This window comes from Streptomyces sp. NBC_01707 (genome assembly GCF_041438805.1).
GTDB lineage: Bacteria > Actinomycetota > Actinomycetes > Streptomycetales > Streptomycetaceae > Streptomyces.
Genome location: NZ_CP109190.1, coordinates 4928173 through 4984447, shown reverse-complemented (window position 1 = coordinate 4984447; position 56275 = coordinate 4928173). Strand labels below are relative to the sequence as shown.

Below are 56275 nucleotides of genomic sequence, written 5' to 3'. Positions count from 1 at the left end.
TTCGGAGAACGAGGACTACTTCGGTGCCGCCGTCGCCGCCGGCGACGTCAACGGCGACGGATACGCGGACCTCGCCATCGGGGCCCCCGGCGAGGACTTGGCGGGCAAGCGCCAGGGTGGCATGGTCACGGTGCTGCTCGGCCGTGCAGGAGGTTTGTCCGGGACCGGAGCCAAGGCGTACGACCAGAACACCTCCGGTGTCGCGGGCGCCGTCGAGAACGACGACTACTTCGGACGGAACCTCAAGCTCACCGACTACACCCGGGATAGCCGCGCCGACCTCATGGTGGACACGAACGACTGGCTGGACAGCACCCGGTCGGGCCTTGTCCACATGCTGAAGGGCTCGACGTCCGGGACCATCGGCACCGGCTCGAAGTCGTACACCGTGATCTCGCTCAAGCTGCCGTACACCACGCTCAGCGGTCCCTTCACCCACTGACCAGGTGAGTGCATCCCTGCGGACGACGGCCGGTCCCTGCCTGTTCGGCGGGACCGGCCGCTCATATGACACCGAACTGTTCTCCATGGGCCTCGGAGCGTGATCGGTCCGGGCCCTTGACGCTGGGGCCCCGGGAGGACTCGAGGGCCCCGGCAGGACTCGAACCTGCGCCATCCGCTTCAGGTGCGGGGTGGCGCGAGTTGTGGTCCGACCTGCGGGATGCCGACTCCGGCGTCCGGTGGTCGGAGCCTCCGCGAGTAGCCGAAGCGCCTGTGAGTTCCCGCTCTAGGCGACAGGGCCTCCAGCCAATCGTTCGAATCACTGACCGCAAGCACAGCCCGCTGCTGCCGGGGCTTCTTCCGCGGCCTGGCCGGTGCAGCATCCGTCGCCCGTCGCGTGAACGCCGGCGCTCTTACCGAGGGCGTCGGCGTCGGCCTTCACGACGTAGACCTCCCAGGGCTCCTGGCCGGGGCCGTGGACCCACACCTTGTCCTGGAGGGCGTAGCAGCAGGAGGTGTCGTTCTCCTCGAAGGTAGCCAGGCCGGCGTCTTTCAGGCGGCTGGTGGCGGCGTTGACCTGTTCGACGGTCTCGACCTCGACGCCGAGGTGATCCATGCGGGTTTCCTGTCCCGGCTCGCCCTCGATCAGGACGAGCTTGAGCGGGGGCTCGGCGATGGCGAAGTTGGCGTAGCCCTCGCGCCGCTTGGCCGGTTCGGCGCCGAAGAGCTTCGAGTAGAAGGCGATCGATGCTTCGAGGTCGCTGACGCGCAGGGCGAGCTGAGCACGGGACATGGCGGGGCTCCTATCGACTTGCATTGATGTCTGTCGATGCAAGCTTGCGACTTGAATCGAAGGGTGTCAATATAGAAGCATGTCGAATCAAGAGCTTGCGGTGATCGGGCAGAGCGACGAGAACGGCGCGTGCTGCCCGGGGCTGGTGTCCGCGCCCCTGGACGAGGATCAGGCCGTGGAGCTGGCGAAGCTGTTCAAGGCGCTGGGCGATCCGGTACGGCTGCGTCTGCTGTCGATGATCGCTTCACGGGCGGGCGGTGAGGTCTGCGTGTGCGACTTGACCCCGGCCTTCGACCTGGCCCAGCCGACGATCTCGCATCACCTCAAGCTCCTGCGCCAGGCCGGCCTGATCGACTGCGAGCGGCGGGGTACGTGGGTCTACTACTGGGCACTGCCCGCCACCCTCGACCGGCTCGCCGCGTTCCTGAAGACGTCGCAGACAGCTGAGACGACCACGTGAGCGCCCCCCTGGGGCGCCGGGCCTTCGCTGAAGCCGTCGGCTCGGCCGCCCTGGTCGCGGTTGTGGTCGGCTCCGGAATCCAGGCCACCGAGCTGACCCGGGACGTCGGTGTGCAACTGTTGGCCAATTCGCTGGCCACGGTCTTCGGCCTGGGCGTGCTCATTGCGCTGCTTGGGCCGGTCTCCGGCGCCCACTTCAACCCGGTGGTCACGCTCGGGGCGTGGCTCACCGGCCGCCGCGGCGGTGACGGGCTGACCGCACGGGACGTTGCCGCGTATGTCCCGGCCCAGATCGCGGGAGCAATCGCCGGTTCCCTCGTGGCCGACGCCATGTTCGGCAGGCCCGTTGTGCAGTGGTCCGCCCATGACCGCTTCGCCGGCCACCTGTGGCTGGGCGAGGTGGTTGCGACCGCCGGACTTGTCCTGCTGATCTTCGGACTGTCCCGCACCGGCCGCGCCCACTTCGGCCCCGTCGCCGTGGCGTCCTACATCGGCGCGGCCTACTGGTTCACCTCCTCCACCTCGTTCGCCAATCCGGCCGTCACCATCGGCCGGGCCTTCACCAACACCTTCGCCGGCATCGCACCCGGCTCGCTCGGCCCGTTCATCGTGGCCCAACTGGTCGGCGCTGCGCTGGGGCTGGGGCTGATGACTGCGGTGTTCGGACGCCCGGCACCCGCTGAGGCCGGCACCGTCCCTCGTCAGGGCGAACCCCAACTCCACCCGGAAAGGCACCTGTCATGAGCACCCCTGCCGAGCGTCCGTCCGTGCTGTTCGTATGCATCCACAACGCCGGGCGTTCCCAGATGGCCGCCGCGTACCTCACCCACCTCGCGGGCGACCGCGTACAGGTGCGATCAGCCGGGTCGGCGCCCGCCGACACGATCAACCCCGCGGTCGTGGAGGCAATGTCGGAGTTGGGCATCGATATCTCGGCGGAGGCGCCCAAGGTGCTGACCGTGGAGGCCGTCCGGGCATCGGACGTGGTCATCACGATGGGATGCGGCGACACCTGCCCTGTCTTCCCCGGCAAGCGCTACCTCGACTGGGCGCTCCCCGACCCGGCTGGGCGAGGAGTCGACGCTGTCCGCCCCATCCGCGACGAGATCGAGAGGCGCATCCGCGGTCTCATCGACGAGATCGCCCCGGCGGGGCAAGCGTGACCGCGCCAGGAGAGTACGCGTCGCAGCCATGGGCCCGGAGCTCGCCGACGACATCCTGACGATCCACCAACACGGCTTCGACGAGATCACCGCACCCGTGCAGCCCACTCAACTAGCCACTGTGCGAATGACCTTGGCGCCCTGGGCCACGACTGTTCGGGTCCGCCCGGGTCGAAGACGGTCGGGATGGGAGTCCACAACGCAGGCTTCTCTGGTGGTGAATTGGTCGACCGTGGAGTGCGGGTGGTCGATCCGGAGCCCTCTACAAGGCTGCCGCCGTGGACATATCGGCTGGACAGACTAAGACGGTGTCCTATGTGGTGAGGCGGGCGTATCGCTTGTAGCAGCACAGGGCTGCGGCGAGGCCGAGCAAGGGACTGCTGCACGAATCGGGGACGGCTATGGCGTGGGACTCCCTCATCCCGAAGCAACTTGGCCGGGCAGCCACCTTGGGTCGCTGTGCTCGCCTTCCGCCCGGCGCCGCCGGTACGCACCCGCGAGCGGGTGCCACGCGGAGGGCCCCGCCCGCCGGGGCGGGGTGGCGGGTCGGGGCCTTGGGTGATGGGTGAGGCGGCTGGTCAGCGCACGGTGACGCCGTCCGTGCCCGACAGGGTCGGTCCGCCCGGGTCGCCGGTGTACGCGAGGCGGTATCTGCCGTTCCCGGAGGGCGCCGGGGCGCCGATCCGCACCCTGCCGCCGGCATCGGTGGTGCCCGTCGCCACGGTCGTCCAGGGCGACGTCCCCTTGCAGAACTGGAGCTTGACCGTGCGCCCGGCGTATCCGGAGGGCGTGGTGCCGTCCCAGTCGTCGCGGGTCAGTGTCCCCGTCGCGGTGATCCGACCGCCCTTCGTGACGGGCTCGGGTGTGACGTCGACCGTACTCAGGTGAGCCTTGCGTACCAGGGTCACCGTTGCGACGTCATGGTCCTCCACGTGGCCCGTCGCCGAGTCGGCCACGACCGCGAGGTGCCAGGTACCTGCGTTGGCGGCGCCGAGGCGGAGCAGGTCCTGCGTGCTCAGCGTGGCCGTGCACCGCTGGGCCTTCGCGGAGAGCGGGGTGCAGACCGGACGTGAAGGCTCGATGAGCATCCCGGTGGGGCGGTCGTAGGAGCCGTGGTACAACACGAGGTCAGCGGCGGCCGTACCGGACGGGTCGGTCAGGGTGTAATCAGCGGTCAGTTCCTGGTTCCCCGTGGCCACGAGCGCGACGTTCTCAATGTTGACGTTGCTGATCGCCAGCGCCCCGGTGTGTCCCTCGGGCGCGGCTGCGGGGCCACCGAAGGCGCGGGTGAGAGTCCGGGTCACGGTGTTGCCGAGCGCGTCGGTGGCGGTGACCCGAAGCGAGACCCAGGGAGTTGTGGCGGGAGCCGTCAGCCGTGCCGTGGCGGTGCCCGTTCTCGGCCCTGCGGTCACGGGCAGGTCGGTCCAGTGGGCGCCGTCGTCGGCGGACCAGGCGATGCCGGTCACGGTGACGGCACCGGCCGTGCTGCCGAGCCGGCTGGTCGCGGACACCGAGAGGGTGACCGGCCCGGTTCCCACGTGGCCGAAAGCGTCCAGTCCCGATGCCGCGAGGACCGGGTCGATCAGGGGTGCGGCCGAACTGCCGGACGGATCGGCCCGGAACCTCCAGACGTCCTGGGTGCGCGTGGACAGCCGGTACGAGGCGGAGGTGGCGACCATGGTGTGGACGAGGGTGAACTCCTGGGGCCCGTTCGGGAGTTCTCGGTGGTGAGGCGCTGCCGGTCGCCGGCCGTCCAGGTCCTGTCCCCCTGTGTCAGGACCGTGCTCTCCGACAGTTGGGCGAAGTCGCTCTGGTACGCGCCGGTCTGGTCACCAGGGAGGTTTTCGTCCGAGGTGAGCACATTTCCGCTGAGCGTGGTGTAGCCGCGGGACGGTTGCACCGGGGCCGTCCCGACGGTGAGAGTCTCGGTCCGGCCGACCGGGTTGTCGTAGTATCCCAGTGCGTAGCCGCCCGTCCCGGACTCCAGCCTGCCGATCAGGTGCGCTTTCGGGCTGGCGTACCAGGTGAACTTCCCGGCGCCGGTGACCGGGGCGCTGAGCTGATCGGGCGCCCACGACGTGCTGTTCAGCAAGGTCGGTGCCCGTGTCCCCGGCCCGTGCACGACGACGGACTCGGCGCCGAGTTGGGTGCGGTTCCACTTCAGCGTGGTCGTCGAGGGCAGCGTGTCCTTCCAGACGTGTTCCAGGTCGTACACGTACGGCGTAGGTGATGCCTGCGAACTCCCCACACGCTGCTGCATCTCATGGACGGCCAGGGACAGCCCCGGCACGCTGAACGGCGTCACACGCAGGTCGCGGGCGACGGGTGCGGACACCGTGCCGGAACTGCCCGTGCCGAGGGTTGCGCGGATACCGGTCCGCTCAGCGGCCGTGTCGTCGGTGTGCAGGACGACGTTCTTGGCGGCGCTCGGGTCGAAGGTCACGGTCTGTGCGGCCGTCGACACGTTGAAGGTGCGCACTATCAGGTAGCCTGCGCTGCCCGTCGCGGCCGTCGCGACGGCGACGTAGCTGCCCGGCGCCAGGGTGGTACGCGTGTTGCCGCCAAGTGCGTATGCCTGCCAGGTGGTTCGGTTGAACACCGTGACGGCGGCGATCGGGACACCGCTGCCCGGCTTCACGGCGAACGCCACCGTGTGCGCTCCCGTCGCCTGCAGTGGGACGGCGTGAGCGGCGGCTGGGGTGGCGAGGAGCAGGGCGGCCAGGGCGGCCGAGGCGGAGGCCGCGCGTCTTCGGGCGCGGCGGGAGAGGGTGCGTGCAGATCGCGTCATGCGGAAAGTCCTCAGGGAAGTGGAAGAGAGGCAACTCCCGGCTCGAATTCACGGGAGACGGCGCCCAGACAATAAGCGTGTCCGGTGAACTTCGAACGAACGTGTACCGCCCGGCCCCGGACGCGCAGTGCGCGCGATCAGCGCCCGACGTATACCTGGTGGCGAATCTGCCTCGTCGCTGCGATGGGCGTGGCGTTCCTGCTGGTGCTCGCCGCGCCCTGGCTTCAGGACTTCTTCGCGCTGAAGCTGGTGAGGAAGCCGTGGGCCGCGGTGGGTATCGCCGTGGTGGCGGCGGCCACCCTGGAGCTTGTGGGGAGGTGGGTCGACCGCCGCTTTCCCGCGTGAATCCGTCAATCCGTAACGGCCCCGCGTCTACGGAGCCATGGCCTACTTCACGTCGACGTAGTCACCCGTGGCGCTGACCGTCGCGGTGGACGCGATACCCGCGTAGGTGAAGCGGTAATAGCCGTCGGTGGACGCCGTGACCGTGGTCTTCAGCGCGCCGCCCGTGGTCGACTTGATGCCCTTGACGTTGGTGTAGTTGGTGGTGCCCGCCTTGCGGAACTGCAGCACCACCGACTGGCCGCTGAGGCCCACGTACTTGTTCGACTCCCAGTCGGCACGGGTCAACGCGCCGGTGACCGTGATGGTCTTGCCCTTCACCACCGGCTCCGGGGATGCGTTGACCGTCAGCTTCGACATGCGCTGCAGGCTGAAGCCCTTGACGTTGTCCTTCTGGAGGTAGTCAGCGTCCGTGCCCTGAGCGATCGCCCAGACCTTCCATCCGCCGGCATGCTTGTTCAGCAGGTCGTAGTTGGCGTCGACAGTGAAGGTGTGCTTGCAGGTGGAGGTCGTGTCGTTGACCTTGGTGCAGACGGCCTCCTCCTCGTTGGGCACCACGCCGCCGTCGAGGTTGTCGAAGGTCGAACCGTGCCACAGCACCGCGGTCGCCCACTCGATGCCCGAGTCGTCCGTGGCGGTGAAGCTGACCGTGAAGGTCTTCTTCGTGGTCGCACCCATGATGACGGCCTTGCCGCCGTTTACGACCACGTTCGAGATCGTGGTGTCTCCGCTGACGTCGTCGGCCGGGTCGACCGCCGCGTTGGTCTCGACGCCCTGCGTGAACGAGGAGACGGTGTTGCTGTCATCCGCCTGCGCCGCCGGGACGACGAGGGCAGAGAGGGCCAGGGCACCTGTCACTGCGGCGACAGAGGCACGAATGCGCATGTGTTTCCCCACGTCTGAAAAAGGGGCGCACGGGACAGCTCTGTTGCATGCCTCCGCGGCGCCCGATCCAGTCAGTCACTGGAGTCTGCTGACTCCAGTGATCAGACATGGGGCACCAGTGAATGGTTGTGCTATTCGGTGAAATTCTTTCGAGTGCGCGTTTATGTGGGTTATCGCGGAGTCTGTTGCTCATGGCCATTAACCAACCATGGGTAACGAATCAGGAATTGCAGATTATGCGTTACGGAATATCGCACGTCGACTTGATGAACGTCGAGTCACTTCACGTCGACGTAGTCACCCGAGCGTGGTCGCCCCAACGCTCACGGACCCGGCAACGAAATGTGGGGTTCACGCGCTGCCGACGCCTGCAGTTGACACCGCTTGCCTGATCTCGGCTGTGTGCGTCTGTTCTGGATGCGCGTGGGTGGCGGGGCCGCTGTCGTGGTTGACGTGCATGGCAGGATTCCCCGATGACTGCTTCACCGCCCACTGCCGAGACCGTGTCCTCGGTGGCAACCGATGCTGGAATGCTCGCCCTGTGGGACCCCCAGCGCTTCACCGGCATCGTCGATTACGACACCTGGGACGCCCAGCTCGGCGAGGACGAGGACGTTCAACGGCATATCCGTACCGGTGCCCTCGTTCCCATCAACATCCGAAGTGACGGTGCCTTCGGGGTGCTGGTCCGCATAGGTGGCGTCGGCCTGCCTGCGCAGCTGACAGAGCGGGAGAGCAGGCATCGCCTCGTCACCTCAGATGCCTACCTTCTCCATTCGTCGGGACAGGTGTGGCTCAGCGGCATCGAGGCGGTGGGCGCCGAAGCGTGGCCCGGAACCGTCCGGTGCGATCTGCCCGTGGGCTGCTATTCGGTAGTGATCCACTTGATTGCGTGGGAGGACGAACCGGGCAGCACCAACGACGATGGCACCCCGTCCGAGACTGCTCTCTCCGACTTTGTCGTCCTCATCAACCCCGCCGTGTCGGAACAGGGCACCTTCCGCTCCGCGGTGGAGACCTTCGACCAGCCGGAAGACTGACTGCCTAGGCCAGACGTCAGGCATCACGCGACGTCAAACCGCCAACCGCCGACCGACGCTCGACAGAGATGAGGCACTTGTGTCCGGCCTCGGTTGATGTTTGACGGTTCCCGCAGACCAGAACGCCTGAGGCTCAGATGCCACCGGAATCACTTGGTCGCTGTTGCCCGCACTCCAGCTTCTTGCCGCCGGTGTCGACCACCTCGTAGCCGAGCATCATGTTGTAGGGGGCGCCGTCCTCGTAGACGAGATGACCATTCGCATCCGGATGGCCGCACCCGAGTTGACCACCGGCCGTCGTGCTCCTGGCGACACCAAGTCGGAGCGGCCGAGCGGGTCGTGGTCCTGCCGGCCTTTCTCCGGACCGACCTCCGACGTGACCTCGACCGGTATGCGGAGACTCGAACCTTGCGAGCGCAGCTGAGGCGTCCGTGGGATTGGGGGCCGCCACGAGTTACGCGGTCCTGGCCGGTGCAACGGTCACCAATGTGGTCGTCCCCCCGGTCTCCAACACGGTCGTCAACGGCGACCTGGGACTCAGCCCCGGGAGCTCGGCTCCGGGCTTTCCGCCCGGAGTCGTCCACGGCAGCACGTCGCCGATGCCGCCGCCGTTCAGGCTAAGTCCGACCTGACCATCGCCTACAACGACGCGGCCAGCAGGGCAACCAACACCGTCCTGACCTCCCCGGGTGACATCGGCGGACAGACGCTGGCTCCCGGCGTCTACAGCGCTGCGTCGTCGCTGAATCTCACCGGGACTGTCACTCGACGCCCAGGGTGACCCGAGCGTCTTTATCTTCAAGATCGGATCCACTCTGATCACGGCCCCGACGAGAAACGTCTCGCTCGTCAATGGAGCGCAGGCCTGCAACGTGTTCTGGCAGGTGGGGAGCTACGCCACCATCGACACCAATTCCTTCTTCACGGGCAACATCCTGGCCTTGGAGTCCATCACGGTGAACACCAATGCGGCGATTGAGGGCCGGGCGCTGGCGCGTAATGGTGCGGTCACGTTGGACCACAACGTCATCACGAGGGCGGTCTGCATGACGGGACCGCCTGGGCCTCCTGGACCGACCGGATCGACCGGCCCCACCGGGCCTCCTGGACCCTCCGGGCCTCCCGAACCGAAGGGTCATAAGGGAGACAAGGGCCACAAGGTCAACAGTCACAATGCTTGGTGACGTCCGCTCGTTCTCATGGCTGTATCGCAACGGCGGCGGCCTCTGAGAAGCAGCGCCATACGCCCGTGAGGTGACTGCGCCCCTGGACAAACCCTCCAGGGGCGCACAACCTGCCCGGCCGGACTCCTGGAGCAATGCTCATCACCCGTGGCGCAGAGCAGGGCGGCGGCACGGCAATACGGAATTGACGGGGAACGAATCCGCTTTAGTCCGATTTGCGGTGTATCCTAAAAGCAAGGACGCACACTCTCACGTGTGGCGCCCTGGAAGGGTCGGCTCCGATGGCGAGACCATTGGGGCCGCTTCCATGTCCGCATCAACTCGGTGGCGCGGGGACGATGCCCACGCCCATGAGGATCTGCTCCGCGGGCGTGCAGTTTCCGTCCTGCATGGCCATGGCTAATGAGCCGATCGGGCGGGCGTATTCGGTCACGTTGTGCGGAGGCGGTGACCGCGGCGGTGGCAGGAAGGAGGTGGCATTCCGGCCATGGGCGAGGAGAGCGTGGATCGGGCGGAGGGTTTTGGCGATGCAACTGGTCAACGCGGGCCACCCCGCGCCGCTGCTGATCCGCGACGGCCGTGTCGTGCAGCAGTTGGAGAGCGCGACGACGCTGCCCGTCGGCTTCGGCGGTGAAGAACCCCGGATCAGAGAGCACACGCTTCAGCAAGGCGACCGGGTGCTGTGCTACACCGACGGCATCATCGAGGAACACGTCAACGACGGGGAGCAGTTCGGCGAGGAACGCCTCATCCGCTGCGTGAACCGCCTGGGGGAGGAGCCGTCGCACGGGCTGCGGGCGGATCTGCGCCGGCTCTCCCACACGCTGAAGTGGGAACGGCGCGGGCGCACCAGCGACGACGCCACCCTCTTCATGATCGAGTGGCGCGGAGGCGCCGCCGACCACCTCGCGGTTCTTGACTGAGCGCCCGGGCGTCAGGCCCGATCACGTCGTCGGCGACAAGGGCTGCAGCTCGAAGGCAATCCCCACTTGGCTGCGACCCCCAACCCGCCACTCACCCCAGCTTCCATGGGATATGGCACGGGACGCTTGAACTGGTCCAGACAACAAAGAAGCCCCCGGCCACTGGCCTGGGGCTTTTGCATGGAGCGGGTGACGAGAATCGAACTCGCGCTCTGAGCTTGGGAAGCTCATGTTCTACCATTAAACTACACCCGCGCGGAGCGCTGGTCGATCAACGCTCATCGTCGCACACTCTACCCCATGGCAGGCCCTCGGTGCGTGAGCCCGGGGCCCGGGTGTGGTGTCCGAGGTGTGGATGCGGGTGCCGGGGGCGGTAGTTGGGGCGTAGCGTACGTAGTCGGAGTGCCGCCTGGAGCGGCGTCCTGTTCATCCCCTAATGTGGCTTTCTCGTTCAAGGCTTGTTGGGGAAGGGACTTGATGGACTCCATGGAGCGCACCGTCGTCCGCTGTGCCGAAGGGCACATTTTCGCTACCGCTTCGTTCCCGCTGCAGCAGCTCGGGGCCGGTCGGATCGGTCCCGGGAGGCTTATTCGCTGCCCGCGTTGTGCCCGGTTGCGGCATGCCGTTCCTGTGGTGTTCGAGGAGCGGTAGAGGCGTCGGCAGACGGTTGTGCCAGAGCGCGCGGGGCGGTCCGGTTGGGGCGGGCCCGCGCGTTCTGCGTATCCTCGGGACGTGCTTCTCTCAGACAAGGACATCCGGGCCGAGATCGACGCCGGGCGGGTCCGCATTGATCCGTTCGATCCGTCGATGGTGCAGCCCTCGAGCATCGACGTGCGGCTCGACCGCTACTTCCGGGTGTTCGAGAACCACCGCTATCCGCATATCGACCCGGCCATCGAGCAGGCGGACCTGACCCGTACGGTCGAGCCGGACGGGGACGAGGCGTTCATCCTGCATCCCGGCGAATTCGTGCTCGCCTCGACGTACGAGGTCATCTCGCTGCCCGACGATCTCGCGTCGCGGCTGGAGGGCAAGAGCTCGCTCGGCCGGCTCGGGCTGGTGACGCATTCGACGGCGGGGTTCATCGATCCCGGGTTCTCCGGGCATGTGACCCTGGAGCTGTCGAATCTCGCGACGCTGCCGATCAAGCTGTGGCCGGGGATGAAGATCGGGCAGCTGTGCATGTTCCGGCTGAGTTCGCCGTCGGAGTTCCCGTACGGCTCGGAGCGGTACGGGTCGCGCTACCAGGGGCAGCGTGGGCCGACGGCCTCGCGTTCGTTCATGAACTTCCATCGGACTCAGGTGTGATGCCGGACCATGAATGACGTACGAGAGAACCTGACGTACGAGGCGTTCGGTCACGCTGTGCGGGAGCTCGCGCAGACCGTGGCGGACGACGGGTACGAGCCGGATGTGGTGCTCAGCATCGCGCGGGGCGGGGTTTTCGTCGCGGGCGGGCTGGCGTATGCGCTGGACTGCAAGAACATCCACCTGGTGAATGTGGAGTTCTACACCGGGGTCGGGACGACTCTGGAGATGCCGGTCATGCTGGCGCCCGTTCCGAATGTCATTGATTTCTCGGACAAGAAGGTCCTGATCGCCGACGATGTCGCCGATACGGGCAAGACGCTGAAGCTGGTCCGTGATTTCTGCATGGATCACGTTGCCGAGGTGCGCAGCGCGGTCATCTACGAGAAGTCGCATTCGCTCGTGAAGTGCGAGTACGTGTGGAAGAAGACCGATCGCTGGATCAACTTCCCGTGGAGTGTGGAGAAGCCCGTCGTGCGGCGCAGTGGGCAGGTTCTCGACGCCTGAGGCGGAAGCAGCAGTGGAAAGTGGATGACCCCCGGTGCCGTGGCGCCGGGGGTCTTTTCTGTGGTGCGGGTGGGTGCGTCAGATCGTGCCGAGCTTGATGATCGACAGAAGTGCGATCAGCTGGATCGCGGAGGCGCCCAGTGCCTTCGGCCAGGGCAGGTCGTGCGACTTGCTGACCATGGAGGTGAAGAGTGCGGCCGAGGCCAGCCAGGTCACCCAGCCGAGGACCTGGACCAGGGAGTTCTCGCCGCCCAGGAACAGCGCGAATATCAGGCGCGGTGCGTCGGTGATCGACATGATCAGCATGGAGAGGCCGACCGTCGGCTGCCAGGCGCCGTCGCCGCCGAGCTGGCGGGCGAGGGTGTGGGTGACCGCGCCGAGGACGAGGCCGCCGATGACGAAGCCGACGCCCGTGAGGACGACGTACGGGACGGCGGCGGAGAGGGTCGCGTGGATCGCGTCGTCGCGGGCCTGGTCGAAGCCGAAGAGTGCCAGCAGGCCGTAGAGGAACGTGACGATGAGCGCCGGACCCCACACGGGGTAGTCACGCATCTGCCAGAACGTCGGGCCGGGGCGCAGCACGATGCCGCTCAGCAGATCCTTCCAGTGCAGGCGGGGGCCCGCGGGCTGGGCGGGGGCCTGGCCGGCGCGGTAGGTGTTGCCGTCGCCGTACGGGTCCTCGTCGATGCTGAAGGCTTGGGTGTGACCCGGGTTGTTGGCGTACGGGTCGCCTCGGTGGGGGTACTGGGGCTGGTTGTACGGGTCGCCGAAGTACTCGGGTTCGCCGTGTGCGCCGCCGTAGCCGCCGTTGCCCTGATGTCCGCCGGGCCGGCCGGCTGTGTACGGGGCGCCGTTGCCTCCCGTCGGCGGCCATGGCTGCTGACCGTACGGCGGCGGTGACGCCTGCGTGCCGTACGGCTGCTGCCGCGGTTGCTGTTGCCCTTGCTGCGGGGTGCGGTTGTCCCGGCCGCGTCCGATCCTGAATCCAGCCACGTGATCGAACGTACCTGGTCCGGGACAGTGAGGTGCCGGGCCCGGAGGATCGGGCCCGGCTTTGCGGCCGAGCTGTGACATCCCCTAGGGGTGTCCCGAGGCAGCAGTGAGGGGTGTCTACGGGGCGGTCGGGAGTACTGATGCCGCGAGGTCGTGGTAGCCGTCGCCGTTGAAGTCGTCCGTGTACTTCGTGGTACCGGCGGAGGCACGTGTTGTGGGCAGGGTGACCGTGGTCGGGCCGGCCGCGACGAGGGCGGCCGGCCGGGCCGTGGTGGTGCGAAGACGCATGGCAGTCGCTTCTCCGGGGAACGGGCCGCGTGCCGGGGTCATGGAGCGAGTACGGACGACCAGGAGGTGTCCGTGGTCGTGGGCAGACCCACGGAGCCGGCCATGACGCTGTAGGACGTGGCGAGGTTCAGACCCGTTGAGGAGGCCTTGAACACCCAGACGCCACCGGTGGAGCGGGTGGCGCCGGGGGCGCATTCACCCGGCGTGCCGACGGCTAGGTCGGGCCTGCCGTCCTTGGTGAAGTCGGTGAGACGGACCGTCGCACCGAACCTGTCGGAGCGCTCGGAGGTTCCGGGTACGCCTGCGGCGTTCTGCGTGATGCTGGTGGAGCCCGCGCCGGTGGGACCGGTCGCGCTTCCCGGGATCACGATGACGCTGCCCGCGTCCCGGGTGCCGTCGAGGTCCTCACCGGGGACGCCGACCGCGATGTCGCCGTATCCGTCCTGATTGATGTCGGCGACGCTCACATCGGCGCCGAAGGAATCGTCGCTCTCGGCGGTTCCGGGCACTCCGGGGGTGTCCTGGTGGATCAGGATCGGCGTGGCGGCGGGGTCGATGCCCTGTGCGCCCCCGGGCCAGATGGCGATCTGACCGCCCAGGTGGCCGGTGCCGGGCTGGGGTGTGCCGTCGACGGTCATGTCGCCGGGATCTCCGATGACGAGGTCGCGGTACCCGTCGCCGTCGACGTCACCGATGGTGGCGTTGTCGCCGTCGGTGGGGAGCGGCGGCTCGTAGGTCTGGGTGTCGTGGGGGTTGACGAACACACCGCCCGCAGGGTGGTCGCCGAGGCCCACGGAGATCTCCACTTCGTCCGGGTGCCCGTTGTTGTCCAGGTCGCCCAGTAGCGCGTCCTCGGCGGACGGGTTGTCCACAAGCAGTGCGGACGAGGCGGGCTTCCCGGTCCGGCTGACAGGTCCGCTGAGCGTTCGTACGGCACACCAGCCGGGCACGGATACGAGGGCGCGAGAGGTGGCGGTGGGGCTGGTGGCGGCGAGCCCGGTCCCGAAGGAACAGCCGTCACCGCCGAAGGCCGGGGACGGTGTGGACAGCGCGACACCGGTCTTGAGCCCCTGGGAACTGCCCCAGAGGACGGTGACCGAGCCCCGGTTGCGTGCTTCGCTCACATCCTCGTACGGCGAGCCGACGAGCAGGTCCGCGTAGCCGTCCGCGTCCAGGTCGGCCGAGGCCACGGACTCGCCGAACCGGTCGTACGCCTCCGCCGCGCCCACCACGCCCGCCGTGGCCTGGGAGATCAGCTGCTTCTTGGTCGTGCTGGGACCTGCTGCCGAGCCGTAGAGGACGACGACGGCACCTGCTTCCGCCTTGCCGGAGACGGTGGCGTCGGGAGCACCCACCACCAGGTCGCGGTAGCCGTCGCCGTTGAAGTCATCGGCGTACTTGGCGGTAGCCGCGATCGCCGGCGCCGGGAAGCCGAGGAGGGTGGTGGTGAGCATGGCTGCCGCCAGGACAAGGGTGCGCTTCCGCATGGTGCTCCAGAGGTGGGTGCAGACAGGGAAGGGGCCCGCACCTCGACGGTGCGGGCCCGACAACGCGAAGCAGCCGGTCAGTTGGCTGCGTTGCCGCCCAGTCCCGGGTACGCGTCGGTGGACACGCCCACCGACGTCGTCGAGAGCGAGCGCGCGCCCGTCGTGGTGATGCGGGTGCCGTTGGACGGGAGGTAGGTCAGCGCGCCGTTGCCGCCGTTCTCGCCGTACGCGCCGATCGTCAGGTCGGCCTTGCCGTCGCCGGTGACGTCGGTGAGCTTGACCTCGTTGCCGAAGTAGTCCTTCGACTCGTCCGAGCCGGGGACGCCGGCCGTGGACTGGGCGAAGAACTGGCCGCCGGACTGGGTGTTGATGCCGGATGCGGAGCCGTACAGAACCGTCACGGAGCCGGTGTCCACGGCCTTGCCCAGGTTTTCGCCCGGGGCGCCGACGACCAGGTCCTGGAAGTTGTCGCCGTTGATGTCGCCGAGGGACAGCTCGCCGCCGAAGTAGTCGCCGCGCTCGGAGCCGCCGGGAACGTTGCCGGTGTCCTGGTTGATGGCGGTGGTCGTGGCGGGGCCGCCCGCGGAGCCGTACGTGATGTTGACCTTGCCGCCGTCGACCGTGCCGGGCAGCACCGGGCTGCCGTCCTTGGGCTTGTCCCACTCCTGGCCGGTCACGATGTCGCCGAAGCCGTCCCCGTTGACGTCGCCGATGGCGGTGATGATGCCGGGCTTCAGCGCCTTCGCGGCCGAGGCGTTCAGGCCGGATGCGGAGCCGGGAACGTAGTAGTTGGTGTTCCAGCCGTAGTCGGTCGTGGTCTCGTAGCCGTCGACCACGAGGTCGGTGGCGCCGTCGCCGTTCACGTCGCCCGCGGTGAGGTTGATCGGGCCGCTGCTGCCGCCGGACTGGATCGGCGGCTTGACGGTGTAGCGGCCGCCCGAGGTGCCCGTCTTGGCGATGCCGCCCTTGTAGACGTAGATCGTGCTCGCCGTGGATCCGATCGCGAGGTCGTCCTTGCCGTCGTGGTCGAAGTCGCCCGCGGCGAGCGTGCGGCCCCACTGGTCGTGCGAGGAGACGGCCGGGTCCTGGATCGTCGTGCCGCCGGTGAGGCCCGAGGAGGAACCCCACAGGATCGCGACGGTGCCGCCGTCGGTGTCGCCGTCCACGTCCTCATAGCGCGTGGAGACGGCCAAGTCGTCGAAACCGTCGGAGTTGAAGTCGCCGTACGCGCTGACCCAGCCGAAGCCGTCGCCGGTCTCGGCGTTGCCGGGGACGCCGGTCGTGTTCTGGCTGACGGTCTTGCGGGCGGTGGACGTCACGCCGTTCGCGGAGCCGTACAGGGCGACGATCTGGCCGGCGTCCTTCTTGCCGCCGACGGTCGCCCAGCCGGCGGAGAAGGCGACGTCACCGATGTGGTCGCCGTTGAAGTCCGCCATGGGGTGATGGACGGAGTCCGCGGCGCCGGCCACGCCCGTCGAGAGGGAGAGCAGACCGCCCGTCAGCGCGGCCGCGGCGGCCGATGCGAGGGCGATACGCAGGTGCTTCTGCATGCGGGTTCTCCTGCAGCATGCGGGGATGCCTGGCGGGCATCCGCAGTCAATGGGGTGCGTTCCGCGGGCGTTTGCCGGGAGTTGTCCCGGGTGTAGCACTGCGGTTGGCGAACAGGAGACTCGCGGTGGGGCCGGAGGGTTGTATGGGAGTCGCAACTATTTCTGAGGCGGGAGGGGGCCGGCGGCGGGGCCTCCCCGGAGGCTCCCGCCGCCGGCCGAGCACCGCCCTGTACGAAACCGTCCCGAAAGCCCCGGCTTCGCCGCCGGGGAACCCGTCGCTCTCCACGTCGACCGACTCTTCCCCGTCGACGGACGGCACCCGGGAGCGTCGCCTGGCAGCGACGCGAAGGCAGTGGGGGCCGAGGGGCCGGAAATGACAGGAGGGGCTGATGGGGAAGTCCCCATCAGCCCCTCCAGCGGCCGGAAGCTACTTCACCGGCTCCGGCTCCGGCGCACTCTCGGTCTCCGGCTCGCCGGCCGGGTCCGCCGGGGTCTTCACCGAGTCGAGCAGCAGCTGCGAGACGTCGACCACCTGGACCGACTCCTTCGCCTTGCCGTCGTTCTTCTTGCCGTTGACCGAGTCGGTCAGCATGACGAGGCAGAACGGGCAGGCGGTGGAGACGATGTCCGGGTTGAGGGAGAGGGCTTCGTCGACGCGCTCGTTGTTGATGCGCTTGCCGATCCGCTCCTCCATCCACATCCGGGCACCACCGGCGCCGCAGCAGAAGCCGCGCTCCTTGTGTCGGTGCATCTCCTCGTTCCGCAGACCCGGCACCTTCGCGATGATCTCGCGCGGCGGCGTGTAGATCTTGTTGTGCCGGCCCAGGTAGCACGGGTCGTGGTACGTGATCAGGCCCTCGACCGGGGTCACCGGGATCAGCTTGCCCTCGTCCACCAGGTGCTGGAGCAGCTGCGTGTGGTGGATGACCTCGTACTCGCCGCCGAGCTGCGGGTACTCGTTCGCGATGGTGTTGAAGCAGTGCGGGCAGGTCGCGACGATCTTCTTGGACGACTTGGGCTTCTTCGTCGTCTCGTCCTCGTCGTCCTCGCCGAACGCCATGTTCAGCATCGCGACGTTCTCCTGGCCGAGCTGCTGGAACAGCGGCTCGTTGCCCAGGCGGCGGGCCGAGTCACCCGTGCACTTCTCGTCGCCACCCATGATCGCGAACTTCACGCCCGCGATGTGCAGCAGCTCGGCGAAGGCCTTGGTGGTCTTCTTGGCCCGGTCCTCCAGGGCGCCCGCGCAGCCGACCCAGTAGAGGTAGTCGATCTCCGACAGGTCCTCGACGTCCTTGCCGACGATCGGGACCTCGAAGTCGACCTCCTTGGTCCACTCGACGCGCTGCTTCTTGGCGAGCCCCCAGGGGTTGCCCTTCTTCTCCAGGTTCTTGAGCATCGTGCCCGCCTCGGACGGGAACGCGGACTCGATCATCACCTGGTAGCGGCGCATGTCGACGATGTGGTCGATGTGCTCGATGTCGACCGGGCACTGCTCCACGCACGCACCGCAGGTGGTGCAGGACCAGAGCACGTCCGGGTCGATGACGCCGTTCTCCTCGACCGTGCCGATCAGGGGGCGTTCGGCCTCGGCGAGGGCCGCGGCCGGGACGTCCTTCAGCTGCTCCTCGGACGCCTTCTCGTTGCCCTCCATGTCCTTGCCGCCGCCGGCGAGCAGGTACGGGGCCTTGGCGTGCGCGTGGTCGCGCAGCGACATGATCAGGAGCTTCGGGGAGAGCGGCTTGCCGGTGTTCCAGGCGGGGCACTGCGACTGGCAGCGACCGCACTCCGTGCACGTGGAGAAGTCGAGGATGCCCTTCCAGGAGAACTGCTCGACCTGGGAGACACCGAAGACGTCGTCCTCGCCCGGGTCCTCGAAGTCGATCTCCTTGCCGCCGGAGGTCATCGGCTGCAGCGCGCCGAGCGCGACCGCGCCGTCGGCGTTCCGCTTGAACCAGATGTTCGGGAAGCCGAGGAAACGGTGCCAGGCGACACCCATGTTGGTGTTGAGCGAGACCGTGATCATCCAGATCAGCGAGGTGCCGATCTTGATCATCGCGGTGAAGTAGATGAGGTTCTGGAGCGCGCCGAGCCCGAGTCCCTTGAAGGCGAGGACCAGGGGGTACGAGACGAAGTACGCGGCTTCGTAGCCCTCCACGTGGTGGATCGCACCCTCGAGACCACGCAGGGTCAGGATCGCCAGGCCGATGACGAGGATGACGTACTCGACGAAGTACGCCTGCCAGGCCTTGGAGCCCGCGAACCGGGACTTGCGGCCGGCCCGGGAAGGCAGGTTCAGCAGCCGGATGGCGATCAGCACAAGGATGCCGACCGTCGTCATCAGGCCGATGAACTCGATGTAGAGCTCGAACGGCAGCCATTCACCGATGATCGGCAGCACCCAGTCGGCCTTGAAGAGCTGCCCGTACGCCTGGAGCAGCGTCGGCGGCAGCGTCAGGAAGCCGATGGCGACGAACCAGTGCGCGAAGCCGACGATCCCCCACCGGTTCATCCGGGTATGGCCGAGGAACTCCTTGGCCAGGGTGATCGTGCGCTGCTTCGGGTTGTCGGTGCGGCTGCCTGCCGGGACCGGCTGTCCGAGTTTGACGAACCGGTAGATCTGCGCGACGGCTCGGGCGATGAGCGCAACGCCGACCACAGTCAGCACCAGCGACACGATGATCGCGGCGAGTTGCATTTGGGGGCTCCTCGGGCCTGCGAGGGTGGGATCCGGCACTCGTGGGACGTGTCGGAGTACAAGCGATTACTAAGCAGTAACTTAATCAGTCTGTGCTGACACTATCCACTTATTCCGCCGCGCTGTAGCCGCGCAGTCGGTGATCTGTGTCGCTCAGGTGTGCCTTGCCGCGGTGGGTGAGCCCGCGGACCGCGGCGCGCAGCGGAATGTGTACCGCCGCCGCCATGATCGCCAGATCGAGTCCCAGCCAGTGGTGCTCGGCGTAGTGCTGGTCGAGCAGAGCCGGTTCGTCCCACGGCATCCCGGAGCGGGAGCGGATCTGGGCCAGGCCGGTCAGGCCGGGTCTCAGCTCCTGCCGCCAGTGTTGCGCGCCGGCCCCGTCCCCGGCGCCGCCGGCCGTTCCGCCGTCGGTCACGGTCCGCCCGTCGTCCGGGGGGAGCGGCTCCGGTCCGACGAGGGAGAGCTCTCCCCGTACGACGTGGGGCAGCCGGGAGAGCAGGTCGAGGCGCAGCCGGCGGGTGCGCAGGGTGCGCAGTACGAAGGGCCGCCCGGCCAGGCCGATCCGCACGGAGCGGGTCAGTACGCCGTCGGGGGGCCGCCGTGCGGCGAGAGCGACGGCTCCTGCGGCGAGCAGGGGGGCGGCCAGGACGAGCAGGACCGAGCCGAGGGCCAGATCCAGCGCGCGCTTCGCCGTCATCTGCGTCTGCATCGTGCACACCTGCCGGGTTGGACGGGGCGGATGCCTGTTTTGTGCATCTCGCGGCATTTTGTGACAGAACGATCCCATGCGGCGATGATGGAGCGGGGTGAGCGGGCCGTCGGGTCGGCAGGTGTCACCCTCGATCGCCGGTGACGTCGCGGGACATGTGCCCGGATATGTACCCGTCGTATCTCGGACAAACCGCAGGTGGCGCATGGTATGTGCACGATAGTTGAGTCGACCCCACTCAGGTCTGTTGACTCTGGGGCGGGTGTCGTGCATCCTTGAGTCAGATCCACTCAAGTAGTCAGTTGGAGGAATTGAAATGGCACGTGCGGTCGGCATCGACCTGGGCACGACTAACTCCGTCGTCAGCGTTCTCGAAGGCGGCGAGCCCACCGTCATCACCAACGCCGAAGGCGCCAGGACCACGCCGTCCGTCGTCGCCTTCGCGAAGAACGGCGAGGTGCTGGTCGGCGAGGTCGCCAAGCGCCAGGCGGTGACCAACGTCGACAGGACCATCCGGTCGGTCAAGCGCCACATGGGCACCGACTGGAAGATCGACCTCGACGGCAAGAGCTTCAACCCGCAGCAGATGAGCGCCTTCATCCTGCAGAAGCTGAAGCGTGACGCGGAGGCGTACCTGGGCGAGAAGGTCACCGACGCGGTGATCACCGTCCCGGCGTACTTCAACGACTCCGAGCGCCAGGCGACGAAGGAGGCCGGCGAGATCGCGGGCCTGAACGTCCTGCGTATCGTCAACGAGCCGACCGCCGCCGCGCTGGCGTACGGGCTCGACAAGGACGACCAGACGATCCTCGTCTTCGACCTCGGTGGCGGCACCTTCGACGTGTCGCTTCTGGAGATCGGTGACGGCGTCGTCGAGGTGAAGGCCACCAACGGTGACAACCACCTCGGTGGTGACGACTGGGACCAGCGCGTCGTCGACTACCTGGTGAAGCAGTTCGCCAACGGTCACGGTGTGGACCTGTCCAAGGACAAGATGGCTCTCCAGCGTCTCCGCGAGGCCGCGGAGAAGGCGAAGATCGAGCTGTCCTCCTCGACGGAGACCACGATCAACCTGCCCTACATCACGGCATCCGCCGAGGGCCCGCTGCACCTGGACGAGAAGCTCACGCGCGCCCAGTTCCAGCAGCTCACCGCGGACCTCTTGGAGCGCTGCAAGAACCCGTTCCACAACGTCATCAAGGACGCGGGCATCCAGCTCTCCGAGATCGACCACGTCGTTCTCGTCGGTGGCTCGACCCGTATGCCGGCCGTCGCCGAGCTCGTCAAGGAGCTGACCGGTGGCCAGGAGGCCAACAAGGGTGTGAACCCGGACGAGGTCGTCGCCATCGGTGCCTCGCTCCAGGCCGGTGTCCTCAAGGGTGAGGTCAAGGACGTCCTGCTCCTCGACGTCACGCCGCTGTCCCTCGGTATCGAGACCAAGGGCGGCATCATGACGAAGCTCATCGAGCGCAACACCACGATCCCGACCAAGCGGTCCGAGATCTTCACGACGGCCGAGGACAACCAGCCGTCGGTGCAGATCCAGGTCTACCAGGGCGAGCGCGAGATCGCGGCGTACAACAAGAAGCTCGGAATGTTCGAGCTGACCGGTCTGCCGCCGGCCCCGCGTGGTGTCCCGCAGATCGAGGTCGCGTTCGACATCGACGCCAACGGCATCATGCACGTCGCCGCCAAGGACCTCGGCACCGGCAAGGAGCAGAAGATGACCGTCACCGGTGGCTCCTCGCTGCCGAAGGACGAGGTCAACCGGATGCGTGAGGAGGCCGAGCAGTACGCGGAGGAGGACCACCGCCGTCGCGAGGCCGCCGAGTCCCGTAACCAGGGCGAGCAGCTCGTCTACCAGACGGAGAAGTTCCTCAAGGACAACGAGGACAAGGTCCCCGGTGACGTGAAGACGGAGGTGGAGGCCGCGCTCACCGAGCTGAAGGAGAAGCTCAAGGGCGAGGACACCGCCGAGATCCGTACCGCCACCGAGAAGGTCGCGGCCGTCTCGCAGAAGCTGGGCCAGGCGATGTACGCCAACGCACAGGCCGAGGGCGGCCCGCAGGGTGACCCGCAGCCTGGCCAGGCGCACGCCGACGGTGCGGACGACGTCGTCGACGCCGAGATCGTGGACGACGAGCGGGACGCCAAGGGCGGTGCGGTGTGACCGAGGAGACTCCGGGCTTCGAGGAGAAGCCTGACGTCCCCTCCGGCGCCACCCCTGACGGAGCTGAGCCGAAGGACGCCGCCCCCTCTTCGGAGGAGGGGGCGTCCCCGGCCGGGGACTCAGTACAGACAGTCGGCCTCACCGCCCAGCTGGACCAGGTCCGCACCGCGCTCTCCGAGCGCACGGGCGACCTCCAGCGGCTCCAGGCCGAGTACCAGAACTACCGCCGCCGCGTCGAGCGGGACCGGGTCACGGTCAAGGAGATCGCTGTCGCGGGTCTCCTGTCCGAGCTCCTGCCCGTGCTCGACGACGTCGGTCGCGCCAGGGAACACGGCGAGCTCGTGGGCGGGTTCAAGTCGGTGGCCGAATCGCTCGAGACGGTCGTCGCCAAGCTGGGCCTGCAGCAGTTCGGCAAGGAGGGCGAGCCCTTCGACCCGACGATCCACGAGGCGCTGATGCACTCGTACGCGCCGGATGTCACCGAGACGACCTGCGTGGCGATCCTCCAGCCGGGGTATCGCATCGGCGAGCGCACCATCCGCCCCGCGCGGGTGGCGGTGGCCGAACCCCAGCCGGGGGCGGCCCCTGCGGCGGCGAAGGAAGAGAAGACAGACGACGAGGAGAGCGGTGGCACCGAGGAGGTCTGACATTTCGTCCGACCACCGCGGGGCCCACCGTCTGCCCCGGCGACCGGCCCTCGGGCCGGTCGCCCGGCCGATCGTCCGGAAGGAGGGACGTCGATGAGCACGAAGGACTTCGTCGAGAAGGACTACTACAAGGTCCTCGGCGTCCCCAAGGACGCCACCGACGCCGAGATCAAGAAGGCGTACCGCAAGCTCGCCCGCGAGTTCCACCCGGACGCCAACAAGGGCGACGACAAGGCGGAGGAGCGCTTCAAGGAGATCTCCGAGGCCAATGACATCCTCGGCGACTCCAAGAAGCGCAAGGAGTACGACGAGGCGCGCGCCCTCTTCGGCAACGGCGGCTTCCGGGCCGGTCCCGGTGGTGCGGGAGGCAACTTCAACTTCGACCTGGGCGACCTCTTCGGAGGGACCCAGGGCGGCGGAGCCGGCGGCCCCGGTGGTTTCGGCGGCGGCGGCGGTCTCGGCGATGTCTTCGGCGGCCTGTTCAACCGGGGCGGCGGTGCGGGGACGCGTGTGCAGCCACGCCGTGGCCAGGACATCGAGTCCGAGGTGACGCTCAGCTTCACCGAGGCCGTCGACGGGGCCACGGTCCCGCTGCGGATGTCCAGCCAGGCGCCCTGCAAGGCGTGTTCGGGCACCGGCGACAAGAACGGCACCCCGAGGGTCTGCCCGACCTGTGTCGGCACCGGCCAGGTGTCGCGCGGCAGCGGCGGCGGGTTCTCGCTCACCGATCCCTGCGTGGACTGCAAGGGCCGGGGCCTCATCGCCCAGGACCCGTGCGATGTCTGCAAGGGCAGTGGACGGGCGCGTTCGTCGCGCACCATGCAGGTCAGGATCCCGGCGGGCGTCTCCGACGGCCAGCGGATCCGGCTGCGCGGCAAGGGCGCTCCGGGCGAGCGCGGCGGCCCGGCCGGCGATCTGTACGTCGTCGTCCATGTCGACGCCCACCCGGTCTTCGGCCGCAGGGACGACAACCTCACGGTCACCGTGCCCGTCACCTTCGTGGAGGCGGCGCTCGGCGGCGAGGTGAAGGTCCCCACGCTCGGCGGACCTCCGGTCACCCTGAAACTGCCGGCCGGTACCCCCAACGGGCGTACGATGCGCGCCCGGGGCAAGGGTGCGGTGCGCAAGGACGGCACCCGGGGCGACCTGCTGGTCACCGTCGAGGTGGCCGTGCCGAAGGAACTGGGTTCCGAGGCGCAGGACGCGCTGGAGGCCTACCGGAAGGCGACCGCGGGGGAGGACCCGCGGGCGGAGCTGTTCCAGGCCGCGAAGGGAGCATGATGTGGACGGCCGACGACGTAATCCGTACCAACTGACCGATGACTCACCGGTGTACGTGATCTCGATCGCGGCCCAGCTCTCGGGCCTGCATCCGCAGACACTGCGCCAGTACGACCGCCTCGGTCTGGTCTCCCCGGACCGCACGGCCGGCCGCGGCCGGCGCTACTCGGCCCGCGACATCGAGCTGCTGCGCACCGTGCAGCAACTGTCGCAGGACGAGGGCATCAACCTGGCGGGCATCAAGCGCATCATCGAGCTGGAGAACCAGGTCGCCGCGCTCCAGCAGCGCGTCGCCGAACTCTCCGCGGCGGTGGACGGCGCGGCGGCGGCGATGCAGCAGCGCGAGGCGCAGGTGCACGCGTCGTACCGGCGTGATCTGGTGCCGTATCAGGATGTGCAGCAGACGAGTGCGTTGGTGGTCTGGCGGCCGAAGAGGCCCAAGGAATAGGCACGGTTACGGCGCACGTACGACGGCCGAGGCCCGTCACCCGGAAACGGGTGGCGGGCCTTCCGCGTCGGTGCGGGCGGCACCGTCCGGCTCGGCGATGCCCGACTGGACGATGAGCGCGCCCAGTTGGGTCCGGCTGGAGGCGTCGAGTGCCTGCATGAGTTTGGCGATGTGGGACCGGCATGTGCGGACGCTGATGCCCAGCTTGCGGGCCACCGCGTCGTCGACGTGGCCTTCGACCAGGAGGCGCGCGATGCTGCGTTGTACGGCGGTGACGGGGGTGCCGGGGGAGGATGTGGGCAGTTGCTGGGTGAGGGGAGTGGCCTGCGTCCACAGGACCTCGTACATCTGGATCAGGAAGTGGATCAGGGCGGGGTGGCGGATCTCCAGGGCGAGGTCCCGCTCGGCGTTTGCGGGAATGAAGGCGACCGCGTGGTCGAAGATGAGCAGTCGTTCCACGGTCTGTTCGACGGTGCGTACCTGGAGACGGTCCGCGGGGACCTGGGCCAGGTATTCCTTGAGCCGGGGAGCGTACCGGGCCGAGTGCTGGTAGATGTGTCGCAGACTGGCCCCTTGCTCGATCATGGACAGGGCGCGGGGCAGCGCCTCCGGCATTTGCTTGAAGGGTCTGGTGCTGCCTGGCTGCATCGTCAGCACCTCCTCCGATGCTTCCGCCGTCGCGGCACCGATGGCTGCCCTGATCAGCGGCTTTCCCTCAAGAACGGTGATGGCGTGGTCGGGGTCCTCGCTGGCGACGGATGCCAGGGGAGCCAGTGTGTCCGCGAGGGCCGCTGTGCGCCGTATCCGTTCGTGGATGTCGCGGGTGACGGGCTGCAGCAGATGTGCCAGGGCGGCGGACGGTGGCACGGGGCGCATCCACGCGTCGTCCCGGGGGTCGGGGTGGACGAGCGACATGTCGATGAGGCATGGGGCGGGTGCGAGGTCGGCGCGGGCGATCCGGCCGCTGCGGAGGGCCTCGGTGTAGAGCAGGATCGCGGAGTCGCACAGTTCCAGCTCGCCGTGCGAATGCGGTGGTTTCTCCTCATCTCTGCTCATTCGGGATCCCCTACTTTTGTGCACTGCAGCAAGATGACGGTGGTGGAAGCGTGGCCACCGGGGGAGTGTTGTCCCCGCCGGGTGGTGAACTCCTCCTGTGCAGTGGAAGCGTGGCCGCACTTCCCCGTGTCGCGGCCGCGGCCGCCCGCGTCCGGGAAGGAGCGCGTCGTGGTCAGTGGTTCTGGTTCAGAATTCCCGACTGGGCTATGAGATAGCCGAGTTGGGCCCGGCTGCCGCTGCCGAGGGCGGCGTTCAGTTTGGCGATGTGCGCGCGACAGGTGCGTACGTTCATTCCAAGCCGGCGAGCGATGGAGTCGTCGACGTGTCCCTCGACGAGGAGTTGGGCGATGGAGCGTTGGACGCCACTGATGCCCTTGGGGACGGGGTCGTACTGGATCTCTTCCAGCAGTGGGTCGGCGCGCTGCCAGAGCTGTTCGAAGACCTTGGTCAGGTACGAGACCAGTCCTGGGTGGCGGAGCTCCAGAGCGACTTGACGATCATCCTGTGCGGGGATGAAGGCGACAGTCCCGTCGAAGATGATCAGGCGCTCGATGAGCTCTTCGAGCGTACGGATTTCCACCTTGCCTTCGGCCAGCCGTTCCGCATAGACGAAGGTGCCGCGGTTGTGCCGGACCGTGTGCTGGTAGAGGGTGCGGATGCTGACGCCGCGGTCTATCACTGCCTGGCCGCGTTCCAGGCCCTTGCTGAGGATGTGCTCGCTCCGGCCGCCTCCGGGCTGGATGGTGAGTACCTCGGTGCGGCACTCCGCGGTGGCGAGGTCGATCGCCGCGTTGATGCGATTGACGCCCTCGAGCACCGTGATGGCGTGCGTGGTCGGCGGGTCCTGGGCGCTGATGTCCATGAACGGCTCGAACGAGTCGGTCAGTTCGACAGCGGCGTGCCGGCGTTCCTGGATCTCGCGTTCTATGGGGTGGAGGCGCTTGGCCAGTGCGGCGGACGGCGGAACCGGGCGAAGCCAGTCGGCGTCGTCAGGGTCGGGGTGCAGGAGCGCGAAATCCACCAAGCACGGTGCCGGTTCCACCTCGGGACGGGATATTCGTCCGGAGCGCAAAGCGCTGGCGTAAAGCCGCTTTCCCGCTTCGCATAGGTCGGTGATCCCATGAGGATGTGCCGGTTTTGTGTTGCTTGTGGTCATTTCTCCACCCCCCATGTTCCTGAACGTGCAGGAACATGATGCATCGACCCGGTGGTGTTCGCGTGCCCAGGTGAGACATCTTCTTAGTGCGGGGGAGATGAACCCATCAAGTGAGGACGAAGCCGACTATGTACAAGCGAATGCTTCGCTCAGTGCTTGCCACTGCTTTCGTCGCAGCATTGGCCTGTGGCGTACTGAGCGGCGGTTATTCCGGAGGGGGCGCCGATGCGGCGTCCGTGCCGAGTGCTGCCGCCCAAGGTGCTGAGTCGTTGAACGTGGCAGGCGATATCACCTGGGACAGCATCCCGGCGGATCTGGCGGGCGCATGACCATCCCGCCGGACGACCGGGTTTTCCGGCGGGAGATGGCCTCCGCATACCGTTCAGGGTGGCACTTCATCGATCTGCTCACGGCACTCCCCCGCCATGGCGATTCGTTGATGGTCACCCTGCTCGGGGAGCCGATCGTCGTCGTCCTGGAGGACGACGAAGAGGTCCGCGCCTACCGATGTCTTCGTCGCCCCCGCGGGGCGCCGCAGCCCGTTCGTTGTGCGATCCGGTACGGAATGATCTTCGTCAACCTCGATCAGCGTGACCACCAGCTGATCGAACCCGAAACCATCACCGCCACCCCCCGCAGTGCCTGAGCGATCCCCCGTCGTTCCATGTCGCTCAGACACTTCCCCCACACAGCGGCGCCATCGTGACCTGAACACGGTGGCGCCGCTGTGCTGTCCGGGGACGGGCGGCCGGGAGCTGCCGGCGGTCAGGCCGTGCGGACCGGTGCGCCCCGCCCGAGGGCCCGGTCGAGGGCGATCTCGATGACGACCCGGTCCGGATTGGGTGCCGGGGTGCGCTCGTAGCGTTCCGCGTAACGGCGTACCGCGTCGTCGACCACGTCCTGCTCCGTGCGGATCGTCGCACGGCCCTCCAGCGTCGCCCAGCGGCCCCGGTCGACCTGGCAGACCGCCACCCGTGCCCCGTCCGGGCCGGCGGCCAGGACGTGGGCGACCTTTCTGCTGCTCTTGTTGGTGATGATGCGCGCGAGCCCGGCCTCGGGGTCGTACGTCACGCCGACCGGCACCACGTGCGGGGTGCCGTCGGGGCGGAGGGTGGTCAGGGTGCACACGTGGTACTCGCGCCAGAAGGCGAGGTACTCGGGACTGGGGTTGCGTACGTCTACGGCCATGGACAAAGGGTAGGCAGCCGTCGCCCGGTCCTGCGGTGGCGCGGGGGTTGTCCGGCCGGTTGACTCGGACAGGAGCGGGTTTCCATCGGTGGTCTGCCGGAGTCCGGTGGTTTTCGCCAGGATCTCGCCTTGAGTGGAATAGACTCAACTTTGTGGACGTTGACTGAGTCAGTTATCGCGAAAGATGTGGACGGACCAGCCACCGCAAGGAGGAGAGAGCGCACGTGGACGCCGAGCTGACCAACAAGAGCCGGGACGCCATCAATGCGGCCACCAGCAGGGCCGTGAAGGATGGGCACGCCGATCTGACCCCGGGGCATCTGCTGCTCGCTCTGCTGGAGGGCGAGGACAACGAGAACATCATCGACCTGCTCGCCGCTGTCGACGCCGACCAGGTCGCCGTACGGACCCAGACGGACCGGTTGCTCGCGTCGTTGCCCAGCGTGACCGGGGCGACCGTCGCCCCGCCGCAGCCCAACCGTGAGCTGCTCGCCGTCATCGCCGACGCCGCGCAGCGCGCGAAGGAGCTCGGCGACGACTACCTCTCCACCGAGCATCTGCTGATCGGTATCGCGGCCGAGGGCGGCCGCGCCGGTGAGATCCTCACCCAGCAGGGTGCCAGTGCGAAGAAGCTGCTGAACGCATTCGAGAAGAGCAGGGGAGGGCGCCGGGTGACCACACCCGACCCGGAGGGCCAGTACAAGGCCCTGGAGAAGTTCGGCACCGACTTCACGGCGGCCGCGCGCGAGGGCAAGCTCGACCCCGTCATCGGGCGTGACCACGAGATCCGGCGCGTCGTGCAGGTCCTGTCGCGGCGCACGAAGAACAACCCCGTGCTCATCGGCGAGCCCGGCGTCGGCAAGACGGCCGTCGTCGAAGGGCTTGCTCAGCGCATCGTCAAGGGCGACGTGCCCGAGAGCCTGAGGAACAAGCGGCTCGTCTCGCTGGACCTCGGGGCCATGGTCGCCGGCGCCAAGTACCGCGGTGAGTTCGAGGAGCGGCTGAAGTCCGTCCTCTCCGAGATCAAGGAGAGCGACGGGCAGATCATCACGTTCATCGACGAGCTGCACACCGTCGTGGGCGCCGGGGCGGGCGGGGACTCCGCCATGGACGCCGGCAACATGCTCAAGCCGATGCTGGCCCGTGGTGAGCTGCGGATGGTCGGCGCGACGACGCTCGACGAGTACCGCGAGCGCATCGAGAAGGACGCCGCGCTGGAGCGCCGCTTCCAGCAGGTTCTGGTCGCCGAACCGTCCGTCGAGGACACCATCGCGATCCTGCGCGGGCTCAAGGGGCGGTACGAGGCGCACCACAAGGTACAGATCGCGGACTCCGCGCTGGTTGCAGCCGCGACCCTGTCCGACCGCTACATCACCTCCCGCTTCCTCCCCGACAAGGCCATCGACCTGGTCGACGAGGCGGCGTCCCGGCTGCGCATGGAGATCGACTCCTCGCCCGTCGAGATCGACGAACTGCAGCGCTCCGTCGACCGCCTCCGGATGGAGGAGCTGGCACTGAAGAACGAGACGGATGCCGCTTCCGTCCAGCGTCTGGAGAAACTCCGCCGCGACCTCGCCGACAAGGAGGAGGAGCTGCGCGGCCTCACCGCCCGCTGGGAGAAGGAGAAGCAGAGCCTCAACCGCGTCGGTGAACTGAAGGAGCGCCTCGACGACCTGCGCGGCCAGGCCGAACGCGCCCAGCGCGACGGCGACTTCGACACCGCCTCCAAACTGCTGTACGGGGAGATCCCCGGTCTGGAGCGGGAGCTCGCGGAAGCCGACGAGGCGGAGCAGGAAGCCGCCAAGGACACCATGGTCAAGGAGGAGGTCGGCCCGGACGACATCGCCGATGTGGTCGGCGCCTGGACCGGCATCCCGGCCGGCCGGCTCCTGGAGGGCGAGACGCAGAAGCTGCTGCGCATGGAGGAGGAGCTGGGCAGGCGGCTGATCGGCCAGGCCGAGGCCGTGCAGGCGGTGTCGGATGCGGTACGCCGCACCAGGGCCGGCATCGCCGACCCGGACCGGCCCACCGGATCGTTCCTCTTCCTCGGTCCGACCGGTGTCGGCAAGACCGAACTTGCGAAGGCCCTCGCCGACTTCCTGTTCGACGACGAGCGGGCCATGGTCCGTATCGACATGAGCGAGTACGGCGAGAAGCACAGTGTCGCCCGGCTGGTCGGTGCCCCGCCCGGCTATGTGGGGTACGAGGAGGGCGGCCAGCTCACGGAGGCGGTCCGCCGCCGTCCGTACAGCGTCATCCTGCTGGACGAGGTGGAGAAGGCCCACCCCGAGGTCTTCGACATCCTGCTCCAGGTGCTCGACGACGGCCGGCTCACCGACGGTCAGGGCCGGACGGTGGACTTCCGCAACACCATCCTGGTCCTGACGTCGAACCTGGGCAGCCAGTTCCTGGTCGATCCGTTGATGAAGCCGGAGGAGAAGAAGGCGCGGGTCCTGGAGGTCGTACGCGCCTCCTTCAAGCCGGAGTTCCTCAACCGGCTCGACGACCTGGTGGTCTTCTCGGCCCTCTCCGGCGACGAGCTCGCGCACATCGCCGCGCTGCAGATCGGCCGGCTCGCCAAGCGGCTCGCCGACCGGCGGCTCACCCTCGACGTCACCCCGGCCGCGCTGGCCTGGCTGGCGAAGGAGGGCAACGACCCGGCGTACGGGGCGCGGCCGCTGCGTCGCCTCATCCAGACCGCGATCGGTGACCGGCTCGCGAAGGAGATCCTCGCGGGCGAGGTCAGGGACGGGGACACCGTACGGGTGGATGTGTTCGGGGAGGACGAGGAGGCCGGCCTGATCGTGGGCGCCGTGCGGTGACGGGCCCGGCGGGCGTCGGCCGCCGGACGGGCTGACGTGTACGAGGACGGTGTGCCCGTCCTCGTACACGACTGTCCGGGCCCGCATGAGTCCGTCCGGGTGTTCCTTCCACGGCATTCCCCCCTCCGGACCGGCTCCCCATGAGCACCGCGCGGGCCGGATCGTGTCAGCCTGTAGCTGATCGGCCCAGCTGGGGGTTGCCATCCCCCGCCTGCCATGGGGGAGGATGGCGGCAACCGTACGAAGGGAAATTCACGGTGAGCATCGACCCGTCCTCGATTCCGAATTTCGGGGGCCAGCCCGAACCGCAGGCGGCAGGACCGGAGGGCCCCGTCGTCCCTGACCAGGACCTCGTCAAGCAGCTCCTCGAGCAGATGGAGCTGAAGTACGTCGTCGACGACGAGGGCGACCTCGCGGCGCCGTGGGAAGAGTTCCGCACGTACTTCATGTTCCGTGGTGAGGACGAGCAGCAGGTCTTCTCGGTGCGTACGTTCTACGACCGTCCCCACGCCATGGACCAGCGTCCGGTCCTCCTCGACGCGATCGACGACTGGAACCGCCGCACGCTGTGGCCGAAGGTCTACACGCACGTCCACGAGGCCGAGGAGGGCGCCGAGGACACGGAGACCTCGGTCCGTCTGATCGGTGAGGCGCAGATGCTCATCGGTACGGGCGTCAGCCTGGAGCACTTCGTCTCGTCGACGGTCAGCTGGGTGCGGGCCTCGATCGAGTTCGACAAGTGGCTGCTGGAGCGTCTGGGCCTGGAGCCGGCCGAGAAGAAGACCGACGGCGACGACGCGGCGCCGAGCGCCTGATCCGGAGCGCCTGCGAGCGGCAGCCCGGCCGGGGCGACGGTCACCACGACCGCCGCCTCCGGCCGGGCTTCCGTCGCTCCGCACGCCGGACGAGGGCGAGCTCCGGCACGGTGCATTCCCCGGAGGTCACAGGCCCTTGAGCCGTGAAACAGCCTCGCGCAGGACGTCCTCGCGTTTGCAGAAGGCGAATCGGACCTTGCTGCGGCCGGCCTCCTGATCGTCGTAGAACACCGCATTGGGGATGGCGACGACCCCGCACCGCTCGGGCAGCGCGCGGCAGAAGGCGAAGCCGTCGGTCCCACCGCCGAGCGGACGGATGTCGGTGGTGACGAAGTACGTCCCGGCCGGCCGGTAGACCTCGAAACCGGCCTCGGCGAGCCCGCCGCTCAACAGATCCCGTTTGGCCCGCAGATCCGCGCGCAGCCCCTCGAAGTAGCTGTCGGGGAGGTTCAGCGCCTCGGCGACGGCGTACTGGAACGGGCCCGCGGACACGTACGTCAGGAACTGCTTGGCGGAGCGGACCGCCGTCACCAGCCCGGGGCTCGCGGTCACCCAGCCCACCTTCCACCCGGTGAACGAGAACGTCTTGCCGGCCGAACCGATCGTCACGGTCCGCTCGCGCATTCCGGGGAACCCGGCGATCGGCAGGTGTTCACCCTCGAAGACCAGGTGCTCGTACACCTCGTCGGTGACGACGAGCAGGTCCCGCTCGCAGGCGAGTTCGGCGATCGCCGCCAGCTCCTCGCGGGTCAGGACGGTGCCGGTGGGGTTGTGCGGGGTGTTGAGGAGGATCAGCCGGGTGCGGGGGGTGACGGCGGCGCGCAGCTCGTCGAGGTCGAGCCGGTACGTACCGCTCTGCGCGTCCGGGCGCAGGGTGACCGGGACGCGGGCGCCGCCCGCCATGGCGATGCACGCGGCGTACGAGTCGTAGTACGGCTCCAGGGCGATGACCTCGTCGCCGGGTTCCACGAGGGCGAGCAGGGTGGCGGCGATGGCCTCGGTGGCGCCCGCCGTGACGAGCACTTCGGAGTCGGGGTCGTACGTGAGCGCGTACCGCCGCTGCTGATGGGCGGCGATCGCGGTGCGCAGCTCGGGAACCCCGGGGCCCGGCGGGTACTGGTTGCCGTGTCCGGCGCGCAGCGCGCGGACCGCGGCCTCCCGGATCTCTTCGGGGCCGTCGGTGTCGGGGAAGCCCTGACCGAGGTTGATGGAGCCGGTCCGTACGGCCAGCGCCGACATCTCCGCGAAGATCGTCGTGCCGAATTCGGCGAGGCGGCGGTTGAGCAGCGGTCGTCCCTGTGTCATGACCGCCATCCTGTGCCGAAGCTCTGGAGTTGCTCAAGTCTGCTTTGGCTCCGCGGGGCCGGGGGCATCCCCCATTCACGCAAGAAGCGGAAGGAAATGAAGCGGGGGACCTCGCTTCGGGGGACGGAAGGACGTGAGGTCGATGGGGGCATTCTTCGGGGTGGTGGCCGGGATCGTTGTGATCGGCTGCGTCGTCGCCATGTTGCGGTCGGCGAACAGCGGCAAGTCGTCGTCCTCCCGGCGCTCCGGGCGCCGCAGCGCGGGCGCCGGCGCGGCCGCCGGTGGCAGCTGGTGGGCGGGCGGCGACGCAGGCGGCGGCGCGTCCTGCGGGGGCGGCAGTCACTCGGGCGGTCACTCCGGTGGTCACTCGTGCGGGGGCGGCTCCTCGTGCGGCGGTGGTTCGTCGTGCGGCGGTGGGGGCGGATGCGGCGGAGGCAGCTGACACGGGGCAGCTGGTCCGCGTCACCGGGTGCCCGGCGGGTGAACTCCCGCCGGGCACCTTTTTGTTGGGTCGGACAGCAGGTACCCGGTGAACACGTGAACCGTAGGGCCCCCGAGGGGATGGAAACCACGTCAAGTTGGGCAAAAACGCTGTGCATCGTCGCACTTCGTGATTCCCTCGTTGGAGAGAACATTCAGCCCTCGGACCCCAGTTGGACCTGATCGGGCGCTCCCCACCTCCCACGTACGTCGCCACGGGGGCGCCCCCTGTCCATGTGTCCACGCGTGTTTTGCGGAGCCGACCCATGCTCACGACCCTCCAGACGGCCTATTCCGACACCCGTGCTGCCGATCTGGCCTGGGCGCTGGGGCGCGAACCGCTCCCCGCCCTGGCCGTGCTCGACCTCCAGCTCGGCGGTGCCCAACTGCAACTGCGTCTGCTCGGCGCCTCCCATCAGGTGCTTCTCGAGGAGGACGGTGGCAGCTGCTCCGAGACGGTGGCCTGCATCCCGGGCAGCAGCACGCCTCTGCCGCTCGGAGTCGCCAAACGGCTCGGGGAGTGGGAGTACGAATTCGCGGCGCGCGTCGAGACGCTCTCCGAGGACTCCTTCGCGGGGCGTGCGCAGGAACTCCTCGCGCTGGTGACCGACCATCCGCACGGCCTCGCCGGCACGTTCCCCGGTAGCCCGCACGCCTTCACCGCCATGCTCGCGCAGCGGACGGAGGGCCAGGTGCGGTGGCGCACCTGGCATGCGTACCCGCAGGAGGGGCAGCTGGTGGTGACCCGCACCCGCGTGGGCGTGCGCACCCCGGCGGTGGCTCACCGAAATTCCTGAACACCTTTGCGTGCACGGCACTTGCACCCTTGTGGGTGACAGGTGGCGACGCCGTCGTGACGTAGCGTTCGCATCATGATCGACCAGCAGATGTCGCTGCGAGGGAGCGCGGCGCGAATCCCCGTGCGGCCGCGGACCGGCCGGCTCCTCGTGCTGGCCGCCGTGTTCATCTGCGCCGCCTGCGGGCTGGTGTACGAGCTCGAACTGGTCGCGCTCGCCTCCTACTTGATCGGAGATTCCGTCACCCAGGCCTCCGTGGTGCTGTCCGTGATGGTCTTCGCCATGGGCATCGGCTCGCTGCTCGCGAAACGGTTACGCGGCCACGCGGCAGTGGGCTTCGGGCTGATCGAGGCCGGGCTCGCACTGATCGGTGGCTCCTCCGCGCTCGTGCTGTACGCGTCGTTCGCCTGGATCGGGGAGTCCCGGTTCGCGCTGGTCGGGTTCTCGCTCGCGATAGGCGTCCTCATCGGTGCGGAGATCCCGCTGCTGATGACCCTGATCCAGCGTGTCGACCGGCAGGACGCGGGCGGGACGGTCGCGGATCTGTTCGCCGCCGACTACGTGGGGGCGCTCGTCGGCGGACTGGCTTTCCCCTTCCTGCTGCTGCCGGTCCTCGGCCAGCTCACCGGGGCGCTGCTCACCGGCATGGTCAACGCGGCGGCGGGCGGGGCGCTGGTGCTGTGGGTGTTCCGCCGGGACCTCACCCGGCGCTCGCGGTGGCTGCTGATCCTCGTGAACGTGTCGGTGATCGCCCTGCTGGCCACCGCCACGCTCCTGGACGACGACTTCGAGCGGGCGGCGCGGCGCGCGGTGTACGGGGACGAGGTGCGGGTCGCCGTGCAGACCGATGTGCAGGAGGTGGTCCTCACCGGGACGGGCCGCAGCTCCCTGGACCTCTATCTGGACGGGCGGCTGCGGGTCAGCGCACGGGACGAGTACCGGTACCACGAGGCGTTGGTCCACCCGGCGATGGACGGGCGTCACGCGCGGGTGCTGATCCTGGGCGGCGGCGACGGTCTGGCCGCCCGTGAGGTGCTGCGCTACCCGGACGTACGCAGTGTCACGCTCGTCGAGATCGACCCCGGCGTCACCCGACTGGCCCGTACGGACCCCGCGCTCTCCGCGCTGAACGCGCACGCGTACCGCGACCCGCGGCTGACGGCCGTGACGGCGGACGCGTTCAACTGGTTGCGGGCGGGGCACGGCGGCTACGACGTGGTGATCTCCGATCTGCCCGATCCCGGCATCACGGCGAGCACGAAGCTGTACTCCGCGGAGTTCTACGGTCTGGTCGCCGAGGCCCTGGCCCCGGGGGGCCGCCTGGTGGTGCACGGGGGGCCGCCGAACAGCCGGCCGCGGACGTTCTGGACGGTCGAGGCCTCCGTGCGGGCGGCGGGCCTGAGCACCCGCTCGTACGGCATCAGCGGCCGCCGCACCGGCGTCTCGGCGGGCCCGGACCGCACGACGGACCGGGCGCAGGCCTCGCACGGCTGGGGCTTCGTTCTCGCCCACCGTGGGCCGCGGGCCCCGGCGCTGGGTCTGTCCCCCCGGGCACCGGAACTCCGCTTCCTGACGGACGAGGTACTGGCGGGCGCGTCCCGGGACGCGGAGCGGGGGCGGCTGCCGGAGCAGGCGCCGTCGACGCTGGTGCATCCGCGGTACTGGGAGGAGCCGTGAGGGGGTGGGGGAGGTCTTCGGTGCCGAGTCCCGCTTCCGGGTGCGGAAGCGCTGACGGGGCGGCCGCGCCTGAGTAGGCTCGGTTTCCATGGAGCATGAGGTGTTCGTTCCGGTTCCGGTCCTGTCCCTTCGGCGGACGCTGGGCGATCCTGCCCGGGTCGCGCGCTGTGTACCAGGCCTCCAGCAGGACGCCGACGCGTCGGCGGGCCCCCTGTCCGGCCGGCTCAAGGTCCGGATCGGCAGCCACACGATCACATACCGCGGCACGCTGACGTCGGCCGCGCTGCCGGACGGGGCCGGGATCTCCGTCGAGGGCGAGGGCGTCGAGGCGCGGGGCGGCGGCTCGGCGAAGCTCGCCCTGACGATCCGCCTGACGGAGACGGACGGCGGCACGACGATCGGCTTCACGGGCACGGCGGGCGGCGAGGGCCGCATCGTGGAACTGGACCGCGAGGCGACGCTCGCGGCGGCCCACCGGCTGCTGGACCGCTTCACGCAGCAGCTGGTGACAGAGACGCTGGCGTCCCACGGACCGGCTGCCGACGGACCGGCGGGCGAGTCCGACGGGCCGGCCGGCGCGGTTGTGGACCTGGCTGTCGACGAAGCCGTGGACCGGGCGATCGAGGAGGCCGCGGAGACGGCGGACGAGACGACGGCGGGGGAGTCCCCCGAAGCGCCCCCCGAGGGCGGGTCCACCCAGGACGACGCCGCCGGGTCGCTCCCCGGTACCGGTTCGGTCTTCGACGCTCCCGTCCCCCCACCGTCGCTCGACCCCGTCGCGGACATCGAGTTCACCGTCCCCGACGAGCCGCCCGCCGAGGCCGCGCACGCCCGGCGGACCATGATCGGGCGCAGTGCCGAGGAGGTCGACCACGCGCCGCCGCGCGGGCGGTACGCCCCCGTGCCGTCGCCCGACCCGACCACCGCGGGTGCCACCCTGCGCTGGGTGGCGCCGGCGGCCGCCCTCGCGCTCGCTTCCGCGGTCGTGGTGGGCCGGGCGCTGCGGCGCCGGAGGTAGCGGCGCCAGTAGTGTCGTCGTGTGAGCAGTAGCGAGAAGAACGTCCGGCTGTCCGTCGGCGACACCGAGTTGACCGTGAACCCCACCAACGGCTGCCGGATCAGCAGCCTCCGGATCGGTGGTACCGAGCTGCTGCGGCAGGGGGAGCGGTACGGCTGCTTCCCGATGGTGCCGTGGTGCGGACGGACCGGGTACGGGCACTTCCTCAACGGCGACGTGCCGCACCAGCTGCCCGTGAACTCCCCGCCGCACGCCATTCACGGCACCGGCCGCGACACGGCCTGGCGCACCGCCAAGGCGGACGAGTCACAGGCCGCGTTCTACTACGACCTCGCCGAGCCGTGGCCGTACCCGGGCCGGGTGACCCAGACCTTCGAACTGGCCGAGGACTCACTCACGCTCGCCTTCGGTGTCGAGACGTACGGGGACTCGTTCCCGGCGCAGGCCGGCTGGCACCCGTGGTTCCTTCGGAATCTCGGGACCGGTGGTGACGTACAGATCGCCTTCGACGCCGCCTGGCAGGAGGAGCGGGGCGAGGACCATCTGCCGACCGGCCGCCGGATCCCGGCCATGCCCGGTCCGTGGGACGACTGTTTCGGGATGCCCGACGGGGTCGATGTGACGCTCACCTGGCCGGAGCAACTGGAGTTGAAGGTGAAGAGCCGGGCCGAATGGGTCGTCGTCTACGACGAGCAGACCGAGGCGGTCTGCGTGGAGCCGCAGTCGGGCCCGCCGAACGGACTGAACACCGCGCCCCGGTATGTGACCCCGATCGAGCCGCTGGAGATCGCGACGACCTGGAGCTGGCGCAGGCTCTGAGCCGGACAGGCCCTACGCGACAGCCCTTAAGCTCGTAGCCATGACTGACGTACGCGCTGAGCTGCTCCAGCAGATCAAGGACAAGGCCGTGGTGCACGGCAAGGTGACCCTCTCCTCGGGTCTGGAAGCCGACTGGTACATCGACCTGCGGCGCATCACGCTGGACGGTACGGCCGCTCCGATGGTCGGTCAGGTCATGCTCGACGAGACCGCCGAGCTGGACTACGACTGCGTGGGCGGGCTGACGCTGGGCGCCGACCCGGTGGCCACGTCGATGCTGCATGCCTCCGCCGCGCGCGGGAAGACCTTGGACGCTTTCGTCGTCCGCAAGGCGCAGAAGGCGCACGGCATGCAGCGCCGGATCGAGGGCACGGACGTGAAGGGCCGCCGTTGTCTGGTGGTCGAGGACACCTCGACCACCGGTGGCTCGCCGCTGACGGCCGTCGAGGCGGTGCGCGAGGCCGGTGGCGAAGTCGTCGCCGTCGCCACGATCGTGGAGCGGGGTGCGGCTCCGGCCATTGCCGAGGCCGGTCTCCCGTACCTCCACGCCTACACCGTGGCAGACCTCGACCTGGCCTGATTGCCGGTCTGATCTGCGATTTTCTCCGAGGGCGGATGGTTTCACGTGAAACCGTCCGCCCTTGTCGTATGCCTTCAGTTCCCCGGGCGGAACGTTGAGGGAGTACGCCGGGTGGAGCCGAAGCGAGAGTCTGGGAAGATGGGGGCGACGATGACGTCGCCCCCAGGTCAGGGAACCAGCAACGCACACCCGCACATCCCAAGGAGCGGACAGATGCCCATCGCAACCCCCGAGGTCTACGCCGAGATGCTCGACCGGGCGAAGGCAGGCAAGTTCGCCTACCCGGCCATCAATGTGACGTCGACCCAGACCCTGCACGCTGCACTGCGCGGCTTCGCGGAGGCGGAGAGCGACGGCATCGTCCAGATCTCCACCGGTGGGGCGGAGTTCCTCGGCGGCCAGTACAACAAGGACATGGTCACGGGCGCCGTCGCCCTCGCCGAGTTCGCGCACATCGTCGCCGCCAAGTACGACGTCACGGTCGCGCTGCACACCGACCACTGCCCCAAGGACAAGCTGGACGGTTACGTACGTCCGCTGCTCGACATCTCCGCCGAGCGGGTCGCCAAGGGCCTGAACCCGCTGTTCCAGTCCCACATGTGGGACGGCTCGGCCGAGACCCTCGCCGACAACCTGGCCATCGGCCAGGAACTGCTGGCCAAGGCCGCCGCCGCGAAGATCATCCTCGAGGTCGAGATCACCCCGACCGGTGGCGAGGAGGACGGCGTCACCCACGAGATCAACGACGAGCTCTACACGACCGTCGACGACGCGCTGCGCACCGCCGAGGCGCTCGGCCTGGGCGAGAAGGGCCGCTACCTGCTGGCCGCCTCCTTCGGCAACGTGCACGGCGTCTACAAGCCGGGCAACGTCGTGCTCCGTCCCGAGCTCCTCAAGGACCTCCAGGAGGGCGTCGGCGCCAAGTACGGCAAGACAGCCGGCAGCCAGCCCTTCGATTTCGTCTTCCACGGCGGCTCCGGCTCCACCGAGCAGGAGATCGCCACCGCGCTGGAGAACGGCGTGGTGAAGATGAACCTCGACACCGACACCCAGTACGCCTTCACCCGCCCGATCGTGGACCACATGTTCCGCAACTACGACGGCGTGCTGAAGGTCGACGGCGAGGTCGGCAACAAGAAGGTCTACGACCCGCGCAGCTGGGGCAAGTCCGCCGAGGCGGGCATGGCCAAGCGCGTCACGGAGGCCTGCGCCAACCTGCGGTCCACCGGCACCAAGCTGAAGTAGTAGTAGGTACGAACGGCGGCCGTGGGCCCGGTACTCCCTGGGGTGCCGGGCCCACGGCATGTCCGTGAACGAGCACGAGGAGCCCACTGTGCAAGCGAACGCGCGCTATGACTTCGACACCGTCATCGACCGCAGGGGCACCTGGTGTGTCCAGTGGGACGGGGTCGCCGACCGGTTCGGTGTCGACGGGCTGCTCCCGTTCACCATCTCCGACATGGACTTCGAGACGGCCCCCGAGGTCCTGACCGCACTGCGGACCCGCCTCGACCACGGGGTGCTCGGCTACACCAGCTGGCAGCATGACGACTTCCGGTCGGCGATCGCGCACTGGTACGAGACCCGGTACGGCACCGAGCTGGACACCGGCCGACTGGTCTACGGCCCGTCCGTGCTCAGCCAGTTCTCGCAGCTCCTCCAGATGTGGACGGCCGAGGGCGACGGTGTGGTCGTCCACACCCCCACGTACGACGGCTTCCGCAAGGCGATCACCGGCCTCGGCCGCGAGCTGCGGGGCGTGCCGCTGGGAGACACCGGGGCGCTGGAACGGGAGCTGGCCCGCCCCGATGCGAAGGTGCTGGTGCTCTGCTCGCCGCACAACCCGACCGGCCGGGTGTGGACGGAGCCCGAGCTGGCCGGCATGGCCGCTCTGGCCGCGCGCCACGGGGTCGCGGTGATCAGTGACGAGATCCATGCGGACTTCGTGCACGACGGCCACCGGCATGTGCCGTGGACGAGGGTGGCCGGTGACGCCCGCTGGGCGGTGATCTCGTCCGCGTCCAAGTCCTTCAACTTCCCGGCGCTGACCGGCTCGTACGGCATCATCGGCGATCCGGCCGACCGGACGGAGTTCCTGCGCCGCATGGAAACGGCGGAGGGCCTGGCATCCCCGGCGGTGCTGTCGCTCACCGCGCACATAGCCGCGTACCGGCAGGGCGGGCCGTGGCTGGACGAGGTACGCGCGTACGTGGCCGGGAACCTGGCCCTGGTCGCGGAACGCCTGAACGCGGCGTCCCCCGAACTGTCCTGGCAGCCCCCGCAGGCCGGGTATCTGGCGTGGATCGATCTGCGCCCCCTGGGTGTGGACGACGAGGCCCTGCAGCGGGTGCTGATCGAGCGCGAGAAGGTCGCGATCATGCCGGGTGCGGTGTACGGGGCCGAGGGGTTCCTGCGGCTGAACGTGGGGTGCCCGCGGAGCAAGGTCGAGGCGGGCGTGGACGCGCTGGTGCGGGCGCTGGAGGCCGTGAGGTAGCGGACGGCCGCCCGGTGGCGAGGGGCGAACGCGTTCGCCGGGGAGCCGTGCGTCAGCCGAGCGGGGAAGCGTGTCCCGGCCGGCATCCGGACGGGACGCTGTTTCCGCTGATGTCGAAGTCCCCGCAGGTGAGAAAGACGTGGTTCAGCTGGCCGAGCCCGTAGGCGAGGGCGCCGACGACCACGACGACGCCGATGACCGCTCTCCGCTCGCGCGCGGAGAGCTCCGACTCCCCGAAGAGCAGAAGGTGCAGGAGCACCCAGACCAGCAGCGGGGTGCCGATGATGCTGAGGATGCCGCCCGCGAAGAAGAGAGTCTTGTCCGGCCAGCCGCCGTGGCGGGGCACCACGGCGGCGATGACGAGCCACACACTGGGCAGGGCCAGACACGCCCAGTACATCCAGCCGCGCCGCGGCCCGCGTTCGCGCAGCAGCAGGGCGGTCAGCATCACGGCGGTCGACACGGCCCAAAGGGTGAGCAGTTGGTCGTAGAAGACGACGTTGTAGGCGCCGAGCGTGAAGGCGGGCTGCCAGATCGCCAGTGCTCCGCCGCCGGCGATCACGGCGGTCCTCGGTACCACCTGGCCGATGACGGCGCTGCGGCTGAGGTGGGGGCCGAGGCCCGTGCCCGCGCCCGTGGCGGCACCCGCGCCTGCGGAGCCGGTCTCGTCGTCATCCATGGAATCCATCTCCGGAACCGGGACATTTCCGCACACATTACTCAGTGCTCACGCGCTGCGGGCGCGGGCGGCCGCGAGTGGGGCGGCCGGACCCGGACTGGCCGGAGTGCCCCGTAGCGGCGATGCTGCTCGCATGGGTGAGACACCGGCCGGTGAGATCCGTGCTGCCTCCGCACCCGGGCGCTGGGTCATCCTGACCACCGTCCTCGGGTCCAGCATGGCCCTGCTCGACTCCACCGTCATCAACGTCGCCCTGCCCCGTATCGGCAAGGACCTCGGCACCGATCTGGCCGCCCTGCAGTGGACCGTCAACGCCTACATGCTGACGCTCGCCGGGCTGATCCTTCTCGGAGGGGCACTCGGGGACCGGTACGGGCGGCGAAGGGTCTTCGTCGTGGGGGTGATCTGGTTCGCCACTGCCTCGTTGCTGTGCGGGATTGCGCCGAATGCCGCCGTTCTGATCGGTGCCCGCGCCCTCCAGGGGGTGGGCGGGGCACTCCTCACCCCCGGGTCGCTGGCGTTGATCCAGGCAAGTTTTCATCCGGACGACCGGGCGCGTGCCGTCGGGCTGTGGTCGGGTTTCGGCGGCGTGGGGGCCGCCGTCGGGCCGTTCGTCGGGGGGTGGCTCGTCGACGGCCCCGGGTGGCGGTGGGTGTTTCTGATCAATGTGCCGGTGGCCGCCGTCTGCGCGCCGGTCGCGCTGCGTCACGTACCCGAGTCGCGGGACCCGCAGGCACACGGGCGCTTCGACGTTCTGGGGGCCGTGCTCGGCGCACTGGCTCTTGCCCTGGTGACCTATGCGTTGATCGAGGCGCCCGGCCGGGGGGCGTCCGCCGCGGTGATCGGGGCGGCCGTGGGCGGGGTCCTGCTCGGGGTGGCGTTCGTGCAGCTGGAGCGGCGGCGGGCACACCCCATGCTGCCCCCGTCGGTGTTCGAGTCCCGGCAGTTCACCAGCGTCAATATCGTCACGCTCTGTGTGTACGCGGCGCTCGGCGGCTATTTCTTCCTCTCCGCCATCCTGCTCCAGGTCGTGGCCGGGTACTCCGCCCTCGGCGCCGGCACCGCCCTCCTTCCGACCACGGTGCTGATGCTGCTGTTCTCCGCCTCGTCGGGCGAGCTGGCGCAGCGCATCGGGCCCCGTATCCCGCTCACCGTCGGACCGCTGCTCGCCGCCGCCGGGATGCTGCTCATGCTGCGGATCGGGCCCGGTGACGCCTCCGTCTCCGGGTACGTGCAGCATGTGCTGCCCGCCGTCGCCGTGATCGGCCTGGGCCTGGTCACCCTGGTCGCGCCGCTCACCGCGACCGTCCTCGCCTCCGTCGACACCGCGCGGGCCGGACTGGCCAGCGGGATCAACAACGCGGCGGCCCGGGCGGCCGGGCTGATCGCCGTCGCCGCGCTGCCGCTGCTGGCCGGGATGGGCCCGGAGGCGTACCGCGACGCGGGTGAGTTCGCGGCGGCCTTCAAGCGGGCCATGCCGATGTGTGCCGGCCTGATGGTGCTGGGTTCGGTGATCGCCTGGGCGACCGTACGGACACCGCCCGTGGTCCGGAAGGGCAAGGCGCGTCCCGAATGCACCGTGCACTGCAACGTCGCGGCGCCTCCGCTGGAGCCCGTGCGGGACGAGAACGGGGAACCCGGCCGGACCTGACCGGTCCGAGGACGCCCGGCTACCCCCGGCGCGCATGTGCCAGGCACACTTGAACCCATGTCCATCCACGAGAACCTGCTCGGGGGACCTCCCCCGACCCACCTGCCCGACGACCCCGAGCCGCGCGAGCTCCTCGCGAACGGCACAGCCCCGGCCGATGTCGCCGCGAAGTACCCGACCTCTTCGCTGGCCTGGGCGCAGCTCGCCGACGAGGCGTTCGAGGGCGGCCGTGTCGTCGAGTCGTACGCCTACGCCCGCACCGGCTACCACCGTGGCCTCGACGCACTGCGCAGGGCCGGCTGGAAGGGCCACGGGCCCGTACCGTTCGAGCACGAGCCGAACCGTGGCTTCCTTCGCGCCCTGCACGCCCTCGCGCGCGCGGCTCAGTCGATCGGTGAGCAGGAGGAGTACGAGCGCTGCTCGACGTTCCTCCGCGACTCGTCGCCGACCGCCGCCGAGATCCTCGGTTAGGACCTCCGGGACGGTGTCACAGGCCCTGCAGACGTACCGCCGTCTGCGGGGCCTGCACGTTTCCCCGGGGTCCGCTTAGGATGCGGGCAGGGGACCGGAGCTCCATCACCTCACGGAAGGGGCGGACCGCTACCCGGAAGCTCGTGTCGAGGAGACAGAAATGTCGACGATCCACCCCGACCCCGAAGCCACCGGTGCGGACACCCCGCACCTGGACTTCGCGGGAACGACTCCGTACGAGGACTATGTCCAGGCGGATGTCCTGACCCACCTCCAGCACCTTCGCTCCGACGACCCGGGCGAGATGGTCTTCCTGGTCACCACCCAGGTCATGGAGCTGTGGTTCACGGTCATCGTCCATGAGTGGGAGACCGCCGCGCACGCCCTGCGCCAGGACCGGCTGACGGTCGCGCGCGATGCGCTGAAGCGGTCGGTACGGGAACTGGAGGCGCTCAACGCGTCCTGGACGCCGCTCGCCCAGCTCACCCCCGCCCAGTTCAACTCCTACCGTGGCGCACTCGGCGAGGGCTCCGGCTTCCAGTCGGCGATGTACCGGCGGATGGAGTTCCTGCTCGGCGACAAGTCCGCGTCCATGCTCGTACCGCACCGGGGCGCGCCCCGCGTCCACGCCGAGCTGGAGAAGGCGCTCGCCGAGCCGAGCCTGTACGACGAGGTGCTCGCCCTGCTCGCCCGGCGCGGCCACGGGGTGCCCCAGTCCGTTCTCGGTCGCGACCTGACGCAGAAGTACGAGCCGTCCCCCGAGGTCGAGGCCGTCTGGGCGGAGATCTACGCCGACCCCGAGCGGTACGACGACCTCGTCCGGCTCGGCGAGGCGCTCACCGACGTCGGCGAACTGGTGTGGCGCTGGCGCAACGACCACCTCGTCGCCACCCGGCGCGCGATGGGCTCGAAGACCGGCACCGGCGGCTCCGCCGGGGTCGCGTGGCTGGAGAAGCGGGCCACGAAGAACGTGTTCCCCGAGCTGTGGACGGCGCGCAGCCATGTCTGAGGCCTTCGCCGCGCGGGCCGCGGCACTCGACACCGCCGACGAACTCGCTGATCTGCGCAAGCTGTTCACCCTCGACGACGGGGTGTACCTCGACGGCAACTCGCTCGGCGCCCTGCCGCGGCACGTACCCGCCCGGATGCAGGAGGTCCTCACCCGCGAGTGGGGCGAGCTGCGGATCCGGTCCTGGGACGAGAGCGGCTGGTGGACCGCGCCCGAGCGGATCGGTGACCGGATAGCACCGCTCGTCGGGGCCGCCGCCGGGCAGATCGTCGTCGGTGACTCCACCAGCGTGAACGTCTTCAAGGCCGTCGTCGCCGCGAGCCGGCTGGCGCCGGAGGGGCGCGACGAGATCCTCGTCGATGCGACGACGTTTCCCACGGACGGGTACATGGCCGAGTCCGCCGCCCGGATGACCGGGCACCGGCTCGTCCCCGTCGCACCCGGGGACGTGTCGACCGCGGTCGGGCCCCGTACCGCGGTCGCCCTGCTCAACCACGTCGACTTCCGCACCGGCCGGCTGCACGACCTGCCCGGCCTCACCGCCACCGTGCAGGCGGCGGGCGGCCTCGCCGTCTGGGACCTGTGCCACAGCGCGGGCGCGCTGCCCGTGGGCCTGGACGGGCACGGGGTGGACCTGGCGGTCGGCTGTACGTACAAGTACCTGAACGGCGGCCCGGGTTCGCCCGCGTACCTGTACGTCGCCGAGCGGCATCAGGCGGCCTTCGACTCGCCGCTGCCGGGGTGGACGTCGCACGCCGACCCGTTCGCGATGGATCCCGGATACGCGCCCGCGGACGGTTCCGTACGCGGCCGGGTCGGAACCCCCGACATCCTGTCCATGCTGGCGCTCGAAGCGGCGCTGGACGTGTGGGACGGGGTGACGGTCGACGCGGTGCGGGCCAAGTCGCTGGCCCTGACGGACTTCTTCCTGGAGTGCGTCGGGGCGTATGCGCCGGAGGGTGTGGTCGTTCCGGTCACGCCGCAGGCACATGCGGAGCGCGGCAGCCAGGTGTCGTTGCGGTGCGTGGACGCGGGGGTCACCGAGCCGGTGATGCGTGCGCTGATCGCGCGGGGCGTGGTCGGGGACCTGCGGCGGCCGGATGTGCTGAGGTTCGGGTTCACCCCGCTCTACGTGGGATTCGCGGATGTCGAGCGGGCTGCGCGGGTGCTGGGTGAGGTGCTGAGCGAGGTGTCGGGCAGGGCGCTCGACGGGGTGCTCGGCGAGGTGTGACGCCTGCCGCGTCCCCACGGTGAACCCCGTGGGGACGCGGTACCGCGTGCTGATACCGTCCCCGCTGGTCAGGCCAGTTGGGCACCTCTGTCGGATGGTTGGAGCACCATGTCGGATTCCGCCGCGCGTGATCGGGACGCAGTCGAGACCGAGTCGGCCTTCTCGCATCCGGCCGTCGCCCCCGACGCCTCGGCCGCCTACGGCGACCATCCCGACCAGGTGATCGACTTCTACGCCCCGCGCGACGGGCGGGCCGGGGCGCCCGTCGTGGTCGTCCTGCACGGTGGTGCGTGGCGGGGGCCGTACGACCGGCGCCATGTGACGCCGTTCGCGGACTTCCTGGCCCGGCGCGGGTTCGCCGTCGCCAACGTCGAGTACCGGCGTGGCAGCGAGCTTCCGCAGCAGCGGGGTTCGGGTCCGGTCGCGGGCCGTTGGCCGGAGACCTTCGACGATGTCGCCGCGGCGATGGACGCGCTGCCCGGTCTGCTGGCCGTCGCGCTTCCGGACGCCGATGCGCGACGGATCGTCGTGACCGGGCATTCCGCGGGCGGCCAGCTGGCGCTGTGGGCCGCGGCCCGGCACGTACTGCCGCAGGGGTCGCCGTGGCGGCTCGCCGCGGCGCCGCCGCTGCGCGGGGTCGTCGCCCTCGCGCCGATCGCCGACTTCGCCACGGCGGTGGAGCTGGATGTCTGCTCCGGCGCGGTGGGTCAACTCCTCGGGCGGGAAGCGGACTTCGCCGCGCGGAGCCCGTACGCCGATCCGGCCGCGCTGCTGCCGACCGGGATCGCCACCGCGGTCGTGCAGGGACGCACCGATCTGACCGTGCCGCACGCGGTCGCCGAGGCGTTCGTGGACGCGGCGGCCAAGGCGGGCGAGACGGTGGGGCTGACACTGCTGGAGGAGGTCGGGCACTTCCCGTTGATCGATCCGGCGGCGGACGCGTGTGCGGTGGTGGCGGAGGAGATCGCCCAGCTGGCGTGGTGACACGGGACGCGGGAGGCATCCGGCAGTCGCATTCGTCGCCGATTTCCCGGCTTCGGTAGTCCTTGCGACGGATGCCGCGGGATCCGTATCACTGCTGACGACGTCGCGGGCCCGGCCGCCTACCTTGGGAGCGTGACCGAGACCACCAAGACCAGAAGCCCCGAGTTCCGGCTGGCCGCAGGGGCGATAGGCGGCCTGCGGCAGGACCTCTTCCATGATGCGTTCGCCTACCGTCCGCTGGCGCCCATGCGGACCGACGGGGCGCTGACCCGGCGGCTGTCCGAGCGGATGCGCGCGCGGGCCGCCCGGACGCCGCACGCACTGGTCGGGCTGGCCGCGCTGATCACGGCCCTCATAGGCCTCGGCGCGGCGGACGGCCCCGGGCCCTGGTCCGGGTTCGAGATCGTTCTGGCCGGGCTGCTCCCGGCACTGACCGTCGCTATGACGCTGTTCCGGCCGGTCGGCGCGTTCTGGATGTCGATGGCGCTCACTCCGGTGACAGCAGTGATCACCGGCGGCGACTGGCCGTGGGTGCCGAGCATGTTCTTCTCGCACCTGGTGGTGCTCGTCGTGGTCGCCGCCCGGACCCGGCCGCGTACCGCCGCCTGGATGTGGGTCCTGACCGTGGTGCTCGGCACCTTCCTGGAGAACGTCGGCTGGCACTACTCGTCGACCACCGGGCCCATGGCCGTGGCCTCCGCGTTCGCCCTGCTCGTGGTGACCGTCGTGCAGACCCGTCGGGAGGCGGAGCGTGAGGTGACCGTGCAGCGCACCGTCACCGCCGTGGAGCGCGACCGGCGCACACTGCTGGAGGAGCGCACCACCATCGCCCGCGAGCTGCACGACGTGGTCGCCCATCACATGTCGGTCGTCGCGATCCAGGCCGAGGCCGCCCCGTACCGGGTGGAGAACCCTCCGCCCGAGCTGGAGCAGGCCTTCGTAACCATCCGGGAGAACGCCGTCGCCGCCCTCACCGAACTGCGCCGCGTCCTCGGCGTCGTACGGGCCGAGGACTACGAGGCGCCGGACGCCCCGCAGCCCACCCTCGCCCAGCTGGACGGACTGCTCGCCAATGTGGCGGACGCGGGCCTGGTGGCGGAGAAGACCGTCACCGGTGCGGTACGCGAACTGCCGCAGGGCGTCGAGCTGTCGGCGTACCGGATCATCCAGGAAGCCCTCAGCAACACGTTGCGGCACGCGCCCGGCGCCACCGCCAAGGTCGAGATCGGCTATGTGCTCGGCGGGCTCGGACTGCGGGTCGTCAACGGGCCGCCGACCGGCCCGGTGAAGCCCTCGCCGGGGGCCGGGCACGGCATCACGGGGATGCGGGAGCGGGTCGCCATGCTGAACGGCGAGATGACCGCCGAGACGACCGGGGACGGCGGGTACGAGATCGCCGTGTTCATCCCTGTAGCCCTGGCCCAGGAACCGACGCAGAGCGAGACCTCATGAACGACATCCGTGTCCTGATCGTCGACGACCAGATGATGGTCCGGGAGGGCTTCTCGGTGCTCCTGGGGGCGATGCCGGGCATCGAGGTCGTCGGCGAGGCCGTCGACGGCCGGCAGGCGATCGCCCAGGCCGCCGCGCTCCGGCCCGACGTGGTGCTGATGGACATCCGGATGCCGGAGCTCAACGGCATCGAGGCGACCCGTGAGATCGTCACGAACGACGCGGACGCCAAGGTGCTCGTGCTGACCACGTTCGACCTCGACGAGTACGTGTACCAGGCACTGCGCGCCGGCGCGTCCGGGTTCCTGCTGAAGGACGCCTCCGCCCGCCAGCTCGCCGACGGGGTACGGGTGGTGGCGGCCGGGGAGGCGCTGCTGGCACCGACCGTCACAAAGCGGCTGATCACCGAGTTCTCCCGGCTCGCGGGGGCTCCCCGGCCGCCCGCGCTCGCCCGGATCGGCGATCTGACGGAGCGCGAGACGGAGGTGCTCGTCCTGATCGCGCAGGGCCTGTCGAACGCGGAGATCGCCTCACATCTGGTGGTCGCCGAGTCCACCATCAAGACGCATGTGAGCCGCATCCTGGTGAAGCTCGGGCTGCGGGACCGTACCCAGGCGGCGGTGTTCGCGTACGAGGCGAGGCTGGTCACCCCGGCCTGAGCCGCCCCACCGGCGGGCCGGGCGGTTAGCGTCCTTCCATGCACCCGTCTCCGCAACCCGAGTCCGCCGCTTCGTTCGATCCCTGGTCGCCGGTGTTCGTCGCCGACCCGTACCCCGCCTACGCCGCACTGCGGGCCACCGGCCGGGTGCACCGGTTCGAGCCCACGGACCAGTGGCTCGTCCCGCACCACGCCGATGTGTCGGCGCTGCTGCGGGACCGGCGCCTGGGCCGCACCTATCTGCACCGCTTCACCCACGAGGAGTTCGGCCGCACGCCGCCGCCCGCCGCGTACGAGCCCTTCACCACCCTCAACGGGCAGGGGCTCCTCGACCTGGAGGCCCCCGACCACACCCGGATCCGGCGCCTGGTCTCCAAGGCGTTCACGCCGCGTACGGTGGAGCGGCTCGTCCCGACGGTACGGCGGCTGGCCGCCGAGCTGGTCGACGACTTCGTCGAGGCGGGCGGCGGCGACCTGCTCACCGCGGTAGCCGAACCGCTGCCCGTCGCCGTCATCGCCGAGATGCTGGGCATCCCCGCGTCCGACCGCGCTCCGTTGCGGCCCTGGTCGGCGGCGATCTGCGGGATGTTCGAACTGAACCCGTCCGAGGAGACCGCGAGCGCCGCCGTTCGCGCCTCGGAGGAGTTCTCCGCCCATCTGCGGGAGCTGATCGCGGAGCGCCGCAGGAACCCCGGTACGGATCTGATCTCCGCGCTCATCGCCGCGCACGACGAGGGGGAGCGGCTGAGCGAGCAGGAGATGGTCTCCACCTGTGTGCTCCTGCTGAACGCGGGCCACGAGGCGACGGTCAACACGACCGTGAACGGCTGGTGGACGCTGTTGCGCCACCCCGAGCAGCTGGCGGCCCTGCGTGCCGACCACGGGCTGCTGCCCACGGCAGTCGAGGAGTTGCTGCGGTACGACACTCCGTTGCAGATGTTCGAGCGCTGGGTCCTCGACGACATCGAGATCGACGGCACGGTGATTCCGCGGGGTTCGGAGGTGGCGCTGCTGTTCGGGTCGGCGAACCGGGACCCGGAGCGGTTTGTGGACCCGGAGACGCTGGACCTGACCCGCCGGGAGAATCCGCACGTCTCGTTCGGCGCCGGCATCCACTTCTGCCTGGGCGCGCCGCTCGCCCGGGTGGAACTCTCGGCCTCCTTCGGCGAGTTGCTGCGCCGGGCGCCCGGGATGCGGCTGGCGGCCGAGCCGGAGTGGAACCCGGGTTACGTGATCAGGGGCGTGAAGGAGCTGCGCGTGGAGCTGTGACGGGAAGCCGCCGGGCGCGCCCCGCACACGGGGCCCGGTCTCTCCAGGACGCCGAAGGCGGTGCGCGCAGGCAGGACCAGGGCACAGGGGAGGGCGCGGCCCCACTTCCCTCCAGGAGGCGGCGCCCCGTCCCCGGAAGAGTTCCGTCCTTCCGGGGCCGGGCCGCATGGCGGTTCGGCCGTCCCGGCGGTTCGGCCGGACCCGGTTCGGCCGGTCCGTCGCTCAGGTCAGGAGGTCGCGCCGCCGCAACGCCGCCAGTCCCGCGCCCGTCAGCGCCACCGCCATCGCGGTGAGCAGCAGCACCGGAGCCCACTGCATCTCGGTGCCCGGCAGCTTCGGCAGGTGGCCGAAGGGTGACAGGTTCATCACCGACTGGGGCAGGTCGAGCGCCGGGCCGATCCACCCGATCAACAGGCAAGCTCCCACCACACCCCATGCCGCGGGAGCCGCTTTGGGGAGCGCTCCGTACAGCAGGACCGCCAGACCGCCGAGGAGCCAGATCGCGGGCACCTGGACCAGCGCGGCCCCGAGCACCGCACCGAACTCGTTGCCGTATCCGACGGCCAGACCGAGCCCGCCGACCAGCATGATGGCGATCGCGCCGCCGAACGCGGTCATCAGGTGCCCGGCTGCCCACCGCAACCGCCCGAGGCGGTTCGCGAGCAGCGGTTCGGCGCGCTGCGAGGTCTCCTCGCCGTGCAGGCGCAGGATCGATGCCACCACGTACAGCGCGGCCATCATCCCCAGCATCCCGACCATCGTGGCCAGGAAGGCCTGGGTCATGCCCTCCTGTCCGCCCATCCGCGCGAAGATCTCCTTGGCCTGCTCGTTGTCACCCACCAGGTCGGCCGCACCCTCGGCCATGCCGCCGAAGACGACGCCCGCGACAGCGAAGCCCGCGGTCCAGCCGAACAGTGTGCCGCGCTGCAGCCGCCAGGCCAGGCCCCCTGCGGTGGCGAGCCGGCCCTCGGCCGGGCCCGGACGTGCGGGGAGGAAGCCCATGCCGATGTCGCGCCGCGCGGTGAGTGTGTACGCGGCCGCGGCCTGAGCCGCGATCGCCGCCACGAAGAGCAGCAGCACCCACCAGCGCTCGCCGGCGTACGGCCGCATGTTCTCGGCCCAGCCGATCGGCGACAGCCAGGTCAGCACGGACGACCCGTCGTTCACACCGGAGTCTCCGGCCGCCCGAAGCAGGAAGGCGAGGCCGAGCACGCCGCCCGTCATGCCCTTGGCGAGCCGCGCGCTCTCGGTGAGCTGCGCGACGATCGCCGCCATGGTGGCGAAGAGCATTCCGGTCGCGCCGACGGCGAGCCCGAGCGCCAGTGCTCCTGTGCCACCCTGTGCGGCGAGGCCGCCCGTGATGAACAAGGTGACCAGCCCGTTGGCGACGAGGGCGGTGACCAGTGCCGATGTCAGCGGGGCGCGCCGCCCCACCATGGCCGAGGAGAGCAGTTCCTGACGGCCCGTCTCCTCCTCCTCGCGGGTGTGCCGGATGACGATGATCAGGCTCATCACGGCGGCCAGCGTGGCGGCGAAGACGCCGAACCGCCAGGCCACCAGACCTCCGATCGAGTCACCGAAGACCGGTCCGTACATGGAGCGCAGGGAGCTGTTCGCGCTCATGGACGCGGCGACCTCGGCGCGCGCGGCCGGAGTGTCGTAGAGCTGCTCGATCGACGAGCCGCCGCTGACGACCATCAGGGTGAGCACGAGGACCCACACCGGAAGCATGATGCGGTCCCGGCGCAGAGCGAGCCTGAACAGCGGGTTGGTGCCGGTGAGTTGGCCGGCGTCGCCGCGTACCGCGAGTCCCGCAGTCATCGCGACATCGCCTCTTCCGCGACCGTGGCCGCATCGTCCTGGTAGTGCCGGAGGAACAGCTCCTCCAGGGTGGGCGGGGTGCTGGTCAGCGACCGTACTCCCGAGGTGGTGAGCGAACGCAGCACGGCGTCCAGCTTGTCGGTGTCCACCTGGAGCCGGACCCGCCTGCCCTGGACGTCGAGGTCATGGACGCCGGGCAACTGGGCGAGCCCGTTCGGCGCGGCGGCCAGTTCGGCGGTGACGCTGGTACGGGTCAGGTGGCGCAGGTCCGCGAGGGACCCGGTCTCGACCGTGACGCCCCTGCGGATGATGCTGACGCGGTCGCAGAGTGTCTCGATCTCGCTCAGGATGTGCGAGGAGAGCAGTACGGTCTGGCCGCGTTCGCGGGCGGCCTCCCGCACGTAGTCCGTGAAGACCTCCTCCATCAGCGGGTCGAGCCCGGAGGTCGGCTCGTCCAGGATCAGCAGGTCGACGTCGGATGCGAGTGCGGCGACCAGGGCGACCTTCTGGCGGTTGCCCTTGGAGTACGTCCGCCCCTTCTTGGTGGGGTCCAGTTCGAACCGCTCGACGAGGTCGGCGCGCCGCTGTGTGTCGAGGCCGCCGCGCAGCCTCCCGTACAGGTCGATCACCTCGCCGCCGGAGAGGTTGCGCCACAGGGTGACGTCACCGGGGACGTACGCCACCCGGCGGTGCAGTTCGACCGCGTCCTTCCACGGGTCCCGGCCGAGCAGTTGGGCGGCGCCGGAGTCGGCCCGCAGCAGGCCCAGCAGGATCCGGATGGTGGTGGACTTCCCGGAACCGTTGGGCCCGAGGAAGCCATGGACCTCACCGGTCTCGACCGCGAGGTCGAGGCCGTCCAGTGCGTGCGTCCGCCCGAACGACTTGTGCAGTCCGGCCACGGTGATTGCCTTCGTCATGTTTCTGAACGTACGCTACTTTCACAAAGTTGTGAAGTTAAGGAAACGTATAAAGTCGAGGTGTGGTCCGGGGCCGGGGAACCCCGCCGGAATTCCAGGGGAGACGATGGGGCGATGAGTAGCGAAACCGGCGCAGTCGGGCGTGGGCGCGAACCCGGGCGCGAGCCCGAGCAGGGCCGCGACGAGGAGGCCGTGTCACGGTTCGTGGAGCGCTTCGCGGCCGAGATGACCGAGGCGGGCATGCAGCGGATGGCGTCCCGCGTCTTCGCCGCGCTGCTGGCGGACGACGACGGCTCCATGACCTCGGCGGAGCTCAGCGAGCAGCTGCAGATCAGCCCGGCGGCGGTATCCGGGGCGATCAACTACCTCACCCAGGTCAGCATGGTCGGCCGGGAGCGCGACCCCGGCTCCCGCCGGGACCGCTACCGTCTGCACAACGAGATCTGGTACGCCACCTTCGCCAGTCGCGACCAGGTCCTGACCCGCTGGGAGCGCACCCTCAGGGAAGGCGCGCGCACCCTTGGCCAGGACACGCCTGCCGGTGCGCGGCTCACGGAGACGGCGGAGTTCTTCGAGTTCCTGCAGACGGAGCTGGTCGGCCTGATGGACCGCTGGCGCGATTACCGCAAGAAGTTCGACCTCCCGTAACGGAACGGCTGGGGACGGAGCGCCGCCCCCTGAGCGCTGGGCCGGCTCAGGCCAGCGGGTGCGACGTCCGGCCGGACGCCTCGTCGATCTCGTCGTGCGCCTTGGTCAGGAGGTTCATCGCGAGCTCGTTCATCGCTCTGGCTCCTGCGATCTCCTCGCCGACTCTCGGCTGCTGGGTGTCGGAAGGGTGGCGGCTGGCGTATCCGTGCGCGCGTACCTCGTTGCCATCAGGGAGCCGTACGAGAGCGGCGGCGCGGGTGCGGTGGTTGTCTTCCTCGAATTCCAGCTCGATGTGCCATCCGACAGCGGTCTTCATCATGACCATCACCTCCGGGACCTGTTACCAGAGTGCGCCCGTTCCCGCGCCCGCGCACGGTCGGCCCCCGACCGTGGAGCTACCCCTCGGCCACCGGAAGCATCAGCCCCCACGCGCCCGCCCGCACCGTCCAGGTCCGCGTCCGGACCGGGCCGGCGACCTGGGTGTCCGCCCGGTAGCGGAAGTCCGCGCCGGAGACCGTGACCGCCTTGGCCTCCGCCGTCAGCGCTTCTCCCCTCGCGGTGTGGACGACCACGTCCGCGAGACCTCCGCCGCCGCCCTGCGAGGTCACCGTCACCGATTCGACCGGGCTGTCCAGATCGTTCAGCACCACCCCGTCCGTCTCGACCCGCAGTCGGTGGGTGCGAGGTGCGGCGGGTGTGGTGGGCGGGGCGGGACGCACCAGGGTGCGCACCAGGGAGCGGCAGGTGTCCCAGACCGCCGTGACGCCCGTGTGCGCGGCCGCAGAGCCCGGCGCGGCGGGCGGGGCGGGGATGCGCAGGGCGCCCAGGACGACGCCGTCGCTGTCGTCGGCCAGCAGGTCGAGGCGGTGTACGGCACCGTCCAGAGCGGCACGTGCCGCGGCCACCGAGCCCATCGGCACGCCGAGCGAACGCGCGAGTTCCAGCATTGCCTCCGAGCCCACCGGAACGAGCGCGAGCGCCTCACCGGCCAGCTCCCTGTCCCGGTGCAGCAGCGTCACGGCGCGCAGCAGTGTCCGGTCGTCGCCGACGACCACCGGACGCCGACTGCCCCGGCGGGACAAGGCCCGCGCGAATTCCTCCGGCCCGTCCGGGAGGCAGATTTTCGCGTGCGAGCCCGCGCTCAGCACGTCCTTCGCGATACGGACGGACTCGCCGTCGGTCCGGCGGGCGACCGGGTCGATCACCACCAGCAGTTGGTGCGCACCGTTGCCGGGGGGCTGGGCAGCCGACACCTCGGTCCTTCCTCGGGTAGCATCTTGGTGCAAGAGCCCCTTGCGCTATTGCGCCAGGGGCTTCGTCTATTCCGGGGCACCCGGTTCGACGGTTCAGGCTTCGTCGTACATCGTCGTACGGCGTGTACGACGTTTACGTACGCCCCCTGACCTTGGACATGCCCCGCCCGGAAGGGGTGTACGCCTGTGCCCGCACTTGTGCTGCTCGGTGCTCAGTGGGGTGACGAGGGCAAGGGAAAGGCCACCGACCTCCTCGGTGGATCCGTGGACTATGTGGTGCGTTACCAGGGCGGCAACAATGCCGGCCACACGGTGGTCGTCGGTGACCAGAAGTACGCACTTCATCTCCTCCCCTCCGGAATCCTTTCACCGGGGTGTACCCCGGTCATCGGTAACGGTGTCGTCGTCGACCCGGCCGTCCTGCTCTCCGAGCTGAGTGGGCTGAACGACCGCGGCGTGGACACGTCCAAGCTGCTGATCAGCGGTAACGCCCATTTGATCACCCCGTACAACGTCACGATCGACAAGGTGACGGAACGGTTCCTCGGGAAGCGCAAGATCGGCACGACCGGCCGCGGCATCGGCCCGACGTACGCCGACAAGATCAACCGGGTCGGCATCCGCGTCCAGGACCTCTACGACGAGTCGATCCTGGAGCAGAAGGTCGAAGCAGCGCTGGAGCAGAAGAACCAGCTCCTCGCCAAGGTCTTCAACCGGCGCGCCATCGAGGCCGGGAAGATCGTCGAGGAGATGCTCCAGTACGCGGATCAGATCAAGCCGTACGTCGCCGACACCACGCTGATCCTGAACGACGCCATCGACGCGGGCAAGGTCGTCCTCTTCGAGGGCGGTCAGGGCACGCTGCTCGACGTCGACCACGGCACGTACCCCTTCGTCACCTCCTCGAACCCGACCGCGGGCGGCGCCTGCACCGGTTCCGGCGTGGGCCCGACGAAGATCAGCCGGGTCATCGGCATCCTCAAGGCGTACACCACGCGCGTCGGCGCCGGCCCGTTCCCGACGGAGCTGCTCGACGAGGACGGCGAGGCACTGCGCCGGATCGGTGGCGAGCGCGGTGTCACCACCGGCCGTGACCGCCGCTGCGGCTGGTTCGACGCGGTGATCGCTCGGTACGCGACCCGGGTCAACGGTCTCACCGACTTCTTCCTCACCAAGCTGGACGTGCTGACCGGCTGGGAGCAGATCCCGGTGTGCGTCGCGTACGAGATCGACGGCAAGCGGGTCGAGGAACTCCCGTACAGCCAGACCGACTTCCACCACGCGAAGCCGGTCTACGAGATGCTGCCGGGCTGGTCCGAGGACATCACGAAGGCCAAGACCTTCGGCGATCTGCCGAAGAACGCGCAGGCGTACGTGAAGGCGCTGGAGGACATGTCCGGCGCCCCGATCTCCGCGATCGGTGTCGGCCCCGGCCGTACCGAGACGATCGAGATCAACTCGTTCCTGTAGGAAGGGACAACGCGGAGGGGGGCCGGGGCGGCTGTCGCCCCGGCCCCCCTCCGCGCTTTCACTCCTCCCCGCAGATCCGCAGCCCCTTCGGCGTCGCGCACGGCAGATGTCCGTGTGTACGGATGACGTCCTGGCCGTTGCCGCGGCTCAGATAGCCAAGGAAGCTGGAGGTCAGCGAGTCGGCGGGTGGCTGGCCGTACGTGTAGGCGTACTCGATCTCCCGGTACGGGTAGCTGCTGGAGCCGATCGTGTCGACGGACGGGACGGTGGAGTCGATGGCGAGCTGGTGCGCCCCCTTCAGGGCGGTTCCGGCGCGCAGTTCGCTGTAGCCGATCGCGCCGTCGAGCCGGCCGACGGTGGCCAGGACCTGGTCGGTGGAGTCGAGTTCGCAGCGGATGACCCGGGCCGCGGCGTCGTCCTTGGTGGCACAGTCGCGGGACGACTGGGCGGGTTC

Annotated in this window: 52 protein-coding genes, 1 tRNA gene and 3 pseudogenes (2 of these 56 running past the window's edge); 35 read left to right on the top strand and 21 right to left on the bottom strand. The window is 69.4% G+C overall.

What is annotated here, in order from left to right; all coding sequences use genetic code 11:
• Window positions 1-442, top strand: partial view of an FG-GAP and VCBS repeat-containing protein gene (locus tag OG963_RS22395; protein ID WP_093773595.1) — the end only. The gene continues 1016 nt to the left of window position 1, outside the view; 442 of the gene's 1458 nt are visible here — the last part of the coding sequence; the start codon falls outside the window, past its left edge; the stop codon is at window positions 440-442.
• A gap of 318 nt (window positions 443-760) precedes the next feature.
• On the opposite strand, the gene OG963_RS22390 is transcribed toward OG963_RS22395, so the two are convergent.
• Window positions 761-1234 (bottom strand): ArsI/CadI family heavy metal resistance metalloenzyme, encoded by a 474-nt coding sequence (locus OG963_RS22390; protein WP_093773593.1) that lies wholly within the window; start codon window positions 1232-1234, stop codon window positions 761-763.
• A gap of 79 nt (window positions 1235-1313) precedes the next feature.
• On the opposite strand from OG963_RS22390, the gene OG963_RS22385 reads away from it, so the two are divergent.
• The 3 genes from OG963_RS22385 to OG963_RS22375 are packed head-to-tail and all read left to right on the top strand — an operon-like array spanning window position 1314 to window position 2856.
• On the top strand, window positions 1314-1694 hold the full coding sequence (locus OG963_RS22385) for a helix-turn-helix transcriptional regulator (protein ID WP_093773591.1): 381 nt from the start codon (window positions 1314-1316) through the stop codon (window positions 1692-1694).
• Entirely contained in the window at window positions 1691-2437 is a 747-nt protein-coding gene (locus tag OG963_RS22380) for an MIP/aquaporin family protein (RefSeq protein WP_093773589.1), read from the top strand. Before OG963_RS22385 ends, OG963_RS22380 begins: the two co-directional genes overlap by 4 nt.
• Window positions 2434-2856, top strand: coding sequence for an arsenate reductase ArsC (locus tag OG963_RS22375; protein WP_371799376.1), 423 nt, complete (start codon window positions 2434-2436; stop codon window positions 2854-2856). Before OG963_RS22380 ends, OG963_RS22375 begins: the two co-directional genes overlap by 4 nt.
• 578 nt (window positions 2857-3434) lie before the next feature.
• Here the strand turns inward: OG963_RS22375 and OG963_RS22370 are convergent.
• Window positions 3435-4535, bottom strand: a complete 1101-nt coding sequence (locus tag OG963_RS22370; protein WP_371799375.1) for a hypothetical protein — start codon at window positions 4533-4535, stop codon at window positions 3435-3437.
• On the bottom strand, window positions 4439-5644 hold the full coding sequence (locus tag OG963_RS22365; RefSeq protein WP_371799374.1) for a hypothetical protein: 1206 nt from the start codon (window positions 5642-5644) through the stop codon (window positions 4439-4441). Before OG963_RS22365 ends, OG963_RS22370 begins: the two co-directional genes overlap by 97 nt.
• A 150-nt stretch (window positions 5645-5794) precedes the next feature.
• Between OG963_RS22365 and OG963_RS22360 the strand changes: the two are divergent.
• A pseudogene (locus OG963_RS22360) lies at window positions 5795-5989 on the top strand (hypothetical protein); the annotation flags it as partial.
• Between the two features lie 42 nt (window positions 5990-6031).
• Here OG963_RS22360 and OG963_RS22355 read toward each other — a convergent pair.
• The gene (locus OG963_RS22355) at window positions 6032-6871 is read right to left on the bottom strand and encodes a DUF5707 domain-containing protein (RefSeq protein ID WP_319740365.1); all 840 of its coding nucleotides are present in this window, start codon (window positions 6869-6871) and stop codon (window positions 6032-6034) included.
• A gap of 473 nt (window positions 6872-7344) precedes the next feature.
• Between OG963_RS22355 and OG963_RS22350 the strand changes: the two genes are divergently transcribed.
• From OG963_RS22350 to OG963_RS22340, 3 genes and pseudogenes are all read left to right on the top strand, one after another.
• Window positions 7345-7911, top strand: coding sequence for a hypothetical protein (locus OG963_RS22350; RefSeq protein ID WP_371799373.1), 567 nt, complete (start codon window positions 7345-7347; stop codon window positions 7909-7911).
• A gap of 436 nt (window positions 7912-8347) precedes the next feature.
• A pseudogene (locus OG963_RS22345) lies at window positions 8348-9095 on the top strand (ice-binding family protein).
• A gap of 527 nt (window positions 9096-9622) precedes the next feature.
• Window positions 9623-10018: pseudogene (locus OG963_RS22340) on the top strand (PP2C family protein-serine/threonine phosphatase); the annotation flags it as partial.
• A gap of 181 nt (window positions 10019-10199) precedes the next feature.
• On the opposite strand, the gene OG963_RS22335 reads toward OG963_RS22340, so the two are convergent.
• A tRNA-Gly gene (locus tag OG963_RS22335) sits at window positions 10200-10273 on the bottom strand.
• Window positions 10274-10750: 477 nt separating this feature from the next.
• On the opposite strand from OG963_RS22335, the gene dcd reads away from it, so the two are divergent.
• Complete coding sequence (dcd, locus tag OG963_RS22330; RefSeq protein WP_030929269.1) at window positions 10751-11326, top strand: dCTP deaminase; 576 nt, start codon at window positions 10751-10753, stop codon at window positions 11324-11326.
• 9 nt (window positions 11327-11335) lie between these two features.
• Complete coding sequence (locus OG963_RS22325) at window positions 11336-11833, top strand: phosphoribosyltransferase (RefSeq protein ID WP_030929272.1); 498 nt, start codon at window positions 11336-11338, stop codon at window positions 11831-11833.
• A gap of 78 nt (window positions 11834-11911) precedes the next feature.
• Here OG963_RS22325 and OG963_RS22320 read toward each other — a convergent pair whose 3' ends face one another.
• The 6 genes from OG963_RS22320 to OG963_RS22295 form a co-directional block, all read right to left on the bottom strand.
• Entirely contained in the window at window positions 11912-12826 is a 915-nt protein-coding gene (locus OG963_RS22320) for a Yip1 family protein (protein WP_093773577.1), read from the bottom strand.
• A 117-nt stretch (window positions 12827-12943) separates the two neighbouring features.
• Complete coding sequence (locus tag OG963_RS22315) at window positions 12944-13114, bottom strand: hypothetical protein (protein WP_176902174.1); 171 nt, start codon at window positions 13112-13114, stop codon at window positions 12944-12946.
• 38 nt (window positions 13115-13152) lie between these two features.
• Entirely contained in the window at window positions 13153-14601 is a 1449-nt protein-coding gene (locus OG963_RS22310; protein WP_362272839.1) for a VCBS repeat-containing protein, read from the bottom strand.
• Window positions 14602-14678: 77 nt separating this feature from the next.
• Complete coding sequence (locus OG963_RS22305; protein ID WP_030929284.1) at window positions 14679-16151, bottom strand: FG-GAP-like repeat-containing protein; 1473 nt, start codon at window positions 16149-16151, stop codon at window positions 14679-14681.
• 427 nt (window positions 16152-16578) lie between these two features.
• Entirely contained in the window at window positions 16579-18846 is a 2268-nt protein-coding gene (locus OG963_RS22300) for a (Fe-S)-binding protein (RefSeq protein WP_093931208.1), read from the bottom strand.
• A 109-nt stretch (window positions 18847-18955) separates the two neighbouring features.
• Window positions 18956-19555: a sugar transferase gene (locus OG963_RS22295; protein WP_256224018.1), complete on the bottom strand. Its 600-nt coding sequence runs from the start codon at window positions 19553-19555 to the stop codon at window positions 18956-18958.
• 316 nt (window positions 19556-19871) lie between these two features.
• Between OG963_RS22295 and dnaK the strand changes: the two genes are divergently transcribed.
• The 4 genes from dnaK (at window position 19872) to OG963_RS22275 (ending at window position 24101) form a co-directional block, all read left to right on the top strand.
• Window positions 19872-21725 (top strand): molecular chaperone DnaK, encoded by a 1854-nt coding sequence (dnaK, locus tag OG963_RS22290; RefSeq protein ID WP_093773567.1) that lies wholly within the window; start codon window positions 19872-19874, stop codon window positions 21723-21725.
• Window positions 21722-22372 carry a nucleotide exchange factor GrpE gene (grpE, locus tag OG963_RS22285; protein WP_093773565.1) on the top strand — a complete coding sequence of 217 codons (651 nt, stop codon included), beginning with the start codon at window positions 21722-21724 and terminating at the stop codon, window positions 22370-22372. Before dnaK ends, grpE begins: the two co-directional genes overlap by 4 nt.
• Window positions 22373-22465: 93 nt before the next feature.
• Window positions 22466-23653, top strand: coding sequence for a molecular chaperone DnaJ (dnaJ, locus tag OG963_RS22280; RefSeq protein WP_093773563.1), 1188 nt, complete (start codon window positions 22466-22468; stop codon window positions 23651-23653).
• A 1-nt stretch (window position 23654) separates the two neighbouring features.
• Complete coding sequence (locus OG963_RS22275) at window positions 23655-24101, top strand: heat shock protein transcriptional repressor HspR (RefSeq protein ID WP_030929299.1); 447 nt, start codon at window positions 23655-23657, stop codon at window positions 24099-24101.
• Between the two features lie 36 nt (window positions 24102-24137).
• Here OG963_RS22275 and OG963_RS22270 read toward each other — a convergent pair whose 3' ends face one another.
• Window positions 24138-25157, bottom strand: coding sequence for a helix-turn-helix transcriptional regulator (locus OG963_RS22270; protein WP_319328067.1), 1020 nt, complete (start codon window positions 25155-25157; stop codon window positions 24138-24140).
• Between the two features lie 172 nt (window positions 25158-25329).
• Window positions 25330-26313 carry a helix-turn-helix transcriptional regulator gene (locus tag OG963_RS22265; RefSeq protein ID WP_176902173.1) on the bottom strand — a complete coding sequence of 328 codons (984 nt, stop codon included), beginning with the start codon at window positions 26311-26313 and terminating at the stop codon, window positions 25330-25332.
• Window positions 26314-26638: 325 nt separating this feature from the next.
• Between OG963_RS22265 and OG963_RS22260 the strand changes: the two genes are divergently transcribed.
• Window positions 26639-26959, top strand: a complete 321-nt coding sequence (locus OG963_RS22260) for a hypothetical protein (RefSeq protein WP_030929305.1) — start codon at window positions 26639-26641, stop codon at window positions 26957-26959.
• Window positions 26960-27078: 119 nt separating this feature from the next.
• Here the strand turns inward: OG963_RS22260 and OG963_RS22255 are convergent, their stop codons facing one another.
• Entirely contained in the window at window positions 27079-27501 is a 423-nt protein-coding gene (locus tag OG963_RS22255; RefSeq protein ID WP_093773559.1) for a pyridoxamine 5'-phosphate oxidase family protein, read from the bottom strand.
• A gap of 224 nt (window positions 27502-27725) precedes the next feature.
• On the opposite strand from OG963_RS22255, the gene clpB reads away from it, so the two are divergent.
• Both clpB and OG963_RS22245 read left to right on the top strand, forming a co-directional pair.
• Window positions 27726-30323: an ATP-dependent chaperone ClpB gene (gene clpB / locus OG963_RS22250; RefSeq protein WP_093773557.1), complete on the top strand. Its 2598-nt coding sequence runs from the start codon at window positions 27726-27728 to the stop codon at window positions 30321-30323.
• A 257-nt stretch (window positions 30324-30580) separates the two neighbouring features.
• Window positions 30581-31138 carry a YbjN domain-containing protein gene (locus tag OG963_RS22245; RefSeq protein WP_030929311.1) on the top strand — a complete coding sequence of 186 codons (558 nt, stop codon included), beginning with the start codon at window positions 30581-30583 and terminating at the stop codon, window positions 31136-31138.
• Between the two features lie 126 nt (window positions 31139-31264).
• On the opposite strand, the gene OG963_RS22240 is transcribed toward OG963_RS22245, so the two are convergent.
• Window positions 31265-32443: a pyridoxal phosphate-dependent aminotransferase gene (locus OG963_RS22240; RefSeq protein ID WP_030929313.1), complete on the bottom strand. Its 1179-nt coding sequence runs from the start codon at window positions 32441-32443 to the stop codon at window positions 31265-31267.
• A gap of 142 nt (window positions 32444-32585) precedes the next feature.
• On the opposite strand from OG963_RS22240, the gene OG963_RS22235 reads away from it, so the two are divergent.
• From OG963_RS22235 to OG963_RS22200, 8 genes are all read left to right on the top strand, one after another.
• Complete coding sequence (locus OG963_RS22235; RefSeq protein ID WP_093773555.1) at window positions 32586-32885, top strand: hypothetical protein; 300 nt, start codon at window positions 32586-32588, stop codon at window positions 32883-32885.
• Window positions 32886-33189: 304 nt separating this feature from the next.
• On the top strand, window positions 33190-33720 hold the full coding sequence (locus OG963_RS22230; protein ID WP_030929315.1) for a DUF2617 family protein: 531 nt from the start codon (window positions 33190-33192) through the stop codon (window positions 33718-33720).
• Between the two features lie 75 nt (window positions 33721-33795).
• Window positions 33796-35397, top strand: a complete 1602-nt coding sequence (locus tag OG963_RS22225) for a polyamine aminopropyltransferase (RefSeq protein WP_093931212.1) — start codon at window positions 33796-33798, stop codon at window positions 35395-35397.
• Between the two features lie 88 nt (window positions 35398-35485).
• Window positions 35486-36415: an SRPBCC domain-containing protein gene (locus OG963_RS22220; RefSeq protein WP_176902172.1), complete on the top strand. Its 930-nt coding sequence runs from the start codon at window positions 35486-35488 to the stop codon at window positions 36413-36415.
• A 21-nt stretch (window positions 36416-36436) separates the two neighbouring features.
• The gene (locus OG963_RS22215; RefSeq protein WP_093773551.1) at window positions 36437-37234 is read left to right on the top strand and encodes an aldose epimerase; all 798 of its coding nucleotides are present in this window, start codon (window positions 36437-36439) and stop codon (window positions 37232-37234) included.
• Window positions 37235-37274: 40 nt separating this feature from the next.
• Window positions 37275-37814, top strand: coding sequence for an orotate phosphoribosyltransferase (gene pyrE / locus OG963_RS22210; RefSeq protein WP_030929323.1), 540 nt, complete (start codon window positions 37275-37277; stop codon window positions 37812-37814).
• A 213-nt stretch (window positions 37815-38027) separates the two neighbouring features.
• On the top strand, window positions 38028-39059 hold the full coding sequence (gene fbaA, locus OG963_RS22205; protein WP_030929325.1) for a class II fructose-bisphosphate aldolase: 1032 nt from the start codon (window positions 38028-38030) through the stop codon (window positions 39057-39059).
• Between the two features lie 58 nt (window positions 39060-39117).
• Window positions 39118-40308, top strand: a complete 1191-nt coding sequence (locus OG963_RS22200; protein ID WP_371799372.1) for a MalY/PatB family protein — start codon at window positions 39118-39120, stop codon at window positions 40306-40308.
• 52 nt (window positions 40309-40360) lie between these two features.
• Here OG963_RS22200 and OG963_RS22195 read toward each other — a convergent pair whose 3' ends face one another.
• The gene (locus tag OG963_RS22195) at window positions 40361-40987 is read right to left on the bottom strand and encodes a hypothetical protein (protein ID WP_051878974.1); all 627 of its coding nucleotides are present in this window, start codon (window positions 40985-40987) and stop codon (window positions 40361-40363) included.
• A 133-nt stretch (window positions 40988-41120) separates the two neighbouring features.
• On the opposite strand from OG963_RS22195, the gene OG963_RS22190 reads away from it, so the two are divergent.
• The 8 genes from OG963_RS22190 (at window position 41121) to OG963_RS22155 (ending at window position 49712) form a co-directional block, all read left to right on the top strand.
• The gene (locus OG963_RS22190) at window positions 41121-42638 is read left to right on the top strand and encodes an MFS transporter (protein ID WP_093773547.1); all 1518 of its coding nucleotides are present in this window, start codon (window positions 41121-41123) and stop codon (window positions 42636-42638) included.
• 57 nt (window positions 42639-42695) lie between these two features.
• Window positions 42696-43109 carry a DUF3151 domain-containing protein gene (locus OG963_RS22185; RefSeq protein ID WP_030929332.1) on the top strand — a complete coding sequence of 138 codons (414 nt, stop codon included), beginning with the start codon at window positions 42696-42698 and terminating at the stop codon, window positions 43107-43109.
• Window positions 43110-43269: 160 nt separating this feature from the next.
• Entirely contained in the window at window positions 43270-44118 is an 849-nt protein-coding gene (locus tag OG963_RS22180) for a tryptophan 2,3-dioxygenase family protein (RefSeq protein ID WP_030929334.1), read from the top strand.
• Window positions 44111-45349: a kynureninase gene (gene kynU / locus OG963_RS22175; RefSeq protein ID WP_093773545.1), complete on the top strand. Its 1239-nt coding sequence runs from the start codon at window positions 44111-44113 to the stop codon at window positions 45347-45349. Before OG963_RS22180 ends, kynU begins: the two co-directional genes overlap by 8 nt.
• 108 nt (window positions 45350-45457) lie before the next feature.
• Complete coding sequence (locus OG963_RS22170) at window positions 45458-46333, top strand: S9 family peptidase (RefSeq protein ID WP_093931214.1); 876 nt, start codon at window positions 45458-45460, stop codon at window positions 46331-46333.
• Window positions 46334-46465: 132 nt separating this feature from the next.
• Window positions 46466-47785: a sensor histidine kinase gene (locus tag OG963_RS22165; RefSeq protein WP_093773541.1), complete on the top strand. Its 1320-nt coding sequence runs from the start codon at window positions 46466-46468 to the stop codon at window positions 47783-47785.
• Window positions 47782-48444 (top strand): response regulator transcription factor, encoded by a 663-nt coding sequence (locus OG963_RS22160; RefSeq protein ID WP_093773539.1) that lies wholly within the window; start codon window positions 47782-47784, stop codon window positions 48442-48444. Before OG963_RS22165 ends, OG963_RS22160 begins: the two co-directional genes overlap by 4 nt.
• A gap of 38 nt (window positions 48445-48482) precedes the next feature.
• On the top strand, window positions 48483-49712 hold the full coding sequence (locus tag OG963_RS22155; protein WP_371799371.1) for a cytochrome P450: 1230 nt from the start codon (window positions 48483-48485) through the stop codon (window positions 49710-49712).
• A 222-nt stretch (window positions 49713-49934) separates the two neighbouring features.
• On the opposite strand, the gene OG963_RS22150 is transcribed toward OG963_RS22155, so the two are convergent.
• Together OG963_RS22150 and OG963_RS22145 are read right to left on the bottom strand one after the other, a co-directional pair.
• Window positions 49935-51533 (bottom strand): ABC transporter permease, encoded by a 1599-nt coding sequence (locus OG963_RS22150; protein WP_093931216.1) that lies wholly within the window; start codon window positions 51531-51533, stop codon window positions 49935-49937.
• Window positions 51530-52450, bottom strand: a complete 921-nt coding sequence (locus tag OG963_RS22145) for an ABC transporter ATP-binding protein (RefSeq protein WP_030929350.1) — start codon at window positions 52448-52450, stop codon at window positions 51530-51532. The genes OG963_RS22150 and OG963_RS22145 overlap by 4 nt, the downstream gene beginning before the upstream one ends.
• A 114-nt stretch (window positions 52451-52564) precedes the next feature.
• Between OG963_RS22145 and OG963_RS22140 the strand changes: the two genes are divergently transcribed.
• On the top strand, window positions 52565-53098 hold the full coding sequence (locus tag OG963_RS22140) for a GbsR/MarR family transcriptional regulator (RefSeq protein WP_030929353.1): 534 nt from the start codon (window positions 52565-52567) through the stop codon (window positions 53096-53098).
• 46 nt (window positions 53099-53144) lie between these two features.
• Here the strand turns inward: OG963_RS22140 and OG963_RS22135 are convergent, their stop codons facing one another.
• Together OG963_RS22135 and OG963_RS22130 are read right to left on the bottom strand one after the other, a co-directional pair.
• Window positions 53145-53417: a DUF1876 domain-containing protein gene (locus OG963_RS22135; RefSeq protein WP_030929356.1), complete on the bottom strand. Its 273-nt coding sequence runs from the start codon at window positions 53415-53417 to the stop codon at window positions 53145-53147.
• 76 nt (window positions 53418-53493) lie between these two features.
• The gene (locus OG963_RS22130) at window positions 53494-54351 is read right to left on the bottom strand and encodes a diacylglycerol kinase (RefSeq protein ID WP_093773531.1); all 858 of its coding nucleotides are present in this window, start codon (window positions 54349-54351) and stop codon (window positions 53494-53496) included.
• 186 nt (window positions 54352-54537) lie between these two features.
• Between OG963_RS22130 and OG963_RS22125 the strand changes: the two genes are divergently transcribed.
• Complete coding sequence (locus tag OG963_RS22125) at window positions 54538-55821, top strand: adenylosuccinate synthase (RefSeq protein WP_030929363.1); 1284 nt, start codon at window positions 54538-54540, stop codon at window positions 55819-55821.
• A gap of 58 nt (window positions 55822-55879) precedes the next feature.
• Here the strand turns inward: OG963_RS22125 and OG963_RS22120 are convergent, their stop codons facing one another.
• Window positions 55880-56275 carry the 3' portion of a substrate-binding domain-containing protein gene (locus OG963_RS22120; RefSeq protein ID WP_371800316.1) on the bottom strand. The gene runs 1134 nt beyond the window's last position, so 396 of the gene's 1530 nt are visible here — the last part of the coding sequence; its start codon lies beyond the right edge, outside the window — the gene reads right to left on this strand; its stop codon occupies window positions 55880-55882.

What these genes read in the sequence shown, in the direction of transcription:
- OG963_RS22390 (WP_093773593.1), bottom strand. Translation starts at nt 1,234, where the DNA reads ATGTCCCGTGCTCAGCTCGCCCTGCGCGTCAGCGACCTCGAAGCATCG.
- OG963_RS22385 (WP_093773591.1), top strand. Translation starts at nt 1,314, where the DNA reads ATGTCGAATCAAGAGCTTGCGGTGATCGGGCAGAGCGACGAGAACGGC.
- OG963_RS22375 (WP_371799376.1), top strand. Translation starts at nt 2,434, where the DNA reads ATGAGCACCCCTGCCGAGCGTCCGTCCGTGCTGTTCGTATGCATCCAC.
- OG963_RS22370 (WP_371799375.1), bottom strand. Translation starts at nt 4,535, where the DNA reads ATGGTCGCCACCTCCGCCTCGTACCGGCTGTCCACGCGCACCCAGGAC.
- OG963_RS22365 (WP_371799374.1), bottom strand. Translation starts at nt 5,644, where the DNA reads ATGACGCGATCTGCACGCACCCTCTCCCGCCGCGCCCGAAGACGCGCG.
- OG963_RS22355 (WP_319740365.1), bottom strand. Translation starts at nt 6,871, where the DNA reads ATGCGCATTCGTGCCTCTGTCGCCGCAGTGACAGGTGCCCTGGCCCTC.
- OG963_RS22350 (WP_371799373.1), top strand. Translation starts at nt 7,345, where the DNA reads ATGACTGCTTCACCGCCCACTGCCGAGACCGTGTCCTCGGTGGCAACC.
- OG963_RS22325 (WP_030929272.1), top strand. Translation starts at nt 11,336, where the DNA reads ATGAATGACGTACGAGAGAACCTGACGTACGAGGCGTTCGGTCACGCT.
- OG963_RS22315 (WP_176902174.1), bottom strand. Translation starts at nt 13,114, where the DNA reads ATGCGTCTTCGCACCACCACGGCCCGGCCGGCCGCCCTCGTCGCGGCC.
- OG963_RS22310 (WP_362272839.1), bottom strand. Translation starts at nt 14,601, where the DNA reads ATGCGGAAGCGCACCCTTGTCCTGGCGGCAGCCATGCTCACCACCACC.
- OG963_RS22305 (WP_030929284.1), bottom strand. Translation starts at nt 16,151, where the DNA reads ATGCAGAAGCACCTGCGTATCGCCCTCGCATCGGCCGCCGCGGCCGCG.
- OG963_RS22300 (WP_093931208.1), bottom strand. Translation starts at nt 18,846, where the DNA reads ATGCAACTCGCCGCGATCATCGTGTCGCTGGTGCTGACTGTGGTCGGC.
- OG963_RS22295 (WP_256224018.1), bottom strand. Translation starts at nt 19,555, where the DNA reads ATGCAGACGCAGATGACGGCGAAGCGCGCGCTGGATCTGGCCCTCGGC.
- dnaK (WP_093773567.1), top strand. Translation starts at nt 19,872, where the DNA reads ATGGCACGTGCGGTCGGCATCGACCTGGGCACGACTAACTCCGTCGTC.
- dnaJ (WP_093773563.1), top strand. Translation starts at nt 22,466, where the DNA reads ATGAGCACGAAGGACTTCGTCGAGAAGGACTACTACAAGGTCCTCGGC.
- OG963_RS22270 (WP_319328067.1), bottom strand. Translation starts at nt 25,157, where the DNA reads ATGAGCAGAGATGAGGAGAAACCACCGCATTCGCACGGCGAGCTGGAA.
- OG963_RS22265 (WP_176902173.1), bottom strand. Translation starts at nt 26,313, where the DNA reads ATGACCACAAGCAACACAAAACCGGCACATCCTCATGGGATCACCGAC.
- OG963_RS22260 (WP_030929305.1), top strand. Translation starts at nt 26,639, where the DNA reads ATGACCATCCCGCCGGACGACCGGGTTTTCCGGCGGGAGATGGCCTCC.
- OG963_RS22255 (WP_093773559.1), bottom strand. Translation starts at nt 27,501, where the DNA reads ATGGCCGTAGACGTACGCAACCCCAGTCCCGAGTACCTCGCCTTCTGG.
- OG963_RS22240 (WP_030929313.1), bottom strand. Translation starts at nt 32,443, where the DNA reads ATGACACAGGGACGACCGCTGCTCAACCGCCGCCTCGCCGAATTCGGC.
- OG963_RS22235 (WP_093773555.1), top strand. Translation starts at nt 32,586, where the DNA reads ATGGGGGCATTCTTCGGGGTGGTGGCCGGGATCGTTGTGATCGGCTGC.
- OG963_RS22230 (WP_030929315.1), top strand. Translation starts at nt 33,190, where the DNA reads ATGCTCACGACCCTCCAGACGGCCTATTCCGACACCCGTGCTGCCGAT.
- OG963_RS22225 (WP_093931212.1), top strand. Translation starts at nt 33,796, where the DNA reads ATGATCGACCAGCAGATGTCGCTGCGAGGGAGCGCGGCGCGAATCCCC.
- OG963_RS22220 (WP_176902172.1), top strand. Translation starts at nt 35,486, where the DNA reads ATGGAGCATGAGGTGTTCGTTCCGGTTCCGGTCCTGTCCCTTCGGCGG.
- pyrE (WP_030929323.1), top strand. Translation starts at nt 37,275, where the DNA reads ATGACTGACGTACGCGCTGAGCTGCTCCAGCAGATCAAGGACAAGGCC.
- fbaA (WP_030929325.1), top strand. Translation starts at nt 38,028, where the DNA reads ATGCCCATCGCAACCCCCGAGGTCTACGCCGAGATGCTCGACCGGGCG.
- OG963_RS22200 (WP_371799372.1), top strand. Translation starts at nt 39,118, where the DNA reads ATGTCCGTGAACGAGCACGAGGAGCCCACTGTGCAAGCGAACGCGCGC.
- OG963_RS22195 (WP_051878974.1), bottom strand. Translation starts at nt 40,987, where the DNA reads ATGGATGACGACGAGACCGGCTCCGCAGGCGCGGGTGCCGCCACGGGC.
- OG963_RS22190 (WP_093773547.1), top strand. Translation starts at nt 41,121, where the DNA reads ATGGGTGAGACACCGGCCGGTGAGATCCGTGCTGCCTCCGCACCCGGG.
- OG963_RS22185 (WP_030929332.1), top strand. Translation starts at nt 42,696, where the DNA reads ATGTCCATCCACGAGAACCTGCTCGGGGGACCTCCCCCGACCCACCTG.
- OG963_RS22180 (WP_030929334.1), top strand. Translation starts at nt 43,270, where the DNA reads ATGTCGACGATCCACCCCGACCCCGAAGCCACCGGTGCGGACACCCCG.
- kynU (WP_093773545.1), top strand. Translation starts at nt 44,111, where the DNA reads ATGTCTGAGGCCTTCGCCGCGCGGGCCGCGGCACTCGACACCGCCGAC.
- OG963_RS22170 (WP_093931214.1), top strand. Translation starts at nt 45,458, where the DNA reads ATGTCGGATTCCGCCGCGCGTGATCGGGACGCAGTCGAGACCGAGTCG.
- OG963_RS22160 (WP_093773539.1), top strand. Translation starts at nt 47,782, where the DNA reads ATGAACGACATCCGTGTCCTGATCGTCGACGACCAGATGATGGTCCGG.
- OG963_RS22155 (WP_371799371.1), top strand. Translation starts at nt 48,483, where the DNA reads ATGCACCCGTCTCCGCAACCCGAGTCCGCCGCTTCGTTCGATCCCTGG.
- OG963_RS22150 (WP_093931216.1), bottom strand. Translation starts at nt 51,533, where the DNA reads ATGACTGCGGGACTCGCGGTACGCGGCGACGCCGGCCAACTCACCGGC.
- OG963_RS22145 (WP_030929350.1), bottom strand. Translation starts at nt 52,450, where the DNA reads ATGACGAAGGCAATCACCGTGGCCGGACTGCACAAGTCGTTCGGGCGG.
- OG963_RS22140 (WP_030929353.1), top strand. Translation starts at nt 52,565, where the DNA reads ATGAGTAGCGAAACCGGCGCAGTCGGGCGTGGGCGCGAACCCGGGCGC.
- OG963_RS22135 (WP_030929356.1), bottom strand. Translation starts at nt 53,417, where the DNA reads ATGATGAAGACCGCTGTCGGATGGCACATCGAGCTGGAATTCGAGGAA.